Genomic DNA, 57671 nt, shown 5'->3' on the forward strand with positions numbered 1-57671 from the left:
GGTCCGGAGCAGCTGCGCGCCGCGCTGGACGCCCTGGTCCGGCGGCATCCGCTGCTGGGCACCGTGCACCGCGAGGCCGAGGGCCGCTGCCGCCCCGAACCCGCCCCCGACGGCGGGGCGTTCGCCGGGCTGCGGCCCGAGCCGGTCGCCCCCGACGAGCTCGACGAGGCGCTGACCCGGGCGGCCGGCCAGGGCCTGGACCTCACCCGGGAGCCCCCGCTGCGGGCCCGGCTGCTCGCCACCGGGCCGGACGCCCACGTGCTGGTCCTGACGGTGCACGAGATCGCGGCTGACGAGCGCTCGCTCGCCGTGATCGTCGACGACCTGGCCCGGGCGTACGCGGCGGCCACCGACCCGGCCGCCCCCGGCGCGCCCGAGCCCGCCCCGCAGTACGCCGCGGCCGCCGCCGCCGACCGGGAGCTGAACGGCGCCCCCGAGCGGCCCACCGAGTACGCGGCGGCCGAACTCGCCCACTGGCGCGCCACTTTGGACGGCGCGCCGGCGCAGCTCGACCTGCCCGTCGACCGGCCGCGCCCGGCCGTCACCCGCTACGCCGCCGACGAGTACCGCAACGAGCTGGACGGCCCGCTGACCGCGGCCCTCGCCGACCTGGCCGCCGACTGCGGCGCAGGCGTCGAGGCGGTGCTGCACGCTGCCGTCGTGGCGCTGCTCGGCCGCTTCGGCGCCGGCGCCGACGTCCCGCTGATCGGCAGCCTGCCCGGCCGCGACGGCGGGCGGCGCGCCGCCGTGGTCGGCCCGCTGGCCAACCCGGTGGTGCTGCGGGTCGTCCGCCGCCCCGGCGCCTCCTTCCGCGAGCTGGTCGGCGACTGCGCGGCGGTCGCCGCCACGGCCCGGCGCCACGGTGGCGTCCCGTTCGAGACCGTGGTCGGCGAGCTGCGGCCCGAGCGCGCGCTCAACCGCCACCCGCTGGCCCAGGTGGCCTTCGACCTCGCCGAGGACCTGCCCGCCCGGCTCGGCTTCGGCCCGCTCGACGCCCAGGTGGCCCAACTGCCGCGCCAGCACTCTCCGTTCGACCTCCAGCTGCGCTTCCGCAGCGCGCCCGACGGCTCCGGGCTGCGGCTGGCCGCGACCTTCAGCACCGAGCTGTTCGACCCGGCGACCGTCCGGCGGCTCGCCGACGCGCTGCCGCGCCTGCTGGCCGCCGCCGTCGCCGCGCCGGACGCCGACCCGGACGGCTACGAGGTGCTGGACCCGGCCGAGCGGCACGCCCTGCTGACCGCGTGGAACGCCACCGACCGGCCGGTGCCCGACGCCGACGTCTCCGCGCTGTTCCGGGCCCGGGCCGCCGCCCAGCCCGCGCGGACCGCCCTGATCGCCGGCGACACCGTGCTCAGCTACGCCGAACTCGACGACCGGGCCGAGCGGCTGGCCGGCGAGCTGCGCCGCCACGGCGCCGCCCCGGGCCGGCTCGTCGCCCTGGCGCTGCCGCGCTCCGCCGACCTCGTCGTCGCCCTGCTCGCGGTGGCCCGCACCGGCGCCGCCTACGTGCCGCTCGACCCCGACTACCCGGCCGACCGGATCGGCTACATCCTCGACCACGCCGCCCCCTCGGCGCTGGTCACCGACAGCGCGACGGCCGGGCGGCTGCCCGCCACCGCCGCCCACCGGGTGCTGCTGGACGACGAGCAGGTGCGCGCCAGGCTGGCGACGGAGCCCGCCGGGCCGCAGGGCCCCGCCGCGACCGCCGCCGACCCGGCCTACGTCATCTACACCTCCGGCTCCACCGGCCGGCCCAAGGGCGTCGTCATCAGCCGCCACGCGCTGACCAACTTCCTGGTCTCGATGGCCGACCTCTTCCCGCTCGCGGCCGAGGACGTCTGGACCTCCGTCACCACGATCGCCTTCGACATCGCCGCCCTGGAGCTCTACCTGCCGCTGGTCGGCGGCGCCACCGTGGTCCTCGCCGACCGCGCGACCGTCACCGACCCCGCCGGGCTGGGCGCCCTGGTCGGCCGCACCGGCACCACGATCATGCAGGCCACCCCCAGCCTCTGGCAGGCCCTGTGCGACGAAGTCCCGCAGGCGCTGCGCGGCCTGCGGATGCTGGTCGGCGGGGAGGCCCTGCCGGCCGCCCTCGCCGAGCGGATGCGCGCGCTCGGCAGCGAGGTCACCAACCTGTACGGGCCCACCGAGACCACCATCTGGTCCACCGCCGCCCGCCTGGACGACCGCCCCGGCGCGCCGACCATCGGCCGGCCGATCGGCAACACCCGGGTCCGGGTCCTCGACGAGGCGCTGCGCCTGGTGCCGATCGGCGCCGCCGGCGAGCTGTACATCGCCGGGGACGGCGTCGGCACCGGCTACCTGCACCGCGAGGACCTCACCCGGGACCGCTTCCTGCCCGACCCGTACGGCGCCGAGGGCGAGCGCATGTACCGCACCGGCGACATCGTCCGCTGGGCCGCCGACGGCAACCTGGAGTACGTCGGCCGCGCCGACTTCCAGCTGAAGGTCCGCGGCTTCCGGATCGAGCCCGGCGAGATCGACGCCGTCCTGGAGCAGCACCCCGCGGTGGCCCGCGCCGTCACCGTCGCCCGCGAGTACGCGGCCGGCGACACCCGGCTGGTCTCCTACGTGGTGCCGTCCGGCGAGGGCGGCGCCGACCCGGCCGAACTGCGCGCGCACGCCGCCGCCACGCTGCCCGGCTACATGGTCCCGGCCGTGGTGGTGCCGATCCCCGGGATCCCGCTGACCCCCAACGGCAAGACCGACCGGGCCGCGCTCCCGGACCCGGGCACCGCCGCGACCGGCAGCGGGCACGGGCCGCGCAGCGCCCGCGAGGAGCAGCTCTGCGACCTGTTCTGCGAGGTGCTCGGCGTCGCCTCGATCGGCGTCGACGACAGCTTCTTCGACCTCGGCGGCCACTCCCTGCTCGCCACCCGGCTGATCGGGCGCATCCGCTCGGTGCTGGACGTCGAGGTGCCGATCCGCACCCTGTTCGAGTCGCCCACCGTCGCCGGGCTGGCCGGCCGGCTGGGCAGCGAGCCCGCCCGCCGGGCCGGGCTGGTGCCGGTCGACCGCGACCGGCCGCTGCCGCTCTCCTACGGCCAGCAGCGGCTCTGGTTCCTGTACGACTACGAGTCCCAGGGCACCGAGTACAACTCGCCGCTCGGCCTGCGGCTGACCGGGCCGCTCGACCGGGACGCCCTCGGGCGCGCCGTCGACGCGCTGGTGGCCCGGCACGAGGCGCTGCGCACCACCTTCGCCACCGAGGGCGGCCAGGGCGTGCAGGTCGTCCATGCCCCCGCCCACCGGCCGGTGCGCTTCACCGACCTCGCTGCCGAGGGGCGCGTCGACGACCTCGACCAGCTGCTGCGCACCGAGCTGAGCCGCTCCTTCGACCTGCGCGGCGGCCCGCTGCTGCGCCCCTGGCTGATCCGGCTGGCCGACGCCGAGCACCTGCTCGTCCTCGACATGCACCACGTCGTCACCGACGGCTGGTCCAAGGAGGTGATGGCCCGCGAGCTCGTCGCCCTGCTCGGCCAGGAGGCCACCGGCCGGCCCGCCGCACTGAGCGAACTGCCCCTTCAGTACGCCGACTTCGCCGTGCACCAGCACGGCGAACGGGGCGCGCGGGAGGCCGCCGACCTCGCCTACTGGAAGCGCCGGCTGGACGGCGTGGTGCCGCTGGAGCTGCCGACCGACCGGCCCCGGCCCGCCACCCGCGCCACCCGGGGCGCCGCCCACTCCTTCGAGCTGAGCCCCGAGCTGGTGGCCGCCCTCACCCGGCTCTGCCGCCGGGAGGGCGTCACCCTGTTCACCGTCCTCACGGCGGGCGTCCAGCTGCTGCTGTCCCGGTACGCGCGCCAGCGCGACGTCGCCGTCGGCACCATCGTCTCCGGCCGCGAGCACAGCGAACTGGAGGACGTGCTCGGCTTCTTCGTCAACACGCTGGTGCTGCGCGCCCGGACCACCCCCGACACGACCGTCGGGGCCTTCCTGGCCGACGTCCGGCAGGGCGTGCTGGAGGCCTTCACCCACCAGCACCTGCCGTACGACCGGCTGATCGACGAGCTCAAGCCGGACCGCGACCCCAGCCGCACCCCGCTGATCCAGGCCGCGCTGATGCTCAAGCGGGCCCAGGACGCGCTGCCCGGCCCGGACGGCCTGCGGGTCGAGGAGAGCGCCCTGCCGCGGATGCACGCGCTGTTCGACATCGGCTTCGAGTTCGAGGAGCGCGACGGGCGGCTCGGCGGCCTGGTCGAGTACAGCACGGCGCTCTTCGACCCGGAGACCGTCGCCCGGATCGCCCGCCACCTCACCGTGCTGCTGGAGGGCATGGCGGCGGCCGACCCGGACCGCCTGGTCGACGAGCTGCCGCTGATGGACGAGCAGGAACGCCGGCTGGTCACCACCGGCTGGAACGCCACCGCGACCGGCGCCCGGTTCCACACGGCGACCATCCACGGGCTGGTCGCCGACCAGGCCCGGCGCACCCCGGACGCCGCGGCCGTCACCACCGAGGACCGCAGCCTGACCTTCGCCGAACTCGACGCGCTGACGGACGCGCTGGCCCACCGGCTGGCCGACCGCGGCGTCGGCCCGGGCACCGTCGTCGGCGTCCGCACCCGGCGCGCCGCCGAGATGACGATCGCCCAGCTCGCCGTGCTCAAGGCCGGCGGCGCCTACCTGCCGCTCGACCCCGAACTGCCCGACGACCGGACGGTCTACGTGCTCCAGGACGCCGGGGTGCCGGTGCTCCTCACCCAGCGCGACCTGCCCGGGCCCGAGGCGCCGGACGGCGTCGAGGTGCTGTACGTCGAGGACACCGGGCCCGGCACGCACGACGGGCCGCCCGAGGTCGCCGTCGGCCCGTCCGACCTCGCGTACGTGATCTACACCTCGGGCTCCACCGGCAAGGCCAAGGGCGTGCTGATCGAGCACCGCGGCGTGGTCAACCTGTGCGACTGGTACCGGGACTTCTTCGACGCCGGGCCCGGCGACCGGGCCACCCAGATGGTGCCGCCCGGCTTCGACCCGACGGTGCTGGAGCAGTGGGGCGCCCTCGCCTGCGGCGTGGAGGTCCGCTTCGCCTCCGACCGCGTCCTGGAGGACCCGCACCTGCTCGCCGGCTGGATCGTCGAGCAGGGGATCACCCTCATCCTCATCCCGGCGCCGCGCCTGGAGGCCCTGCTCGACCAGCCCGCACTGCACCAGGGCCGGGTGCGGCACATCCTCACCGGCGCCGACGTGGTGCGCCGCCGGCTGCCGCGCGGCTCGACGATGGCGCTGTCCAACCTGTACGGCCCGACCGAGACCACCGTGCTCACCACCGGCACGGTGCTGGAGGCGGAGGAGGACGCCCCGGTCGGGCGGCTGCCCTCGATCGGCCGGCCCATCGCCAACACCACCGGCTACGTGCTCGACGAGCACCGCGAGCCCGTCCCGGTGGGCGTGCCCGGCGAACTGTACGTCGGCGGCGCCGGGGTGGCCCGCGGCTACCTGGGCCGCCCGGAGCTCACCGAGGAGCGGTTCGTCCCGGACCACCTCGCCGCCACCGCCGGCGCGAGGCTCTACCGCACCGGCGACCTGGTCCGCTGGCTGCCCGACGGCACGCTCGAATTCCTCGGGCGGATCGACAACCAGGTCAAGGTGCGCGGCTACCGGATCGAGCTGGGCGAGATCGAGACCGCGCTGCTCGACGACGAGAGCGTCGAGCAGACCGCGGTGGTCGCCCGGACCAGGCCGTCCGGGCAGACCGTGCTGACCGGCTACGTGGTGCCCGCGGACGGCACCGCCGACCCGGAGAAGATCCGGGCCCGGCTCGCCGAGCGGCTGCCCGGCTACATGGTCCCGCCGGTCGTCATCGTCCTGGACGCGTTCCCGATGACCACGAGCGGCAAGATCGACCGGCGGGCCCTGCCGGAGCCGGAGGAGCAGCGGCCGGCCGCCGAGCCCACCGCGCCCCGGGACGAGACCGAGGCGGCGCTGGCCGGGATCTGGGCCGAGGTGCTGGGCGTGCCCGTCGTGGGAGCCGAGGACAACGTCTTCGACCACGGCGCCAACTCGGTGCTCACCCTCCAGGTCACCGCCCGGATCCGGGAGGTGTTCGGCGTCGGGGTCTCGGCCCGGCACGTGTTCGCCGCCCGCACCGTGGCGGCCCTCGCGGACCAGGTCCGCAAGCAAGTACTCGAAGACGTGCGCCGGACACCGGCGGACCGGACGACGACGCGCGGTGGCGCGCGGGGGAGCAACCGATGACAGACCAGCGACACAGCGAGGGCCAGGACGCCGACGAGATCCTGCGGCAGCGACTGGCGGCCGCCGGCGGCGGCGACCGCGACGCGATCCGGCCCGGCGGCGACGGCCCGGCCCCGCTCTCCTTCGGCCAGGAACGGCTCTGGTTCCTCCAGGAGTTCGAGACCGACGCGGTCGAGTACACCACCTCCTTCGGCCTCCGGCTGCGCGGCGGCCTCGACCTGGCCGCGCTGCGCACCGCGCTGACCGGCCTGGTCGAGCGGCACGAGCCGCTGCGCACCGTCTTCACCACCGAGGACGGCGTGGCCCGCCAGGAGGTCCGGCCCGCCTACGCCCCGGACGCCGAGCCGGTGGACCTGAGCGCGCTGGGCGCCGAGGAGCGGGAGGCCGAGTTCGCCGCGCTGCTGCGCCGCGAACTCGCCACCCCCTTCGACCTCGCCAGCGGCCCGCTGCTGCGCTCCACGGTCGTGCGGCACGGCCCGGACGACCACGCGCTCTTCCTCAACCTGCACCACATCGCCGCCGACGGCTGGTCCAAGGGCCTGCTGACCGGCGAGCTCGGCGAGCTCTACCGGGCCGCCGTCGAGGGCCGCCCGCACACCCTCGCCCCGCTGCCGGTCAGCTATCGCGACTACTCCCGCTGGCAGCGCGAGCGCTGCACCGAAGACCGCCTGTCCGGGCAACTGGACTACTGGCGCGACGAGTTGGCGGACATCCAGCCGCTGGAGCTGCCCACCGACCGGCCCCGCCCGGCGGTGCGCACCACCGTCGGCGCCCTGCACGCCTTCCAGGTCGACGCCGAGGTCGCCGCCGGGCTCGACACGCTCGGCGCCGAACGCGGCACCACGCTCTTCGCCGTGCTCGCCGCCGCCACCCAGGTGCTGCTGGCCCGGCACACCGGCCAGCGCACCGTGGGCCTGGGCACCGTGTCGGTGGGCCGCGACCGCACCGAACTGGAGCCGCTGGTCGGCTTCTTCGTCAACACCCTGGTCCTGCACGGCCGGATCGACCTGGACGAGGCCTTCGGCGACCTGCTGGAGCGCACCACCGACCAGCTCTGGGACGCCCTCAGCAACCAGGACGTCCCCTTCCACCGCCTGGTGGACGAGATCCAGCCCGAGCGCGACCCGAGCCGCACCCCGCTGGTGCAGGCCGCCCTCGTGCTCCAGAACGACCCCGGCGCCCTGCCCGACTTCGGCGGCCCGGCCGTCGAGGAGTTCCGCGCGCCCTCGGTGTCCTCCATCTTCGACCTGACGCTGGAGTTCACCCCGGCCGCCGACGGCACGCTGGGCGGGACGGTGGAGTACAACACCGACCTGTTCGACGCCTCGACCATCGACGCGCTCTGCACCCGGCTGCTGCTCCTGCTGGCGGGCGTCGCCGCCGACGCGGACCGCCCGGTCGGCGACCTGCCGCTGCTCACCGCCGCCGAACTCGACACCGTCACCCGCGACTGGGCCGAGAACCGGGTGCCCTACCCGGCCGACCGGACCGTCCACTCGCTGGTCGCCGAGCAGGCCGCGGCCACCCCCGACGCCATCGCCGTCACCGCCGCCGAAGGCGAGCTGACCTACCGTCAACTCGACGAGCAAGCAGACCGGTTGGCCCGGCTGCTGCTCGACCACGGCGCCCGCCCCGGCCAGCACGTCGCGGTCTGCCTGCCCCGCGGCACCGGCCTGGTCGTCGCCCTGCTGGCCGTGCTCAAGGCCGGCTGCGCCTACGTGCCGCTGGACCCGGACTACCCGGCCGACCGGCTGGAGTTCATGCTCGCGGACACCGGGGTCGCGCTCTGCGTCACCGACCGGGAGCTGCTCGAACGGCTGCCCGACCTGGCCGTCCCGGCCCTGCTGCCCGCCGAGCGCACCGCCGAGCTGGCCGCCCTCCCGGCCGGTCCGCCGGCCACCGACGCGGGGCCGCGGAGCGCCGCCTACGTCATCTACACCTCCGGCTCCACCGGCCGACCCAAGGGCGTCGTGGTCGAGCACCGCTCCATCGTCCGGCTGGTCCGCGGCGCCGACTACGCCCCGCTGGCGGCCGACGACGTGGTGGCTCAGGTCGCCGACGCCACCTTCGACGCGGCGACCTTCGAGTTCTGGGGCCCGCTGGTGGCCGGGGCGCGGATCGCCGTCATCACCAAGGACGTCCTGCTCGACCCGCCGGCCTTCGCGGCCGCACTGCGCTCGACCGGCGCCACCGCGATGTTCCTCACCGCCGGCGTCTTCAACCAGGTCGTCGGCCTGGAGCCCACCGCCTTCGGCGGCATGCGCCACCTGCTGGTCGGCGGCGAGGCGCTCAACCCGCGCCGGATCGCCGAACTGCTGGCCGGCGGCGCCCCGCCGCAGCGGCTGGTCAACGGCTACGGCCCGACCGAGACCACCACCTTCGCCGTCTCCCACCTGATCCGCGAGACCGACGGCGTGCGCGCCATCCCGATCGGACGCCCGATCTCCAACACGGCGGTGTACGTCCTCGACGAGCGCCGCCGCCCCGTCCCGCCCGGCACGCCCGGCGAGCTCTGGATCGCCGGCCCCGGCGTCGCCCGCGGCTACCTGGGCCGCCCGGAGCTGACCGAGGAGCGCTTCCAGCCCTCGCCGTTCGCGGCGGAGCCCGGCGAGCGGATGTACCGCACCGGGGACGTGGTGCGCTGGGCCGACGGCCTGGTCGAGTACCTCGGCCGCGCCGACACCCAGGTCAAGGTCCGCGGCTACCGGATCGAGCCCGGCGAGGTCGAAGCCGTCCTGGAGGCCCACCCCGCGGTGGCCGAGGCCCTGGTGGTCGCCCTCGCGGACGGCGACCACAAGCGGCTGGTCGGCTACCTGCGCGCCGAGCCCGGCGCCGTCATCGCGCCGCAGGACCTGCGGGCCTTCGCCGAGCAGCGGCTGCCCTCCTACAGCGTTCCGACCGCCTTCGCCACCCTCGACGCCTTCCCGCTCACCCCCAACGGCAAGGTCGACGTCCGGGCCCTGCCGGCGCCGGACGCCCCCCTGGAGCGGGAGGACTACCGGGCCCCCGAGGACCCGGCCGAGCAGGCGCTCGCCGAGGTCTGGTCGGAGGTGCTCGGCATCGGCAAGGTCGGCGTCGACGACAACTTCTTCGAACTCGGCGGCGACTCCATCCTGAGCATCCAGGTGGTCGCCCGGGCCCGCCGGGCCGGACTCGTCATCACCTCGAAGGACATCTTCTCCCGGCAGTCGCTCGCCGACCTCGCCCGCGCCGCCCGCCCGGTGGAGGAGGCCCCGGTCGTCCAGGCCGACGCGGACGACCACGAGCCGGCCCCGCTCGGCCCCGTCCAGGAGTGGTTCTTCGCCCACCACACCCGCGGCGCCCACCACTTCAACCAGTCCGTGCTGATCACCCTGGACGGCGCGGTCGACGAGCCCGCGCTGGCCCGCGCCCTGGCCGGCCTCGTCCGCCGGCACGAGGCCCTGCGCACCCGCTTCGCCACCGGCCCCGACGGCCGGCGGGTCCAGACCGTCAGCGCGCCGGACGCCGACGCCGTGCCGGCCGAGGCCCGGATCGAGCGGATCACCCTCGACCAGGCCGCCCCCGGGGAGCGCGCCGCCGCCATGCGCACCCTCGCCGAGGCCGCGCAGGCCTCGCTGGACCCGGCCGAAGGGCCGCTGGTGCGCACCCTGCTGTTCGACCACGGCGTCGGCGAGCCCGCGCGGCTGCTGCTCACCGTGCACCACCTGGCCGTGGACGGCGTCTCCTGGCGGATCCTCCTGGAGGACCTGGAGAGCGCCTACCGGCAGGCCGTTCGCGGCGAGGACGTCGACCTCGGCCCGGCCGGCACCTCGTACCGCGGCTGGGCGCGCCGCCTCGCCGCCTTCACCCGGGACGGCGGCCTGGACGACGAGCTGGCGCACTGGGCCCGCCCGGTGCCGGCCGGCTCCGCCGACCTGCCCACCGACCGGGAGGGCCGCAACAGCGTCGGCGACACCCGCGCCGTCAGCGCCGGCCTCGACGCCGAGCGCACCCGGCAACTGCTCCAGGACGTGCCCGCCGTCTACCGCACCCAGGTCAACGACGTCCTGCTGACCGCGCTCGGCCGCGCGCTCGCCCGCTTCACCGGCCGGGCCCGCACCCTGATCACCCTGGAGGGCCACGGCCGCGAGGAGATCCTGGACGGCACCGACGTCTCCCGGACGGTCGGCTGGTTCACCTCGATCTTCCCGGTGCTGCTGGAGTCCCCGGCCGACCGCCCGCTCGGCCGGCTCATCCGCGACACCAAGGAACTACTGCGGGCCGTGCCCGGCCGCGGCGCCGGCTACGGCCCGCTGCGCTACCTGCGCGGCGACCAGCCGCAGGCCGCCGCCCTGGCCGCGGCGCCGCAGCCCCAGGTCAGCTTCAACTACCTCGGCCAGTGGAGCGACGCCGCGGCCGGGAGCGAGCTGTTCCGCGCCGTCGAACCCGACTACGGCCTGGACCACCACCCGGACGAGGAGCGGCCGCACCTGCTGGACATCGTCGGCGAGGTCCGGCACGGCGTGCTGACCTTCGACTTCCACTACGCGCCGCAGCGCCACGACCAGGCCACCGTGCAGCGGCTCGCCGACGACTTCGCGGCGGCCCTGACCGAACTCGTCGAGCACTGCCTGACCCCCGGCGCCGGCGGCGCCACCCCCGGCGACTTCCCGCTGCTCACCCTCGACCAGGCGACCGTCGACCGGCTGGTGCCGGCCGGCTCCACCGTCGAGGACATCCACCCGCTGACCCCGATGCAGAGCGGGATGCTCTTCCACACCCTCAACCAGGACGGCGTCGGCGCCTACTCCGACCACGTCGCCTTCCGGCTGGAGGGCGTCCGCGACGTCGACGCGCTGGCCGCCGCCTGGCAGCACGTGGTCGACCGCACCCCCGCGCTGCGCACCCGGCTGGTCTGGGACGGCGTCCCCGAGCCCGTCCAGGTGGTCGAGCGCTCCGCCCGGCTGACGGTCCGCCGCCTCGACTGGACCGGCCTGCCCGCCGCCGAACTGGACCGCCGGCTCAAGGCGCTGATCGACGAGGAGCGCGCCACCGGGATCGAGCTGTCCCGGGCGCCGCTGATGCGCCTCGCCCTCGCCCGCGAGGACGAGCGGACCGTCCGCGTCGTGTGGACCTTCCACCACGCCGTCCTGGACGGCTGGAGCACCTCGCACCTGTTCGCCGACCTCTTCGCCGCCTACCAGGCGCTCACCGACGGCAGGGGCAAGGCCCCGGCGCTGCCCGAGCGCCGGCCGTTCCGCGACTACGTCGCCTGGCTGGCCCGGCAGGACAAGGACGCGGCCGCCGCCCACTGGAGCGCCCTGCTGGGCGACCTGGACGCGCCGACCCAGCTGCCCTTCGGCCGCTCGGTGCCCCAGGGCCACGAGTCCCAGTCCGCCGGGCAGGTCCGGGTGGGCCTGTCCGGCGCCGAGACCGACGCGCTGGTCGCGATGGTCCGCCGCCACCGGCTCACCCTCAACACCGCCGTCCAGGGCGCCTGGGCGATCCTGCTGGCCCGCCACTCCGGGCAGCGCGACGTCTGCTTCGGCACCACCGTGGCCGGCCGCCCGACCGAGCTGCCCGGCGCCGACACCATGGTCGGCAACCTGCTCAACACCCTGCCGCTGCGCACCGAGGTCGACCAGGACGCCCCGCTGGTGGAGTGGCTGGCGGCCCTCCAGGCCGAGCAGGCCGAATCCCGGCGCTTCGAGTACTCCTCGATCGCCGAGATCCAGCGCAGCAGCAAGGTCCCGCGCGGCAGCGCGCTGTTCCAGACCCTGGTGGTGTTCGAGAACTACCCGGGCAACGGGGCCGCCGCCGAACGCCACGGACTGCGGCTCAGCGACGTCCGCGCCGTCGACACCACCAGCTTCACGCTGGACCTCACCGCCTACGACGACGACGGCTCGCTGACCCTGCTGCTCTCCTACGACCCGGCGCTCTACGACCGCGCCCAGGCCGAGGTGCTGGCCGACCAGCTCGCCGTCCTGCTCGGCAGCATGCCCACCGCCCCCGGCCAGCGGGTCGGCGACGTCCCGATGCTGTCGCTGCGCGCCCGCGACCGCGTCCTGTACGAGTGGAACGACACCGGCACCCCGGGCGCCGACGCCTGCCTGCACGAGCTGATCGCCGAGCAGGCGCAGCAGACCCCGGACGCCGAGGCGGTGGTCTTCGAGGAGACCGTGCTGACCTACGCGGACCTGGAAGCCCGGGCCAACCGGCTGGCCCAGCACCTCGTCGGCCAGGGCATCGGCCCGGAGACCGTCGTCGCCATCTGCCTGGACCGAGGCCCGGACACCGTCATCGCCGCCCTCGGCGTCCTCAAGGCCGGCGCCGCCTACCTGCCGCTGGACCCCACCCACCCCGCCGAGCGGCTGCGCCTGGTGCTGGACGACAGCGCCGCCGCGATGCTCGTCACCCAGCGGGACCTCGCCGAGCGGCTCCCGCTGTGCGACGCGACCGTGCTCTGCCTGGACGCCGACCGCGAGGAGATCGACAGCTGGCCTGCCGAGGCGCCCAGCACCGAGGTGACCCCGGACAACCTCGCCTACGTCATCTACACCTCCGGCTCCACCGGCAAGCCCAAGGGCGTCACGGTCGAGCACCGCAGCGTCGCCCGGGCCGCCGCCGCCTGGCGCGAGGCCTACCGGCTCGACCGCGGCCCCGTCCGCCAGCTCAACCTCGCCAGCATGGCCTTCGACGTCTTCGTCTCCGACCTGACGCACGCGCTGACCACCGGCGGCGCCCTGGTGCTCTGCCCGAAGGACGCCACCACCGACCCGGTGCGCCTGCTCGACCTGATGGAGCGCCAGCGCGTCACCCACGTCGAGACGGTGCCCTCGCTGGCCAACGCGCTGGCCGACGAGGCCGCCCGCAGCGGCCGGGCCTTCCCGCCGCTGCGCTACCTGGCCGTCGGCTCGGACAACTGGCGCACCGACGACTGCCGGCGGCTGCTGAAGAGCGTCGCCCCCGGCACCGTCGTGCTCAACTCCTACGGCGTCACCGAGGCCACCGTCGAGTCCTCGTACTTCACCGTCACCCCGCAGAGCCTGCCGGACGTCGCGTCCGTGCCGATCGGCCGGCCCATCCCGGGCACCCGGATGTACGTCCTGGACGCGGACCTGGAGCCGCTGCCGGTCGGCGTCGTCGGCGAGCTCTTCCTCGGCGGCACCGGCGTCACCCGGGGCTACCTGGGCCGCCCCGACCTCACCGAGGAGCGCTTCTCCACCGACCCGTTCACGCCCCACCCCGACGGCCGGCTCTACCGCACCGGCGACCAGGCCCGCTTCCTGCCCACCGGCGACGTCGAGTTCCTCGGCCGCGGCGACGACCAGGTCAAGATCCGCGGGTTCCGGGTGGAACTCGCCGAGATCGAGGCCGTCCTGCGCCGCCACCCCGACGTCCTGGAGGCCGTCGCGGCGCTGCGCTCCGAGCCGGGCGCCGTCCTGACCGGGTACGTCGTGCCCCGGCCCGGCACCGCTCCCGAGAGCGCCGAGCTGCGCCGCTACCTGGAGGGCTCGCTGCCCCGCCACATGGTGCCGCAGGCCTTCGTCCGGCTGGACCGGCTGCCGCTGAACGCCAACGGCAAGGTGGACCGGCGGGCGCTGCCGGCCGCGGCCGCCGACGACCGCCCGGTCACCAGCAGGACGGCCCCCCGCAACCCCGCCGAGCAGGCGCTCGCCGGGCTCTGGGCGGAGGTCTTCCGGGTGCCCGAGGTCGGCGTCGACGACAACTTCTTCGACCTGGGCGGTGACTCGATCCTGAGCATCCAGGTCGTCTCCCGGGCGCGGCAGTTGGGACTGCGCCTCAGCTCGCAGGACATCTTCAGCCACCAGACCATCGCCGGGATCGCCGCCGCGATCTCGACCCACGAACCCGAGGAGCCGGCCGGCGTGAACACCGAACCCGTCACCGGAAGGGCGCCGCTGACCCCGATCCAGCGCGCCTTCTTCCACCACCACACCGAGGCCCCCCAGCACAGCACCATGTCCGTGCTGGCCGAGCTGCGCGAACTCCCCGACGAGGCGCACCTGCGCACCGCGCTCGACGCGCTCCTCACCCACCACGACGCCCTGCGCACCCGCTTCCGCACCGTCTACGGCCGCTGGCAGCAGGAGATCGCCGCCCCCGGCGACGGCTGGCCGCTGGAGCGGCTGGACCTCACCCTGGAGGCCGACCCGGAGGGCGCGCTGCTGGCCGCCGCCACCGCCGCCCAGTCCGGCTTCGACCTGGCCGATGGCCCGCTGGTGCGGGCCGTGCTGGCCGACCTCGGCGGCACCGCCGGCGCCCGGCTCTTCCTCACCGCCCACCACCTGGTGGTCGACGCGGTCTCCTGGCAGACCCTGCTCGGCGACCTGGAGACGGCCTACCGGCAGGCCGCCGAGGGCCGGCCGGTCGACCTCGGCTCGCGCGGCACCTCCTTCCTCGACTGGTCCCGCCGGCTCTCCGAGCACACCGCGGTCGGCGGCTTCGACGAGGAGCTGGACCACTGGTTCGCGGCCGGCCGCGCCGGCGGCGAGCCGCTGCCCGCCGACCTCACCGGCACCCCGACCGTCGCCACCGCCGCCGCCGTCCGGGTCGGCCTGGACGCGGAGAGCACCGACGCGCTGCTGCGCGAGGTCCCCGCGGTCTACCGCACCCAGGTCAACGACGTGCTGCTGACCGCGCTCGCCCGGGTGCTCGCCGACTGGACCGGCCGCTCCGCCGTCCTGGTGGACCTGGAGGGCCACGGCCGCGAGGAGATCTTCGACGACGTCGACCTGAGCCGCACCACCGGCTGGTTCACCACCTCCTTCCCGGTCGCCCTGGACACCGCCGACGGCGCCGACTGGGGCGCCCGGCTCCGCTCCGTCAAGGAGCAACTGCGGGCCGTCCCCCAGCGCGGCATCGGCTACGGCGCGCTGCGCCACCTCAGCCCGGCCGGGGCGCCCGGCGAGCTGCTGGCCGAAGGCCCCCGCGCCCAGGTCGGCTTCAACTACCTCGGCCGGGTCGTCGACGGCCACGACGGCGGCCTGCTGCACGACGTGCGGCTCGGCTACGGCACCGAGCAGGCGCCCGGGGAACTGCTGGAGTACCCGCTCGACATCGTGGCGTACGTGCGCGACGGCAAGCTCGGCTTCGAGCTGTTCCACTCCACCGCGACCCACACCACCGAGACCGTCCAGCGGGTCGGCGACCAGCTGGTCGAGGCCCTGCGCGGGATCGTCGCGCACTGCCGCGAGGCCGGCGCCGCCGCCTCCGGGGCCACCCCCTCGGACTTCCCGCTCGCCCGGGTCGACCAGCCGCTGCTGGACGAGCTGACCGCCCTGGGCCGGATCGCCGACCTCTACCCGGCCACGCCGATGCAGCACGGCCTGCTGTTCCACAGCCTCACCGAGGAGGGCGAGGGCGTCTACCTCGGCCAGCTGTCCTTCCTGCTGGAGGGCGGCGTGGACGCGGACGCCTTCGCCGAGGCCTGGCAGCGCCTCGCCGACCGGACCCCGATGCTGCGCACCGCCTTCGCCCGGGTCGACACCGATCAGCCGCTCCAGGTGGTCCGCGAGCACGTCACCGTGCCCGTCGAGCGGCTGGACTGGAGCGCCCTGCCGGCGGCCGAGCGCGAGCAGCGGTTCGCCGCGTACCTCGCCGAGGACCGCACCCGCGGCATCGACCTGGCCGTGGCGCCGCTGATGCGCCTGGCCCTGATCGACGAGCCGGACGGTGCCCTGCGGGTCGTCTGGACCTCGCACCACCTGCTCCTGGACGGCTGGAGCAGCGCCGAACTGGTCTCCGAGGTGGTCGACGACTACCTCCGGCTCACCGGCCACGACCGGCCCGGCCCGACCGCCCGCCGCCCGTTCCGCGACTACGTCGCCTGGCTCGGCGAGCAGGACCTGGCCGACGCCGAGCGCTACTGGCGCGAACTGCTCGACGGCTTCACCGCCCCGACCGCGCTGCCGGCCGACCGGGCCGGCGAGGAGGCGGCCCGCCAGGGCAGCGAGGCGACCAGCGTCTTCCAGCTGGAGCCCGAGGTCACCGAGCGGCTCGCCGAGGTCGCCCGGCGCCACCGGCTCACCACCAACACGCTCGCCCAGGGCGCCTGGGCGCTGACGCTCTCGCGCTACGCGGGGGAGCGGGAGGTCTGCTTCGGCTCGGCCGTCTCCGGCCGCCCCGCCGACCTGCCCGACGTCGAGTCGATGATCGGCCTGTTCATCAACAACCTGCCGGTGCGGGTCGAGGTCCGCCCCGAGCAGCCCGTCCTCGACTGGCTGGGCGACCTCCAGCGCGACCAGGTCCAGGCCCGCAGCTACGAGTACGTCTCGCTGGCCCAGATCCGCGGCTGGACCGGGCTGCCCGCCGGGGTCGACCTGTTCGACAGCTACGTGGTCGTCGAGAACTACCCCTTCGACGGCGAACTGGGCTCCGACCAGGGCATCCGGATCCGCGACGTGCGCTCCCAGGAGCCCACCAGCTACGCCATGGTGCTCGCGGTCTTCGCCGGCGAGCAGCTGTCCTTCCGGCTCGCCTACGACCCCGGGCTCTTCGACGCCGACACCGCCGACCGGGTCACCGGCGACCTGCGCGCCCTGCTGGAGGAGATCGCGGCCGAGCCCGAGCGCACCCTCGCCGAGCTGCGCGCGCTGGCCCCCGCCCACCGGGAGCGGCTGCTCACCGGCCACAACGAGACCGCCACCGCGCTCACCACCGACGCCCTGGTGCCCGAGCGGTTCGCCCGCCAGGCCGCCGCCACCCCGCAGGCCGTCGCCCTGGTCCACGGCGGCGAGCGGATCACCTTCGCCGAGCTGGACGAGCGGGCCAACCGGCTCGCCCACCACCTCGCCGACCGGGGCGTCGGCCCCGAGGTGCCGGTCGCGGTCTGCCTGCGGCGCGGCCCCGGCCTGATCACCGCGCTGCTCGCGGTGCTCAAGGCGGGCGGCGTCTACACCCCGCTGGACCCGGCCGCCCCGGCCGAGCGCCTGCGGCTGCTGGTCGAGGACGTCAAGCCCCGGGTGGTGATCGCCGACGAGGCCGCGAGCACCACACTGGCGCTGCCCGCCGACGTCGCCCTGGTCGTCCCGGAGCGCGAGCGGGACGCGATCGCGGCCCGGCCCGCCACCGCCCCCGACCCGGACCTCGCCCCGGAGCACGCCGCCTACGTCATCCACACCTCCGGCTCCACCGGCAAGCCCAAGGGCGTGCTGGTCGAGCACGGCAGCCTGGCGAACCTGCTCGACAGCCACCTGCGGACGGTCTTCGAGCCGCTGCGCGAGGCCTGCGGCGACCGCCAGGTCCGGGTCGCCCACCTGGCGCCCGCGTCCTTCGACGCCTCCTGGAACCCGGTGCTGTGGATGGTCGCCGGCCACGAGCTGCACCTGGTCGACGACGAGGTGCGGCGCGACGCGCACGCCCTGGTCGCCTACCGCGCCGAGCAGCGGATCGACTTCCTGCAGACCACCCCGTCCTGGTTCCGCCAGCTCGACGACGCCGGACTGCTCGCCCCCGGCAGCCACCCGCTGCGCGGCGCGGCGCTCGGCGGCGAGGCGATCGGCCAGGCCCAGTGGGACCGGCTGCGCGCCCAGTCCGACCTGATCGCCTACAACTTCTACGGGCCCACCGAGGCCACCGTGGACGCGCTGGTCTGCCGGGTCGCCGACAGCCCCCGGCCCGTCCTCGGCCTGCCCGTCCAGAACGTCCGGGCCTACGTCCTGGACCCGGAGCGCAACCTCGCCCCGGTCGGCGCGCCCGGCGAGCTGTACCTGGCCGGCGACGGCCTCGCCCGCGGCTACCTGGGCCGCCCCGACCTGACCGAACAGGCCTTCCTGGCCGCGCCGTTCGACCCCAAGGAGCGGCTGTACCGCACCGGCGACCGGGTCCGCCGGCTGTCCGACGGCCGGCTGGAGTTCCTCGGCCGGCTCGACGACCAGGTCAAGCTGCGCGGCTACCGGATCGAGCCGGGCGAGATCACCGCGGCCCTGGACGCCCACCCGGGCGTCGCCGAGTCCGTCGTCCTGGTCCGCGGCGAGGCCGAGCACGCCCGCCTGGTCGCCTACCTGCGGCCGGCCGCGGGCGGCGTCCCCGGCGCCGCCGAGCTCGCCGGCTACCTCGCCGAGCGGCTCCCGGCCCACCTGGTGCCGGCCGCCTTCGTCGAGGTGGAGTCCTTCCCGCTCACCCGGCACGGCAAGATCGACCGGGCCGCGCTGCCCGACCCCGCCGAGACGGTCGTCGAGGCCGCCGAGGAGTGGGTGGAGCCGCGCGACGAGACCGAGAAGCTGATCGCCGGGATCTGGTCCGAGACCCTGCACGTGGAGCGGGTCGGCGCGCACGACAGCTTCTTCGCCCTCGGCGGGCAGTCCCTGACCAGCGTGCAGGCGATCACCAGGATCAAGCAGACCTTCGGCATCCGGATCGCCTTCCGCAGCCTCCTGGAGAACCCCACCGTGGCGGGGGTGGCGCGACTCGTCGAGGACGCGCTGCTGGAGGAACTGGAGCGAGAGGCCGCGCGCCAGTCGGCGCCGGCGGCGGAGTAGGGGCAACCGACATGAGCGAGACCCAGACGTCCACGTCCCGGGAGGACCGCATCGCGGCCCTGCCCGAGCACCTGCGGGCCCTGCTGCGGGACCGCCTGGCGGGCGCCGAGGCGCCCGCCCCCGAGGCCGCCGCGAGCACCGCGCTGCGCCCCGCCGACCGTTCCCGCCCGCTGCCGATGTCCTTCGCCCAGCAGCGGATGTGGTTCCTGTACGAGTTCGACCCGGAGTCGGTCGGCTACAACTCCTCCTTCGCACTGCGGCTGCGCGGCGACCTCGACCGCGCGGCGCTGCACGGCGCGCTGGCCGCCGTCGTCGACCGGCACGAGGCGCTGCGCACCACCTACGACCAGGTGGACGGCGTCCCGGTGCAGGTCCCGCACCCGAGCGTGGACATCCCGCTGCCGGTCGTGGAGGCCGGCGGCGGGACGCCCGAGGAGCGGGAGGAGGAACTGCTGCGGCTGGTCCGCGAGGAGGCCGGTCGGCCCTTCGACCTGCGCACCGGCCCGGTGCTGCGGACCCTCCTCGTCCGGCTCTCCGACCGCGAGCACGTGCTCGTCCTGAGCATCCATCACATCGCGCACGACGGCTGGTCGCTGTCGATCGTCACCCGCGAGCTGGGCCAGTACTACGCGGCCGCGCTCCAGGGGCGCGAACCCGACCTGCCCGCGCCGGGGCCGCAGTACGCGGACTACTCGGTGTGGCAGCGCGAGCGGGCCTCCGGCGGGCGGCTCGACGAGCAGCTCGACTACTGGCGCGAGCAGCTCGACGGCGTCCCCGTGCTGGAGCTGCCGACCGACCGGCAGCGCCCCGCCGTGCCCACCGGGGCGGGCGCCTTCCACGAGTTCAGCGTCCCGGCCGAGACCGTCGCCGGGCTGCGCGAGCTCACCGAGTCCGCCGCGGCGACGCTGTTCATGACGCTCACCGCGGCCACCCAGCTGCTGCTGGCCCGGCTCTCCCGGCAGGAGGACGTCGCGATCGGCACCCCGGTGGCCGGCCGCGACGAGCCCGAACTCGCCGACCTGGTCGGCCTGTTCCTCAACACCCTGGTGCTGCGCGCCCGGACCGAGCCGGGCCTGGGCTTCCGGGACTTCCTGGGCCAGGTCCGCGACACCGTGCTGGCCGGCTTCGACCACGCGGAGGTCCCGTTCGAGCGGGTGGTGGACGCCGTCCAGCCCGAGCGCGACCCCAGCCGGATGCCGCTCGCCCAGGTGCTCATCGTCCTGCAGAACGCCCCCGAGGCGGTCCTCGACCTGCCCGGGCTGACCATGGAGCAGCTGGCCCTGCCGCAGGCGAGCACCGGCTTCGACCTCGTGGTGGCCTTCGAGGAGCGCCCCGACGGCAGCCTCTGGTCCGCCCTGGAGTACAGCACCGACCTGTACGACGAGGCCACGGTGCGCCGCTTCGCCGGCCACCTGACCACCCTGCTCGGCTCGATCGCCGCCGACCCCGACCAGGAGCTGGGCCGGCTCGACCTGCTCGACCCGAAGCAGCACAACCGGCTCACCGTGGACTGGGCCCGCAACCCGGTGGCCTTCCCCGAACAGGACCCGGTGCACCTGCTGGTGGCCAAGCGGGCCGCCGAACGCCCCGACGGCCTCGCGGTGGTGCGCGGCGACGAGCGGCTCAGCTACGCCGAACTCGACCGCCGGTCCGGGCTGTTGGCCGAGGTGCTGCGCTCCCGCGGCACCCGCCCCGGCGACGTCGTCGGCGTCTGCTGCGAGCGCGGCCCCGACCAGGTGGCCGCCACCCTCGCGGTGCTCAAGGCCGGCGCCGCCTTCCTGCCGCTGAACCCGCGCTTCCCGGCCGCCCGCCGGGAGCTGATGCTGGCCGAGACCGGCGCCGGGTTCGTCTTCACCGAACGCGCGCTGGCCGCCGACGCGGGCGAGTCCGCCGCCGAGCCGCTGATCCTGGAGGACCTGCGCCCGCAGCTCGACGCGCACACCGGGCCGGTCCCTGAGGGCGACCGGGTGGGGCCGGACGCGCTCGCCTACATCGTCTACACCTCCGGCTCCACCGGGACGCCCAAGGGCGTGCTGCTGGGCCACGGTGGCCTGACCAACGTGGTCAACGCCTCCCGGCTGATCGTCGGCACCGGCCCCGAGAACACGGTGACCCAGCTCTCCTCGCCCAGCTTCGACGGCGCGGTCTGGGAGACCTTCCTCGCCCTCGTCTCCGGCGCGGCGCTCGCCCTCCCGGCGAACGAGTCCGAGGCGCTGGGCAGCGAGCAGCTGCGCGCCATGGCGGGAGGCCGGCCCACCGTCCTCGCGCTGCCGCCCGCGGCCCTCGCGGCGGTCGAGCCCGAGGCACTGCCCGCCGGCTCGGTGGTGCTCGCCGTCGGCGACCGCTGCCCGGTCGGCCTGGCCCGCAAGTGGTCGCGGGTCCACCGCTTCATCAACGGCTACGGCCCGACCGAGAACACCGTCGGCGCCACCATGTTCGAGGTCCAGGACGAGGAGGCCGGCAGCCGGCTGTCGATCGGCCGGCCGCTGCCCAACACCGAGGTCTACCTGCTGGACCCGCACGGCAACCCGGTGCCGCCCGCCGTCACCGGCGAGATCCACCTCGGCGGCCGCGGCGTCGCCCAGGGCTACCTGGGCCGCCCGGAGCTGACCGAGCAGCGGTTCGTCCCGCACCCCTTCGCGGACGACCCCGGGGCCCGGCTCTACCGCACCGGCGACCTCGGCGCCTGGCTGCCCGACGGGCGGATCGACTTCCGCGGCCGCGCCGACGACCAGGTCAAGATCCGCGGCTTCCGGGTCGAGCCCGGCGAGATCGAGTCGGCGATGCAGCGCCACCCCGCGATCGACCAGGCCGCCGTGGTGGTCCGCGAGAGCGACCGCGGCAAGCAGCTCGTCGGCTACCTGGTCGCCGCGCCCGGCCGCGACCGGGGCGAGGCGGTCCGCGAGGTCCGCGAGGCCCTGACCGAGGAACTGCCCGCCTTCATGGTGCCCGCCGCGCTGATCCCGCTGGACGCGATGCCGCTCACCACCAACGGCAAGGTCGACCGGGACGCCCTGCCGGACGCCCGGGAGGCCCTGACCAGGGTCTCCACCCCGCCGAACGGCCCGGTGGAGACCGCGCTGGCCGAGGTGTTCCGCTCGGTGCTGGGCATCGAGGACGTCGGCGCCGAGGACGACTTCTTCCTGCTCGGCGGCGACTCCATCCTCTCCACCCAGGTGGTCGCCCGGGCCCGCCAGGAGGGCCTGCACTTCACCGCCCGGGACCTCTTCCAGCACAAGACCGTCGCCGCGCTCGCCAAGGCCGCCGGGACGGGGGAGAGCGGGCCGGCCGAGGAGGACCCGTACCGCACCGGGCCCGTGCCGCTGACCGCCGTGCAGCAGTGGTTCTTCGAGCACCACACCGTCAACCCGGGCCACTTCAACCAGTCGCTGCTGTTCGAACTCGTCCCGGGCACCGACGCCGAGGCCCTGCGTGCCGCCCTGGCCGCGCTGGTCGGGCAGCACGACATGCTGCGCGCCCGCTACACCCGCGACGCCGGGGGCGCCTGGTCCCAGGAGGTGGCGGCCGAGGCCGACGGCTGCTGGGACTTCCAGCGGCTCGACCTCGCCGGGGCGCCGGACGCCGAGGAGCGCGCCACCGAGGCGTTCCGGCAGGCCCAGAGCGGCCTGCGGCTGGCCGACGGGCCGCTGCTGCGCGCCGTCCTGGCCGACCTGGGACCGGACCGCCCGGCCCGGCTGTTCCTCACCGCGCACCACCTGGTGGTCGACGGCGTCTCCTGGCGCATCCTGCTCGACGACCTGCGCTCCGCCTACGCCGACCTGGCGGCCGGCCGGCCCGTGCGGCCCGCCCCGCGCTCCACCTCCTTCGGCCAGTGGTCCCGCCGACTGCGCGAGCACGCCCTGACCGGCGGCTTCGACGACGAGCTGGCGCACTGGCGGTCGCTGCCCGAGCCCGCCGGGGAGCCCCTGGACACCGGCCGGTTCGGTGACCGCCGCACCGCGCGGCACACCCTGACCGGGGACGAGACGGAGGCGCTGTTGCGCCGGGTGCCCGGCGTGCTGCGCGCGCAGGTCCACGAGGTGCTGCTGACCGCCCTCGCCCAGGCGCTCGCCGCCCAGGGCCACGCCGGCGACGGCGGCACCGTGATCGACCTGGAGGGGCACGGCCGCGAGGAGATCCTGGACGGCGTCGACCTGTCCCGCACCGTCGGCTGGTTCACCACGATCTACCCGGTGCTGCTCGACGTGCCCGCGGACCTGGCGCCGACCGCCGCCGTCCGGGTGGCCAAGCGCCGGCTGCGGGCCGTCCCGCGCCGCGGCATCGGCCACGGCGTCCTGCGGCTGGCGGCGGCCGCCGAGGCCCGGGAGGACCTGCTGGTCCCGGCGCCCAGGGCCCGGATCGGCTTCAACTACCTCGGCCAGTGGGACAACCAGCTGCCCGAGGGGGACCGGCTGATCCTGCGCCACCTGGACCACGGCGGCGGCGACCACGAGCCGGGCGAGACCCGCACCTACGAGCTGGACGTCGCCGCCGCGGTCGAGGGCGGCCGGATGGAGCTGTCCTGCGTGTACGCGGGCGGCCGGTTCGACGAGGCGGCGGCCACCGCCCTGCTCCAGCGCATGCACGAGGCCCTGCGCGAGATCGTCCGGGCCTGCGGATGACCGGCCGGGCCGGTACGGACACGGCCCCGCGGGGCCGACGGAAGGAAGTGACCGTTTGAACGACGACCAACCCTGGCTGGTGATCCCCCGGCCGCGCCCGGAGGCGACCCGTCGGCTGGTCTGCCTGCCGCACGCCGGCGGCAGCGCGGGCTTCTACCGGCCCTGGGCCAACCACCTCTCGGCGGCCGTCGAACTCCAGCTCGTCCAGTACCCGGGGCGGGAGGAGCGGATCGAGGACCCCTTCGTCCAGGACGCCGCGACCCTGGTGGCCCAGCTGACGCGGGCGCTGCTGGAGACCGACCGCCCCGGCGTCGAGACGGTGGTCTTCGGCCACAGCATGGGCGCGCTGCTCGCGTACGAGACCGTGCAGTCGCTGCACGCGCAGGGCCTGCCGGTGGCCCGGCTGGTGCTCTCCGGCTACCCGCCGCCGCAGGCGCCGGCCGGCTCCGGCGACGGACCGGCCGGGCGGGCGCCGGCCCGGCCCCGCGGCGACGACGAGCTCCTCGCCACGGTCGCGGGCCACGGCGGGACCCAGATGTCGATCTTCGACGACCCGGACATCCGGGAGATGGTGCTGCCGATCCTGCGCAACGACTACCTGCTGATCGACTCCTACCGGCCCACCGCGCTGCGCCCGGTGGACTGCGGGGTCGTGGTGCTCACCGGAGACTCCGACGTCACGGTGAGCGTCGAGCGGGCCCGCGGCTGGGAGGCGCTGGCCGGCAAGGAGTTCGCGTTCCACGTGCTGCCCGGCGGGCACTTCTACCTGACCGCGCAGCGGGCCCGGGTCATCTCCTTGCTGCACGACTACCTGCTGGACGGGGACTGAGCCGGCCCGGCCGGGCCGCGAACCCCCGCCGAACGCCCGTCGAACCCCCGCCGAATTCCGGCGAGTTCCGCCGAACAGATGGCACCCCCAACCATCGGGTGCCATCTGTTCGGCATGTCGGAAAACCCCCGGCGAACGCCGGGACGCGCTGGAGTGCGTGTTTCCGCTGAGGCTTAAAAGCCTGTTTTCCGGAGGCTCCGCTGCCGCAGGATTTCGAGCCATGGGACAGCCCGGGGCTCCGGGTTGAACGACCGGCTGAGAGGGTCAGGAATGCTGGGCAACGTCGTCATCGTCGGTGGTGGGACATCCGGTTGGATGGCCGCCTCGTACCTGCGCGCCGCATTCGGCGATCGCATTTCCGTCACGCTGGTGGAATCCAAGCGAATCAAGTCCATCGGGGTCGGCGAGGCGACCTTCAGCACCGTCCGGCATTTCTTCAACTACCTGGGCCTGCCGGAGCACGTCTGGATGCCCAAGTGCAATGCCACCTACAAGCTGGGCATCCGATTCGAGAACTGGCGGCGCAAGGGCCACTACTTCTACCACCCCTTCGAGCGCCTCCGGGTCGTCGACGGCCTGCCGCTCACCGACTGGTGGCTGAACAGCCGCTCCGGCGACCGCTTCGACCAGGACGTGTTCCTGATGGCCGCGATCTGCGACGCCGAGAAGTCCCCGCGCTACCTCGACGGCACCCTCTTCGAGCAGGACTTCAAGGAGGGCGGCAACACGGCCGAGCGCGACACCCTCACGGAGCAGGACACCCAGTTCCCGTACGCCTACCAGTTCGACGCCTCGCTGCTGGCCGACTTCCTCTCCGGGTACGCCACCGAGCGCGGCGCCAAGCACATCGAGGACGACGTCGTCGAGGTCGTCCAGGACGAGCGCGGCTGGATCAGCGGCGTGCGCACCAAGGAACACGGCCTGATCGAGGGCGACCTCTTCATCGACTGCACCGGCTTCCGCGGCCTGCTGATCAACCAGACCCTGGAGGAGCCGTTCACCTCCTTCCAGGACACCCTGCCCAACAACCGCGCGGTGGCGCTGCGCGTCCCGGTCGACATGGAGAAGCGCGGCCTGCGCCCCTGCACCACCGCCACCGCCTCGGACGCCGGCTGGATCTGGACCATCCCGCTGTTCGGCCGCATCGGCACCGGCTACGTCTACTCCGACGAGTACGCGACGCCCGAGGAGGCCGAGGCCACGCTGCGGGCCAAGGTAGGCCCGGACGCGGAGGGCCTGGAGGCCAACCACATCAGGATGCGGATCGGCCGCACCCGCAACGCCTGGGTCAACAACTGCGTCGCCATCGGCCTGTCCAGCGGCTTCGTCGAGCCCCTGGAGTCGACCGGCATCTTCTTCATCCAGCAGGGCATCGAGGAACTGGTCAAGCACTTCCCGGACGCCGACTGGGACCCGGGGCTGCGCCGCTCCTACAACCGCATCGTCGGCAACACCATCGACGGCGTACGGGAGTTCCTCGTCCTGCACTACAAGGCCGCCGCCCGCGAGGACAACGCCTACTGGCGGGACGCCAAGACCCGGGTGATGCCCGACGGCCTGGCCGAGCGGATCGAGCTGTGGAAGGCCAAGCCTCCGACGGAGGCCACCATCTTCCCGCACTTCCACGGGTTCGAGTCCTACTCCTACCTGGCCATGCTGCTCGGCCTCGGCGGCATCGAGCTCAAGGCCCCGCCCGCGCTCGCCCTTCAGGACGGCAGCCGCGCGGAGAAGGAGTTCCAGCTGCTGAGCGACCAGTCCGCCGAGCTCCTGAAGCGCCTGCCCAGCCAGTACGAGTACCTCGCTCAGATGCACTGACCCTTCGGCGCCCCGAGAAAGGAGGCACCATGGACAGTCTTCCGTACGTACCGGCCGCGGTGACGCTCGCTCTGCTCGTCCCCGTGGCACTGCTCGGACGCCGGCTGGCGAAGCTGCTGCGGCAGCCGGAGATCGTCGGCGAGATCATGGCCTGCCTCCTGCTCGGGGCGCTGCTGGCGAGCCAGTGGCACTGGAAGCCGGCCACCATGGACGGCGGGGCCGTCCTGGAGAAGGCGGGCCACCTCGGCCTCGCGCTCTTCCTGGTGGGCGCCGTCCACGAGATCCGGGCCGGCGGCAGCCGGCTGGGCGGGCGCACCATCGCGATGACCGCCACCGGTTCGCTGCTGCTGCCGCTCGGCTGCGGCGTCGCGTTCGCCGCGTGGGTGCTGGCCGACGGCTCCCCGGCCCTGCGCGGCGGCGCCCCGGCCGGGGTGCTGGTCCTGATGCTGGCGATCGCGCTGGCGGTCACCGCCGTACCGGTGCTGGCCGGCATCCTGGACGACCGCGGCATGCTCAACACCGCGATCGGCCGGCTCTGCATGGCGGTCGCGGTCTCCATCGACGCCGTCACCTGGTCGCTGCTGGCGATCGCGGTCGGCCTGGCGCACGGCGGCGGGAAGATCACCCCGTACCTGGTGTTCGTCGTCGGCCTGCTGGGGGCCTGGCTGATCCGTCGGGCCGGAGCCCTGCCCGGGCCCCGGGCCTGGGCCGAGCGGATCCCGGTGGCGGTGCCGATCGGGCTGACCGCCGCCGCGGCCGTGGCCGCCGCCCTGACCACCTCGCGGCTGGGCCTCACCGACGTGCTCGGCGCCGTCCTGGTCGCCCTGGCGCTGCCGGGCGACGACGGCGCCGGCCCCTGGACCAGGGCCGCCCACACCGTCGGCGGCTGGGGCCGGATCGTGCTGCCGCTGCTGTTCACGGTGACCGGCATGGGCCTCGCCTCGGCGCCGCTCAGCGTGTTCTCCTGGCAGGCCGTCGTCCTGTCCGTGGTGCTCGCGATCTTCGGCAAGCTGGTCGGCAGCTACTACGGCGCCCGGGCGGCCGGCCGGCCCGCGGTCGAGTCCATGCGGATCGCGGTGTTCCTCAACGCCCGCGGCCTGACGGAGCTCGCCGTCCTCCAGACGGGTTACCAGGCCGGGATCCTCACCCCGGCGCTCTTCCTCGCCCTCGTCGTGATGGCCCTGTTCACGACGGTGCTCAGCGGTCCGCTGCTGTGGGTCATCGACCGGCGCACGGCGAGCGTGGACGCGCCCCGGACCGCGGAGCCGGTCCCCTACCCAGTCGAGCGGTGAATCACGTGGAACTCGTCACCTCAACCCCCTCCGATTTCCGGACCTTCATGTCCGGCTTCCCGAGCGGCGTCGCCATCGTCACCTCGCTGGACGACGCGGGCCGGCCCTGGGGCATGACCTGCTCCGCCCTGTGCAGCGTCACCGTCGAACCGCCCACCCTGCTGGTCGGCATGCGGGCGGAGAGCCCGACCCTGAAGGCCGTGCTGCGCAGCGGCCAGTTCGCGGTGAACCTGCTGCACGCCGAGGGCCGCGGCACCGCCGAACTGTTCGCCTCCGGTGACCCGGACCGGTTCGACGCCACCACCTGGCGGCTGCCCCCCGGCGCCGGCGGACCCCACCTCGTCCACGACGCCCACGCGGTGGCCGACTGCCGGGTCAGCCAGCTGGTCCCCGTCGGCGGCCAGCGGATGGTCTTCGGCGAGGTCATCCGGATCACCGAGCTCAGCGACGCGTCGCCGCTGCTCTACGGGAGGAGACAGTTCAGCACCTGGCCCGCCTAGCAGAGCTAGCAGAGCGTCCCCACAAGACGCCCAGACCACCGTTGTGGAGGAGAGATGACCGCTCAACCCACCGACGCGGACACGCCGCAGGGCACACCCGCCCGCGACCAGGGCATCCAGCGCCACAGCGCGATGCCGGTCCGGAAGTACCAGCCGTACCAGGCGGTCGGGCTGCCCGACCGCGGCTGGCCGGGCCGCCGCGCGGAGCAGGCCCCGCTGTGGTGCAGCGTCGACCTGAGGGACGGCAACCAGGCCCTGACCGACCCCATGGACATCACCCGCAAGCGGCGGATGTTCGACCTGCTGGTCGCCATGGGGTTCAAGGAGATCGAGGTCGGCTTCCCCACCTCCTCGCAGGACGACCACGCCTTCCTCCGCCACCTCGTCGACACCGGCGCGATCCCGGACGACGTCGTCGTCCAGGTCATGACGCCGATCCGCGGCGACTTCATCGAACGCACCGTCAAGGCCCTTGAGGGCGTGCCGCGCGCCGTCCTCCAGATCTTCAACCCGACCTCGGAGGTCCAGCGCCGCCTGGTCTTCCGCAAGGACCGCCGGCAGACCACCGCCATGGCGCTCGACGGGGCCGAACAGGCCCTCAAACTCCAGGACTCGATCCCCGGCACGGAGATCTACCTCCAGTACGCGCCGGAGTCCTACACCCAGACCGAGCCGGACTACGCGCTCGAACTCTGCAACGCCGTCCTCGACTTCTGGGCCCCGCGGGCCGCGCACACGCTGCGGATCAACCTGCCCTCCACCGTCGAGGTGTTCCCGCCGCAGGAGTTCGCCGACCGGATCGAGTACACCCACCGCAACCTGCTCCACCGCGAGCGCACCATCCTCGGCGTGCACCCGCACAACGACCGCGGCAGCGGCGTCGCCGCCGCCGAACTCGCCGTCCTCGCCGGGGCGGACCGGGTCGAGGGCACCCTGTTCGGCAACGGCGAGCGCTCCGGCAACGTCTGTCTGGTCACCCTGGCCATGAACCTGTTCTCCCAGGGCGTCGACCCGATGCTGGACCTGAGCGACATCGACGGCATCCGCCGCATCGTCGAGAGCTGCAACCAGATGCCCGTCCACGCCCGCCATCCGTGGGCCGGCGACTTCGTCTACACCTCCTTCGCAGGCTCCCACCAGGACGCCATCGCCAAGGGCCTGCGCGCCCGCGAGGAGTCCGGGCAGGAGGTCTGGGACGTGCCGTACCTGCCGATCGACCCGCGCGACATCGGCCGCGACTACCAGGCGCTGATCCGGATCAACACCCAGTCCGGCAAGGGCGGCATCGCCCACCTGCTGCGCACCGAGTACGGCATCGAGCTGCCGCGCCGCCTCCAGATCGACTTCGCCGCCGAGATGCAGGCGGTCTGCGAGGAGATCGGCGGCGAGATCACCGGCGACCAGCTGTGGGAGCACTTCGTCGAGCGGTACGTGGCGCTGGGCACCGAGACCGTGCCCGGCCTGCCGGCGCCGGAGCCGCTCGTGGCGGAGCCCGGCGACACCCGCTGGAGCGGGGCCACCGCCGAGGCGGTGGCCGGCTACGGGCTCGACGCCGTCGTCCAGGGCCTCGTCGTGGAGCGGGCCGGCGCACCGCTGAACGCGGTCACCGCCGCCTTCGAGATCGTCGTGGACTCCCACTCCTACTGGGGAGTCGGCATCGCCGAGGAGGAGGGCGAGGCCGTCGGCCGGGCCGTCCGGGCCGCGTCCCTGCGGGCGCTGCTGGACACCGAGCGGTCCGGTCTGTCCGAGGCCCGCTAGGGCCACCGGGCTGACCGGCCGGGCAGGGCCGGACCGACGGGCTGAACAGGTCCGGAGGGCTTTGACAGGGCCGCCGTGGGCGGGGGAGGGAGGAACCAAGCATGCCCTGGAACACCTTGATCGACGTGGCACGGGAGGACGTGCTCCCGCTGACCGCCCAGATCCGGGACGGCATCAAGCGGGAGATCGCCGAGGGGGCGCTGCACCCCGGCACCCGGCTGCCGTCGAGCCGTCAGCTCGCCGAGGACCTCCGGGTGTCCCGCAGCGTCGTCGTCGAGGCCTACGGGCAACTCGTCGCCGGCGGCTACCTGGAGGCGACCCGGGGGTCGGGCACCCGGGTCGCCACCCACCTGGACCGGGGCACCCGGATGCCGACCCTGCTCGGCGACGCCCGCCCCGCCCCGGTGATCCGCTGGGACCTGCGGGCCGGCGGCGCCGACGCCTCCGCCTTCCCCCAGCGCGAGTGGCTGGCCGCCTACCAGCGGGCCGCGCGCCGGCTCGGCCCGCGCGACCTCGGGTACCCGCCGGTGTCCGGCGTCCCGGCGCTGCGCGCCGAACTCGCCCGCTACCTCGGGCGGGCGCGCGGCGTGCACACCACCCCCGAGCACGTCATGGTGGTCTCCGGGTTCGCCCAGACGCTCGGCCTGGTCTGCGCCACGCTGCCCCGCACCGGCCTCGGCGCGCTCGCCGTCGAGGACCCGTGCCACCCGCAGCAGCGCCAGTTCATCGTCGAGTCGGGCCTGGACTGCCCGTCCGTCCCGGTCGACGAGCAGGGCATCGACGTGGCCGCGCTGGCCCGCACCGGCGCCCGCGCGGTGCTGGTCACCCCCGCCCACCAGTTCCCCACCGGCGCCGTGCTCAGCGCCGAGCGGCGGGCCGCCCTGGTCCGCTGGGCGGAGGACGTGGACGGCTGGATCATCGAGGACGACTACGACGGCGACCTCTGGCTGGACCACGGCCGCCGGCCCACCGCGCTGCAACGGCTGTCCCCCTCCCGGGTGCTCTACGCGGGCACCGCGAGCAAGTCGCTGGCCTCCGGGATGCGGCTGGGCTGGCTGGTCGCCCCGCCCCGGCTGCGCCGCCGTCTGGAGGAGGTCCGCTCCCAACGGGACCTCGGCTGCGACGTGTTCACCCAGCACGCGTTCGCCGAACTGCTGGACGGCGGCGAACTCGACCGACACCTGCGGCGCCAGCGCGAACGGCTGCGGGCCCGCCGCGAGGTCTTCCACGAGGCCGTGCGGCGCCGGCTGCCGGGGGCCCGGATCGTGGGCGCCTTCGCCGGGCTGCACGCCTACGTCCAGCTCCCGCACCGGGTGGACGAGGCCGCGCTGGTCGCCCGGGCGCTGCGCCGCTCGGTGCTGGTGCGCGGCGGCCGCTCGTACCACCACCGGTCCTGGCAGTCCGGGCCGGCCCTGGTGGTGGGGTACGCCGGGGTGCCCCGCAGCGGCGTCGCCGAGGCGGTGCGGGAACTGGGCGAGGCCTACGCCGAGTCGGCGGCGGACGGCTGCCTGCGCAGTGCCTGAGCCGCGCCCCGGCACGGAACGCGGCAGGGACGGCACCGAGAGACGGCCGGACGCCCGGACGGACAGCGGACAGACAGCGGAGAGTCGAGGACACGGCATGGTGACGACGAGGACGGGCGGCGCCCCCGCGCCGCTCGCGGTGCGCGAGGCGGCCTGGCATCTGCCCGAGCAGCGGGTGCCGGTCGGCGAACTGCCCGAACTGGCGGGCCTGGACGGCGGGCGCCGAACCACGCTGGCCGGCCTGGGGATCGACACCGTGGCCGTCGACCGCGAGCTCGGCCCGACCGGGCTGGCCGAGCGGGCGGCCCGCAGCGCGCTCGCCGGCGCCGGGCTCGCCGCCCAGGACCTGGACGCCCTGATCGTCGTCGACTCCCGGGCCCCCGAGACCCTGCTCAGCTCCGAGGCGACCAGGCTCCAGGCCCGGCTCGGCGCCGACCAGGCCGTCACCTTCGGCGTCGGCGGCCTCGGCTGCGTCTCGCTCGGCCCGGCCCTGCTCGCCGCCCGCGGACTGCTCGCCGCCGACCCGGACGTCCGGCACGTCCTGGTCGCGCACGCCTCCACCCCGGCCACTCCCGGCCGCTACCGGCACCCCGTCACCGTCAACGGGGACGCCGGGCAGGCCCTGCTGCTCGCCCGCACCGGCCCGGTGCGGGTGCTCGACCTGGTCCAGGAGACCAACGGCGCGTACTGGGACCTCTTCCGGGTGGACTACCGGGACCGCCCCTGGGAGCGCTGGCAGGAGGAGTGCCGGGACCTGCCCGGCTACTCCTTCCGGCTCGCGGTGGAGACCAGGAACCGGCTCACCGCGCTCCTGGAGCGGCTGCTCAAGCGGCACGGCCTCGACCGCGCCGACGTCGCCGGCTACGCCAGCCAGAACCTCTCGGCGGGCGGACTGCGCTTCCTGGCGGAGTCGCTGGGTGTCGAACTCCTGCCGGAGTGCCGGGAGAACCTGGCCCGGTACGGCCACCTGGGGCCGAACGACGTCTTCCTCAACCTCTGGACGGCGCTGGCGAACGGGCGGCTGGCCGAGGGCGACCGGGTCGTCCTGGTCAACGTCAGCCCGGTGGCGGCCTGGAACCTGCTGCTGGTGGAAATCGGACCCTGGGAGAGCACCGCGTGACCGACACGGCAATCGAGATACGGGAGTTCCTGACCGTCGCACTGCGCCGGCCGGTGGCGCCGGACGAGGACTACTTCGCACTGGGGCTCGCGGACTCGCTGTTCGCGCTGGAGCTGGTGGTCTTCGTCGAGGAGCGGTTCGACATCCGGATCGAGGTGGACGACCTCGACCTGGACTCCTTCCGCACCGCCGAGCGGATCGCCGCGCTGGTCGAGCGCAAGCGGGCCGGCCTGGGCGCGGGCGGGGAGACGGGGGCCGGCTGTGCCGCCCACGGCTAGCGAGACCCGTCCGTCCGCCCCGTCCGACCTGGGGGCTCCGGTGGTCGACGCCGCCGCCGAGCTGGCCGCCGCCGTCCGCGACGATGCCGCCCGCTGGGACGAGCAGGGCGCGCTGCCCGACGAGGCCGTCCGCGCGGTGGCCGCCGCCGGGCTGCTCGGCCTCGACCTGCCCGCCCGCCACGGCGGCGCCGGCGCCACCCCGGCCCAGCTGGGCGAGGCCGCCGCGCACCTGGGCGGCGTCTGTGGCGCCCTGCGCGCGCTGCTCACCGTCCAGGGCATGACGGCCGCGGCGCTGCTGCGCTGGGGCGGCGAGGAGCAGCGCGCGCGGTGGTTGCCCGCACTGGCCTCCGGCGAACGCCTCGCCGGCTTCGCCGCCACCGAACGGGAGGCCGGCAGCGCGCTCGCCGAGGTCGGGACGCGGATCGAGGACGACGGCGAACGGCTGGTCGTCACCGGCGCCAAGCGCTGGGTGACCTTCGGGCAGAGCGCCGACGTGTTCCTGGTGCTGGGGCGCACCGACGCCGGCCCGACGGCCGTCCTGGTGGAGGCCGACCGGCCCGGGATCGTCCGCGAGCCCGTCAGCGGCCAACTCGGCCTGCGCGCCGCGCGGATCGCCCACCTCACCTTCGACCGGGTGCGGGTGCCCCGGGAGAACCTGGTGGCGCCGCCCGGGCTGGGCCTGACCCACACCGCCGCCGTGGCGCTGGACCACGGCCGGTTCACGGTGGCCTGGGGCTGCGTCGGCATGGCGGAGGCCTGCCTGGCCGACGCCGCCGAGCACGCCGCGCGCCGGGTCCAGGGCGGCGTGCCGCTGGCCGGGCACCAGCTGGTGCGCTCGCTGCTCGCCCGCTCCGCCGTCGACACGGCGGCCGCCCGGGCGCTGGCCGAGCGGGCCGCCGAGGCCCGGGCCGGCTCGCCGCTGGGCGCCGCCACCGAGACCGTGGTCGCCAAGTACGCGGCGTCCGGGGCGGCGAAGGCGGTCGCCGACCGGGCCGTCCAGATCCTCGGCTCGGCGGGCTGCGAGCCCGGTGTCCGGGCCGGCCGGTTCTACCGGGACGCCAAGGTGATGGAGATCATCGAGGGCAGCCCGCAGGTCGCCGAACTGCACATCGCCGACCGCCTGCTGCGCCAGGGGGTGCGCCGATGACCGGGCCGCAGCAGCGCGGGGCGGAGCAGGGCGGGGCGGAGCAGGGCGGGGCGGGGCAGAGCGGGGCGGGGCAGAGCAGGGCGGAGCCGACCGTCAAGGTCCTGGTCTGGGACCTCGACGACACCCTCTGGGACGGCACCGTGCTGGAGGGCGACGATCCGGTGCCGTTCCCCGCCGCGACTGCCGCCCTGCGGGCGCTGGACGAGCGCGGCGTCCTGCACGCCGTCGCCAGCCGGAGCGACCGGGCCGTCGCCACCGCGCACCTGGAACGGCTCGGACTGCACGAGCTGTTCACGGTGCTGGAGATCGGCTGGGGGCCCAAGTCGGGCGCGGTGCGCCGGATCGCCGAGACCATCGGCATCGGGCTGGACACCGTGGCCTTCGTCGACAACGACCCGGTCGAGCGCGCCGAAGTGGCCGCCGCCCACTCGGTGGTGCGCTGCTACCCGGCCGAGCAGGTCGCCGCACTGGCCGAACTGCCGGAGTTCCGGCCCGAGTTCGTCACCTCCGACGCCCGTGAACGCCGGTTGCGTTACCGCGGCGAGGCGCTCCGCACCCAGGCCCGGGAGGATCACCAGGGCACCCCCGAGGAGTTCCTCGCCTCACTGGGGCTCGAACTGGTGATTCGTCAGGCCGGGCCGGACGACCTCGCCCGCGCCCACGAACTCACCGTCCGCACCCACCAGCTCAACACCACCGGCCGGACCTACGGCCTGCCGGAGCTGCGCGCGCTGTGCGACTCGCCCGACCACCGGGTGCTGGTCGCCGAACTGACCGACCGGTTCGGCGACTACGGCACCATCGGCCTCGCGCTGAGCGAGCGGACCGGGCACCGGGAGGGCGACGGCCCGGCCGGGCCGGCCGAGGTGCTGCGGCTGCTCCTGCTGTCCTGCCGGGTGATGTCCCGGGGCATCGGGCCGGCGCTGATCGGGCACGTCGTGCGCGCGGCCCTCGTCGAAGGGCGCCGCCCGCTGGCCGAGTTCGTGCCCACCGACGTCAACCGGGTGATGCTGGTGAACCTCCGGTTCGCCGGGTTCACCGTGGTGGGCCAGGAGGGGGAGGGCCGGCTGCTGCTCGGCTACCCGCCCGCCGCTCCGCCGCCCCCGCCGCCGGGCCACCTGCGGCTGATCACCCCGGAAGCGGCCGAGGCACCCGAGGCCCCCGAGGCGCCCAACGCCCCTGTCGCCCTTGAGGCCCCCGACGCCCGGAACCGGCCGTGACCGGGCCGGAATCCGTCGTGACCAGGAAGGACACCGTGCACCCGCAAGACACCCAGAACCGCGAGGCAGGCGAGGCCCGGGCGGCCCGCACCGACCGGATCCCGGTCGGGATCGTCGGCGCCGGCACGATGGGCACCGCCGTCGCCCAGGTCTTCGCCGCGGCCGGGCACCCCGTGGTGGTGGTCGACCGGCAGCGGGCCGCCCTCGACGCCGGCCCCGGCCGGCTGCGGGACGGGCTGCGCGCCGCGCGGCTGCTCGGCCGCCGCCCGGCCCCCGGGGAGGCTCGTGCCGAGACCCCCGGCGAGGCCCGCCCCTCGGCGGCGGAGACCGTCGAACTGGTCGACTGGACGGACGAGTTCGGGCGCCTCGCGGTGGCCGGCTTCGTGGTGGAGTGCGCCTCCGAGCGGCTGGCCGTCAAGGAGCGGGTGCTCCGGGAGCTCGACCGGGTCTGCGCCCCCGCCACGGTGTTCGCCTCCTGCACCTCGGCGATCCCGGTCGAGCGGCTCGCCTCCTACACCGACCGGGCCGACCGGGTGCTCGCCACGCACTTCATGAACCCCGCGTACCTCAAGGAGACCGTCGAGGTGGTGCGCGGCCCGGCCACCACCGCCCGGACGCTGGAGACCACCCTCGCCCTGCTCGCCGGGGTCGGCCGCCGCGCCCACGTCGTCCGCGACTCGCCGGGTTTCGTCTCCAACCGGGTGCTGATGCCGATGGTCAACGACGCGGCCGCCCGGGTGCAGGAGGGCGTGGCCGACGCGGAGACCGTCGACCTGATCTTCCAGGAGTGCTTCGGTCACGCCATGGGCCCGCTGCGCACGGCGGACCTGATCGGGCTCGACACCATCGTCGACACCCTCGACGTCCTGCTGGAGACCACCGGCGACGAGCGGTTCCGGCCCTGCGACCTGCTGCTCGACCTGGTGCGGCGAGGACACTTCGGCCGCAAGACCGGGCTGGGCTTCTACGCCTACGGGACCCGCCCGTGACCGCCGGCCGTCCTGCCCCCGACGTGCTCGACCTGATGCGCGAGCGGTTCCGTACGCTGCCCGACCGGACCGCCGTGGCGGTCGGCGATCAGGATCTGACGTATCGTCAACTCGATCTCGAAACAAGTGCGTTGGCGGGCCGGCTGGCCGCCGCCGGGGTCGCCCCCGGTCGGCTCGTCCTGATCCACCGCCGCCAGGGCGTGCGCACCGTCGTCGGCATGCTGGCCGCGCTGCGGCTGGGCGCCGCCTGGTGCGTCCTGGAACCCGAGCGCCCCGCCGCGATGGTGCGCGCCCTGCTGCGCGACAGCGGCTGCGCCGTCCTGGTGTACGACGACGGCGACCCGGCCACCCCGCCCGCCGCCGTACGGGAGTTGACGGCCGGCTGCGGGCAGCCCGTCACGGCGGTGGCCGAGAGCGGATCGGCCCCGGCCGTGTCTCCGGCCGCCGGCCGGTCGGACGCCGTGGTTCCCCCGACCGCACCGGCCTACGCCGTCACCACCTCCGGGACCACGGGGGAGCCCAAGGCCGTCCTGGTCTCCCGCGGCGCGCTCGCCCACCTGGTCGCCTCCCGCGCCGAGGACCCCGCCGCGACCACCTTCACCGCCTCCCGGCTCTCCTGGGACGCGCCGCTGCTGATGCTGTTCCACACGCTCTGCGGCGGCGGCACGGCGGTGCTGCCCGACGAACGGGCCCTGCCCGACCCGGAGGCCGCCGCCGCGCTGATCCGCCGCCACCGGGTCGAGGTGGCGGTCAGCCCGCCCTCGTTCCACGTGCTGGTGCTGCCCCACCTGGCCGGCGCCGACGCCCACCTGCGGCAGTGGATCGTCGGCGGGGAGGCGCTGTCGGCCGCGCAGGCCGAGCGGCACCGGGCCGTCCTGCCCGGCACCCGGCTGGTCAACGAGTACGGCGCCACCGAGACCACCGTCACCGTGCTCGCCCAGCCGGTCGCGTCCGCGCCGCTCGACCCCGTCCCGATCGGGCGGTCCACCCCGGGCAACCGGATCCACCTGCTGGACGAGCGGCTCGCCCCGGTCGGGCCCGGGCGGACCGGCGAGCTGTACGTGGCCGGGCCGCAGGTCGCCGAGGGCTACGCCGGGCGCCCGGCCGAGACCGCGCTGCGCTTCCTCCCCGACCCCTTCGCCACCACCCCCGGCGCCCGGATGTACCGCACCGGGGACCTCGCCTCCGCCGACCCCACCGGGGCGCTGGTGTTCCGCGGCCGGGCCGACGGGCAGCTCAAGGTGCGCGGCGTCCGGGTCGAACGCGAGGCCGTCGAAGCGGCGCTGGAACGCCACCCCGCCGTCCGGCAGGCCGCCGTCCTCGCCGTGACCGGCCCCGACGGCGCCACCGCGCTGGCCGCGTGCTGGCTCCCCGCCGACCCCGCCGCCCCCGCGCCGGACACCACCGAACTGCTGGCGCACTGCACCGCCCTGCTCGGCGGCCAGGCCCGGCCGGAGCGCTTCGTCCGGATGGCCGGATTCCCGCTCGCGCCGTCCGGCAAGACCGACCTCCAGGCACTGCGCGCCCTGCTCGCCGAAGACCCCGGCGAGCCCGGCGGGTCCGGCGGGCCGGACGGTCTCGGCGGACGCGACGAGCCCGTCGAGGCGGACGGCGCCCCGCGGCTCGTGACGCGCTACTGGACCGAGGTCCTCGGACACGGCGACTTCGGACCGGACGACGACTTCTTCGCCGTCGGCGGCAACTCGCACCGGATCGTCGAACTCCACCTGCGCCTCGAAGGCCGCTGGCCCGGCGCCGTCCGCGTCGGCCGGCTCTTCGACCTGCGCACCGTCGCCGAGCAGGCCGCCGCCGTCGCCGGGGAGCCCGCCACCCCGGAGCCCGTCGCCCCGGCGGCCGGAGCGCCCACGGGCGGCGCCCGGCCCGACGCCGCGTACGAAGTCTGACGAACGGGAGAGAGCAGCAGTGACCAGGACCCCAGCGACGGCCCCCGCCGACACCGACATCGCCGTCGTCGGCATCGGCGCCCGCTTCCCCGACGCCGACGACCTGGCGGCCTTCCGGGCCAACCTCGCCGCCGGCCGGGACTCCGTCGGGGACATGCCCGCCGCCCGGGCCGCTGCCACCGGACTCGACCCGGACGCGGGCTACCTGCCGATGGGCCACCTCGCCGACGTCCACACCTTCGACCACGCCTTCTTCGGCCTCTCCCGGCGCGAGGCCGCCCTGATGGACCCCCAGCAGCGGATCGCGCTGGTCCTCGCCCACCAGGCCGTCGAGGACGCCGGCTACGCCGCGAGCGCCCTGCGCGGACGCCAGGTCGCCGTGGTGCTCAGCGCCGCCGCCTCCGGCTACCTCGGCGCCGCCACCGAGCCCGGCCCGCTCAGCGCCCTCGGCAACGTGCCCTTCGCGCTGCCCGCCCGGATCGCCCACGTGCTCGGCTTCGAAGGCCCCTGCTACGCCGTCGACACCGGCTGCAACGGCTCGCTCGTCGCCGTCCACCAGGCCTGCCGCGAACTGCGCGACGGCGAGGCCGAGTACACGCTCGCCGGCGGCTTCAGCCTGCGCCCCGGCGGCCTGCCCGCCCGGCAGACCGAAGGCATGACCGAACTCGTCTCCCCGAGCGGCCGCTGCCGGGCCTTCGACGCCGACGCCGACGGCACCGCCAGCGGCGAGGGCGGCGCCGTCCTGCTGCTCACCACCCTCGGCCGGGCCCGCGCCGACGGCACGCCCGTCCACGCCGTGATCCGCGGCAGCGCCGTCCGGCACAACGGCCGCGCGGCCGCCACCATCAGCACCCCGAGCGCACCCGCGCACGCGGCGGTGATCGGCGCGGCCTGGCGCGCCGCCGGGCTCGACCCCGCCCTGGCCGGCTACCTGGAGGCGCACGGCTCCGGCACCCGGCTCGGCGACGCCGTCGAACTGGAGGGCCTGGCCCAGGTGTTCGGGCCGCGCGGGTTCGGGGCGCGGGGCCGGCGGCTGCCGATCGGCTCGGTGAAGACCAACGTCGGCCACCTCGACCACGCGGCCGGGATCGCCGGCCTGGTCAAGGCCGTCCTCGCGGTCGGCCACGGCGAGCTGTACCCGTCCCTGCACTTCCGCCGGCCCGTCGACGAGGCCGCCCTCGAACCCGTCGAGGTGGTCACCGCGCTGCGCCCCTGGGAGGGCGAGGAGCGGATCGCCGGCGTCAGCTCGTACAGCCTCGGCGGCATCAACGCCCACTGCGTGGTCCAGCGGCCGCCCGTGCCCCCGCGCGCCGACCGGCGGGGCACCCCCCGGCTCGTCGGCGTCTCCGCGCGCAGCCGCACCGCGCTCGCCCGGCTCTGCGCCGACCTCGGCACCGCGCTGACCGGCCCGGCCGCCCGCGACACCGACCTCGACGACGTCGCCCTCACCCTCAACTCCGGGCGCACCCACTACGGACACCGGGTGGCGGTGCGGGCCCGCGACACCGCCGAGCTCGGCCGGGCCCTGCTCGAACGGGCGGCCCGGCTCGACGCCTCGGCACCGGCCGACGGCGCCCCGCGCGGCGGCCGGACCAGGCCGCCCGCCGTCTGCCTGCTGCTCTCCCCGGACGCCGCGCCCGACGCCCCCGGCCCGACGGAGCTGCCCGACACGCTGCCCGCCACCGGCCCGGCGGCCCGGCTGCTCGCCGGCCAACTCGCCCTCCACCGCGAGCTGTCGCGCTGCGGCGTGCCCGTGGAGACCGTGCTGAGCAGCGGCGTCTCCCGGTACGCCGCCCGGTACCTGCTCGGCACCCTCACCGCCGAGGACACCCGCGAACTCGCCACCGGCACCGGTGCCGAGGCCGCGCCGCCCGACCGGGACCGGCTCGTCGCGGCGGCCGAACGGCTCGCCGCCGCCGGACCGGTGGTGTTCCTCGACCCCGGCCCCGGCGGGGTCCTCGGCCGGCTGCTCGCCGAGCGGTTCGGCCCGGAGGGGCAGGACGGCGCCCGGCTGGTCACGGCCGCCGACGACGGGTTCGCCGCGCTGCTCGGCCGGCTGTACGAATGCGGCCTGGACCTGGACTGGACGGCGCTCGGCCCCGAGCCCGGCACCGCCCGCCGGCTGCGCCTGCCCGGACACCCGCTGGCCGCCACCCCCTGCTGGATCCGGCCCGCACCGGCGGCCCCCGCGCTGCCCGTCGTGCCCGTCGCATCCGCCGTGCCCGTCGCGTCCGCGGCGCCCGCCGTCGAGCGCGCCGGGACCGGCCCCGCCGAGGACCCCGAACGCTGGCTCGCCGAAGTCCTGGGAGAACTCCTGCACAGCGAGCAGCCGCCCGGCCCGGAGGCCGACTACTTCGAACTCGGCGGCAACTCGATCATCGCCCTCCAGCTCGCCGACCGGATCCAGACCCGCTTCGGCTTCCGCCCCCGGCTGCTCGACGTCTACGAACACCCCGCCGTCGGCGCGTTCGCCGACCTCATCCGCCGCCGGGCCGGCGCCCCCGCGGCCCCCGCCCTGCCGCCGATCACCCCGCGCGACACGCCCCCGGTCACCTCCTTCGGCCAGGACCGGATCTGGTTCCACCACCAGCTCGACCCCGGCACCACGCTCTACAACCTCCCGATGGTCAGCCTGATCAGCGGCCCGCTCGACATCGACGCCGTCCGCGGCATGTGGCACGACCTGATGCTGCGCCACGAGGTGCTGCGCTCCAACTTCGCCGAGGAGGACGACGAGCCGGTGCTGCGGATCCGCCCGGAGCCCGGCGACTTCTTCGCCTTCCATGACGTCTCCGCGGATCCGGACCCGCTCGCCGCCGCCCGCGAACTCGTCCGGCAGGCCGCCGAGCACCGCTTCGACCTCGCCCACGACCCCCTGGTGCGGGTGCTCGTGGTCCGGACGGCCCCCGAGCAGCACGTGCTCCAGGTGACCATGCACCACGCCGTCAACGACGGCGCCTCACCGCGGATCTTCGAACGCGAGCTGCCCGAGCTGTACGCCGCCCGCCGCGAGGGCCGCCCGCACCGGCTCGCACCGCTGCCGGTCCAGTTCGCCGACTACGCGGCCTGGCAGCGCGAACTGGTGGCCGGCCCGGCCCTGGACCACGAACTCGCCTACTGGTGCGAGACCCTGCGGGACGCGCCGGTGCTGCGGCTGCCCACCGACCACCCGCGCCCGGCCCGCAGGGACCACGCCGGCGACCTCGCGGTGTTCACCGTGGACGCCGCCCTGATGCGGGAGCTGCGGCGGCTCGCGGCCGACCGCTCCGTCACCCTCTTCGTGGTCCTGCTCGCCGGCCTCTACCTGCTGCTGGCCCGCCGCAGCGAGCAGGACGACCTGGTCGTCGGCATCCCGACCACCGGGCGCAACCGGCCCGAACTCGAAGGCCTGATCGGCTTCTTCAACAGCACCGTGGCGCTGCGCGCCGACCTGTCCGGCGCCCCGTCGGTGACCGCCTTCCTGCACCGGGTGCGCGCCGTGGTGCTGGAGGCCCTGGAGCACCAGGAGATCCCCTTCGACCGGGTCGTCCAGGCGCTGACGGACGAGCGCGATCCGGGCCGGAGCCCGCTGTTCGACGTGTTCTACGTGCACCAGGAGCTGCCGCCGATCCAGCAGATCGAGGGCACCTCGACCGGGTACTTCGACATCGGCCACAGCGCCGGCAACCTGTTCGGCGGCCTGCCGGCGGGCACCGCCAAGTTCGACCTCACCCTGATCACCTCCGACCGGGTCGGCGACGACGCCATGACCGCCTGCCTGGAGTTCAGCACCCAGTTGTTCACGAGCGAGACGGCGGCCGCGTTCGTCGAGGAGTACACCGAGCTTCTCCGCGAACTAGCCGCCGCCGATGGCGAGTTGCCGATCTCCCGGCTGCGGGCCGGGGCGCCGGCGGCCGTCTCCGCCGACGCGGTCCCGGCCGCCTCCGCCGAGGTGCCGGCGGCCGGCCCGCCCGGGCCCGTCCGGCTCGACGTCCCCACCGACCGCCCCCGCCCGGGCCGCCCCGACTACACCGAGCGCAGCGTGACCGTCCCGGTCGACGAGTCGCTGCGCGGCGCGATCGCCCGGTCCGGCCCGCACCCCGACCGGGTGCTGCGGGCCGGCTGGCTGGTGCTGCTCTCGTGGATCTCCGGCCAGGACGAGGTGGCGGTCGGCCTGCCCGGCGGCGCCCTGCTGCGGGCCGACCTCGCCGACGAACCCGCCTTCACCGACCTGCTCGGGCGGACCACCCCCGACGGGACGGCCGGCCCCGGAGCCGAGCCCCCGGTCCGCTCCCGGGGCGACGGCGACGGCGACAGCGACAGCGACGGCGGTGGCGGTGGCGGTGGCGGTGGCGGTGGCCACGGCGTCGGTCCGCGCGGGGCCGAACTCGACCTGGGGTGGCGGGCGGAGAGCGGCGCCGCCCCCACGGCGCTGACCGTGCACTACGCCCCCGAACTCTTCGACCCGCCGACCGCGACCGGCTTCGCCACCGGCCTGCGCGAGCTGCTGCGCGGCCTGCTCGCCGAGCCCGACCGCCCGGTCCACGACGTGGCGGCCGACTACGCCGACTACGCGGACCGGGCCGACTGCGCGGACCACGCCGACCACGCCGACGCGCCCGAGAGCGTGACCCCGCACTCCGACGACGACACCGTGAGGGCCCTGTGAGCAGCTCCACCGCCACCCCGCTCGACGCCGCCCGGCGTGCCGTCCTGCGGGACACCCCGTCCCTGCCCGCCGACTGCGTGGCGCGCCTGGTCCGCTTCGAGGGCCCGGTCGGGCCGGACCGGCTGCGCCGCGCCGTGGCCCGGGCCCTGGCCGAGCGCCCGGACCTGCGCACCGGCTACCGCGCCGCCGCCGGGGGCGGCCCCGGCCTGCTCCGCCCGGCCGACCCGGCCCAGCCGCCCGCCGTCGCGGTGATCGACCTCGACCCGGAGGAACTGGACGGCTGGCTCGCCGCCGAGCTCGTCCGCCCGCTCGACCTGCTCGGCGGGCCGCTGGTGCGCCACGTGCTGATCCGCCGGTCCGACGGCGGGCTCAGCTGGTTCCAGCGCCACCACCGGCTGGTCGACGACGACGCCGGGCTGGCCGCGCTCGTCCGCCGGGCCGGCGAGCTGTACGCCGAGGACGGCGGGACGGCCCCCGCCTCCCTCGGTACCCCCTCCTCCCTCGGCACCCCCGCCCTCGCTCCGGACCCGGACGCCGACCGGCCCGCCGACCGGGCGTACTGGCGGGAGGTCCTGGGGGCCGCCGGCCCCGAGCCCGCCGCCGCCCGCCCGGCCGGCGCCGTCGCGCCGCCGGCCGAACTGCCCTGGTTGCCGGTGGCCGACCCGGCCGCACTGGCCCGGGTCGCCCGGGCCGGCGGCGCGGGCCCCGCCGCGGTGCTGCTCGCCGCCGCCGCCGTCCACGCGCACCGGCTGACCGGCACCCGGGAGCTGCTGCTCGGACACTGGCGTCCCGCGCCCGGCCCGGGCGGCCGCGGCCTGGTCGTCCCGGTGCGCCTCGCCCCGGCCCCCGGGCTCAGCTTCACCGCCGTCCTCCGGCAGGCGGGCCGCGCCCTGCGCGCGGCCCGCCGCCACGGCCACCGGCCGGACCTCGACCTGCCCTGGGGCCCGTCCTCCGGGTACGGCCTGGTCACCGGGATCGCCGACAGCGCCGAGCGGGTGGCGTACGGCCCCGGGACGGTCGCCGTCCTGGCCCGCGCCTGGGGCGAGCCGCTGCCCGGCCTGTTCCTGCGCGCCGACCCCACCCCCGGCCCGGCGGACCCGGACGGGGCGTGGCGGGTCGCCGCCGGCGGCCACGGCGCCGACCCGGCGGCCCACCGCCGACTGGTCCGGCTGCTGGCGCGGCTGGCGGCCCGGCCCGACGAGCCGATCCACTCCTTCGACCTCGCCGGCGAGGACGAGCTCGCCCTGCTGCGGAAGGCCAACGCCACCGGACACGCGGTGCCCGAGACCACCGTGCCCGCGGCGTTCGCCGCCCAGCTGGCGCGGACCCCGTCCGCCGTCGCGGTGCGCGGCGGGGGCGAGGTGCTGGACTACGCCGAACTGGACGGGCGCTCCGAGCGGATCGCCCGGTTGCTCGCCGGCCTCGGTGTCGGCCGCGAGGACGTCGTCGCGGTGCTGCTGCCCCGCACCCCCGCCCTGGTCGCGGCCGTGCTGGGCGTGCTGAAGGCCGGCGCCGCCTACCTCCCGGTCGACCCGGGCCACCCGCGCGGCCGGGTGGAGTTCGTGCTGGCGGACGCCCGCCCCCGGGTGGTCCTGACCACGGCGCAGCTGGCCGCCGCCGCGCTTCCGGAGCCGGCCGCCGACGGCCCGTCCGTCGTCCTGCTGGACGAGCCCGCCGTCGTCGAGCCCGCTCCCGTCGAGCCCGCCGGCGCCGCGCCCGCCGAGGCGAAGCCCACCGGCCCGCTGCCCGGCAACGCGGCGTACGTCATCCACACCTCCGGCTCCACCGGGACGCCGAAGGGCGTGGTGGTCACCCACCGGGCCGTGGCCAACCTCGCCGCCTGGGCGGCGGTCGAGCTCGGTCCCCAGGCCCTCTCCCGGGTGCTCGGCTCCACCTCGCTCTCCTTCGACCTGTCGGTCTTCGAGCTCCTGGTGCCGCTGTTCGTCGGCGGCAGTGTCGACCTGGTGGACAACCTGCTCACGCTGCTGGAACGCCCGGACTGGTCCGGCAGCCTGGTCAACACCGTCCCGTCGGTGTACCAGCAGGTCGCCCGGGCCGAGTGGGTGCGCGAGCGGGCGACGACCTACGTGTTCTGCGGCGAGCCGTTGCCCGCCGCGCTGGTCCGCCAGGTGCACGCCCGCAACCCGGACGCCCGGGTGCTCAACCTCTACGGCCCCACCGAGGCCATCGTGTACGCCACGGCCGGGGCCTGCCCGCCCGGCGCGGACGGCGAGCCGTCGATCGGCGTGCCGATCGGCAACGTGCGCGCCCACGTCCTCGACCCGGCCCTGCGGCCCGCGCCGGTCGGCGTCACCGGCGAGCTCTACCTGGCCGGCGACTACCTGGCCCGGGGCTACGCCCACCGGCCGGGGGCCACCGCCGAGCGCTTCCTGCCCGACCCGTTCGGCCCGCCCGGCGCCCGGATGTACCGCACCGGGGACCTCGCCCGCTGGACCGCCGCCGGGGAGCTGGAGTACGCCGGCCGCACCGACCACCAGGTGAAGATCCGCGGCCACCGGATCGAACTCGGCGAGATCGAGGCCCGGTTGACGGAGCTGGACGGCGTCCGGCGGGCCGTGGTGGTCGCCACCGACGACGGCGAGGGCGACCGCCGCACGACGGCCTTCCTGGTCGCCGCCGAGGGCCGCCCGGCCGATCCGGAGGCCGTCCGGGCGGCGCTGCGCGAGGTGTTGCCCGCACCGGTCGTCCCGGCCGCCCTGGTCTTCCTCGACGACCTCCCGACCAACGCCAACGGCAAGACCGACCGCGGCGCGCTCGCCGCCCTGGCCGTCGGAGCCGCGCCGGGGACCACGCCCGAGCCCCCCGCCGCCCCGGCCGCCGGCCCCGTCGAGGTGCTGCGCGAGCTCTTCGCCGGCGTCCTCGGCCTGCCCGGAGTCGGCCCGGACGACAGCTTCTTCGCCCTCGGCGGCGACAGCATCCGCTCCATCAAGCTGCTCCGCCGGGCCCGCCGGGCCGGGCTGGCGCTCGCCCCGGAGGACGTGTTCGCGCACCCGACCCCGGCCGGACTCGCGGCCGTCGCCACCGCGCTCGACCCCGCCGACCAGGGCGCCGGCCGGCCCGCCGACGGCGAACTGCTCCCGCTGGACGCCGCCGAACGCGCCTGGTTGCGGGCCCGGTTCCCGGGCCACCGGGACGTGCTGCCGCTGACACCGCTCCAGGAACGGCTGCTCTTCCCCACCCAGCACAGCCAGGGCGGCGGCGGGGCCTACGTGATGCGGCTGTGGATGCTCTTCGACGGGCGGCTCGACCCGGTGGCGCTGCGCCGCGCCGTCGAGGCGCTCTGCCGCCGCCACCCGAACCTGGCGGCCGGGTTCGTCCGCCTCCCCGACGGCCGGCCCGTCCAGGTCGTCCCGGACCGCCTGCCGCCGTTCACGGAGCTGGACCTCGGCGGCCTCACGGCGGCCGAACAGGAGGCGGAGACCGAGCGGTTGGCCGCCGAGGCCAGGACCACCCGGTTCGACCCGGCCGACCCGCCGCTGATCCGCTTCACCCTGCTGCGGCTGGGCCCCGGAGAGGGCGTGGGAGCGCAGCGGTACCGGCTGGAGGTGGTCGCCCACCACACCCTGATCGACGGCTGGTCCAACCAGCTCCTCCTGCCGGAGCTGTTCGCCCTGTACCGCGACCCGGCCGGACTGCCCGAGCCGGTGCCGCTGCGCGCCCACCTGGCCTGGCTGGCCGGCCGGGACCACGAGGCCGCCCGCCGGGCGTGGCGCGAGGCCCTGGCCGCGCCGATCGAACCCACCTTGGTGACGCCGCCCGGGCTGCCGCCCGCCGACGGGTGGCCGGGCCGCCGCTACCGGCCCCTGGGCGAGGAGCGCACCGAACGGCTCGGCGCCCTCGCCGCTGCGCTGGGCATCACGCTCAACACCGTGCTCCAGGCCACCTGGGCGCTGCTGCTGGCCGAGCGGACCGGCCGCCCCGACACCGTGTTCGGGATCATCGTCAACGGCCGCTCGCCGGAGCTGCCGGGCTCCGAGTCCGTCATGGGCTTCCTGATCAACACCCTGCCGCTGCGGATCACCCTGCGGCCGGAGGAGTCGCTGGCCGGGCTGCTGACCCGGGTCCAGCGCGAGCAGGTCCGGATGATCGCCCACCAGCACCTGGGAATCCCCGCGATCCAGCGGGCGACCGGCCTCGGCGAACTCTTCGACACCGTCATGGTGTACGAGAACTTCCCGCAGTCCGGCGACCAGGGCGACGCGCTCCCGGGGGTGCGGATCACCGGCTCGGGCAGCGAGACGGCCGCGCACTACCCGCTGTCGCTGATGGCCATCCCGAGGGAGGGCGGGCTGGAACTCGACATCCTGCACCGGGAGGACGCCGTCGACGCCGAGGCCGCCGACGCCCTGCTCGCCCGGCTGCTGGGGCTGCTCGACACCCTCGTCGCCGAGCCGGACACCACCGTCGGCGCCCTCGGCCTGCTCGACTCCTGGCCCGCGACCGCCGGGCCCGCCCGCACCCCGCTCCCCGCCGACGCCACCGCCGACGCCGCCGATCCCGCCCCGCCCGCGGACGGCCTGGAGCCCATGCTGGCCACCCTGCTGCCGCTGCGCTCGACCGGCACCGGCGCGCCGCTGTTCTGCGTGCACCCGGCCGCCGGGATCGGCTGGACGTACGCGGCGCTGCTGGGGCCGCTCGGCGACCGGCCGCTCTACGTCCTGCAGTCCCGCGGCCTCGACGGCCGGGGGCCGCTGCCGGCCAGCCTGGAGGAGGTGGCCGAGGACTGCGTGCGGGAGATCCGCGCCGTCCAGCCCGACGGGCCCTACCACCTGCTCGGCTGGTCGTTCGGCGGCCTGGTCGCCTACGCCGTGGCCGCCCGGTTGCAGGAGCAGGGCGCCGAGGTGGGCCTGCTCGCGATGCTCGACAGCTACGTGCTCGCCGACCTGCCCGCCCGCTCGGAGGCCGAGGTGCTCGCCGAGCAGGGCCACGTCCGCAACGCCCTGCTGCGGCTGACCGGCGTCGACCGCCCCGCCGACGCGCCCGCGCCGACCGCCGAGGAGTTCCTCGCCCTCGCCAAGGACTCCGACTCGCCGCTCTCCGTCTTCTCCGAACACCACCTGACCGCGCTCGCCGAGGTCTACGACAACAACGTCCGGCTCGGCCGGGCCTTCCGCCCCGGCGGGTACCGCGGCGACCTGCTCCTCGTCGAGGCCGTCCCCGAGACCAGCGGGCCCGTCCAGGACCCGGAGAGCTGGCTGCCCCACCTCGACGGCGGCCGGCTGCTGCGGCACCGGACCGACCACGGCCACCAGGAACTCGGCGGCCCGGCCGCCCTCGTCGACCTCGCCCCGGCGCTGCTCGACCGGCTCGGCGACCCGACCGGGCCACAGGGTCCGCAGGGGCCGCACCAGCCGCACGAGCCGCACGAGCCGGAGAGGAGCTGAACCGGATGTCCGCCATGACCGCCACGCCCGTCACGCCCGCCCGACGACGGCCGCTCACGGCCCCGCAGTCGGGAATCTGGTTCGGCCACGAGGCCGACCCCACCGGGCGGCGGTTCACCGCCGGCCAGTACGTCCAGTTCCACGGCGCGATCGACGAGGAGCTGTTCGAACGCGCGCTGCGGGGCGTGGTGGCCGGCAGCGAGAGCCTGCGGGCGCGCTTCGAGCCGACCGCCGACGGCGCCGTCCAGATCATCGAGGACGCCGCCGACTGGCCGCTGCACCGGCAGGACCTGCGCCACCACGAGGACCCGGCCGCCGCCGCCCGCGCGTTCCTCGCCGCCGAACTCGCCCACCCCTACGACCTGACCGCCCGCCCGCCCTTCGACCACTTCCTGCTGCGGACCGGCGAGGCGGAGTACCTCTGGTACCTCCGGATCCACCACATCCTGTGCGACGGCGTGGGCGGGGCCGGGCTGATGCGCCGGGTGGCGGCCGAGTACACGGCGCTGCACGCGGGCGAGCCGCCCTCCACCGGCGTGCACGACCCGCTCCAGGCCCTGCTGGACGACGACGCCGCCTACCGCTCCTCCGCCCGGTTCCGCACCGACGCCGCGTTCTGGGCCGAGGAGTCGGCCGGCCTCGGCGACCCGCCCCGCCTCGCGGGCGGACGCAGCGCCCCGACCGGCTCGGGCCCGCGCCCGCCGGTCGCCGTCCGGACGGAGCTGTCCGCCGAACGCTGGGCCGCTGTCCGCGAGCGCGTCGGCGCGGGCTGGACGGCGCTGTTCCCGGCCGCGCTCGCCGTCGCGCTGCACGCCGACACCGGCGAGGGCACGGCGGTGATCGGCCTCGGCGTCCGCGGCCGGGACGCCGCGCTGGCCCGGCGGGCCCTCGGCATGACGGCGAACGTCGTCCCGCTGCGGCTCGCCGTCGACCCGGCCGCCACCGTCGGCGGCCTGGTGGCGGCCACGGCGGACCGGGTCCGGGCCGCGCTGCGCCGCCAGCGGTACCGCTTCGAGGACCTGCTCCGCGACACCGCCGCCGCCCGGGGCGACCGGCCGCTGATCGGCCCCACCCTGAACCTGCTGCCGCTCGACCTGGGCCTGCGGTTCGGCGGGATCCCGGCCACCGTGCACGAGGTCTCGCCGGGCCTGCCCGAGGACTTCGCGCTCGGCGTCTACGACAACGGCCGCGCCACCCTGCCGGTGTTCGCCGACGCGGTCGGCGACTACCCCGAGGACACCGTCCGGGCCCACCTGGACCGGGTGCTCGACCTCGTGACGGCGCTGGCCGAGGCCCCCGAGGGGCTCCCGGTCGGCCGGCTGCGCACCGGCAGCGCCGTCGCCCTGCCGGCGCCGCGGCCTGCCCCCGCGCCGGCGCCGGACCGGACCGGCCAGGACGGCGACACCCTGGTCTCGCTGTTCGAACAGCAGGCCGCCACCCGCCCGCGGGCACCGGCCGTGGTGCTCGGGGAAACCGTCCTCACCTACCGCGAACTCGACCAGCGCGCCGACCGGTTGGCCCGCCGGCTCGCCGCCCGGGGCGTGCGCCGCGGCGACCTGGTGGGCGTCGCCCTGCCCCGCTCGCCGGACCTGGTGGTCGCGCTGCTCGGCGTCCAGAAGGCCGGCGCCGGCTACCTGCCGCTGGATCCGGACTACCCGGTCGAGCGGCTGCGCGCGACCATCGAGGACGCCGCGCCCCGGCTCGTGGTGACGGACGGCTCCGCCCGGGCGGCGCTGCCCGACGGCGTCGAGACCCTGCCCGTCGACGGCGCGGACGAGCCCGCCGACCGGACACGGCCGCAGCGCCCCGGCCCGGACGGTGTCGCCTACGTCATCCACACCTCCGGTTCCACCGGCCGCCCCAAGGGCGTCCTGGTCACCCACCGCAACGTCACCCGGCTGCTCGCCAGCACCGCCGACCGGTTCGGCTTCGGACCGGACGACACCTGGACCCTGTTCCACTCCTACGCCTTCGACTTCTCGGTCTGGGAGCTGTGGGGAGCCCTGCTGCACGGCGGCCGCCTGGTCGTCGTCCCCCGGGACACCGCCCGCTCGCCCGAGGAGTTCCTGCGCCTGCTCGCCGACGAGCGCGTCACGGTGCTCAACCAGACCCCCTCGGCGTTCACCCAGCTGGCCGCCGCCGACGCCGCCCACCCCGGCCCGAGCGCCCGGCTCGCCCTGCGGTACGTGATCTTCGGCGGTGAGCAGCTCGAACCCTGGAGGCTCGCGGACTGGTACCTGCGGCACCCGCAGGACGCGCCCCGGCTCGTCAACATGTACGGCATCACCGAGACCACCGTGCACGTCACGGCCGGCGACCTCGACGCCGCCGCCGTGGCCTCGGGCGCCGCCACCATCGGCCGCCCGCTGCCCGACCTGCGGGCGTACCTGCTGGACGCCGCCCTGCGGCCGGTGCCCGACGGCCTGCCCGGCGAGCTGTACGTGGCCGGCCCCGGCCTCGCCCGCGGCTACCTCGGCCGCCCCGCGCTGACCGCCGCCCGCTTCACCGCCGACCCGTACGGCCCGCCCGGCAGCCGGATGTACCGCAGCGGGGACCGCGCCCGCCGCCGCCCCGACGGCGAACTCGAACACCTCGGCCGCACCGACCGGCAGGTGAAGATCCGCGGCTACCGCATCGAGCCGGGGGAGATCGAGGCCGCGCTCGCCGCGCTGCCCGGCATCTCCGGCGCCGCCGTCCTCGCCACCGAACGGGAGCCCGGGCACAAGGCGCTGACCGCCTACCTGCTCGGCACCGAGGAGGCCGTCCGCGCGGCCGCCGACCACGCCCGCGCGTCGCTCCCGGACCACCTGGTGCCCGCGGCCTTCGTCGCCGTCGAGGGCTTCCCGCTGACCGCCAACGGCAAGCTCGACGAGCACCGGCTGCGGGCCCTGGAGGCCAGGGCGGCGGACGGCCGGGGCCGGGCGCCCAGCGGCGAGCACGAGACCCGGCTGCACCGGCTGTTCGGCGAACTCCTCGGGGCCGAGGGCTTCGGCGCGGACGAGAGCTTCTTCGCCCTCGGCGGCGACTCCCTCTCGGCGAACCGGCTGGTGGTCCGCGCCCGGGCCGAGCTGCCCGCCGAGCTGTCCGCCGGACTGACCATCCGGGACGTCTTCGCGGCCCCCACCGTGGCCGGCCTGGCCGCCCGGATCGGCGCCCGTGGCGCCGCCCGCAGGGGTGAGGCGGCGGCCGGCCGGGAACTCCCGCAGCGCCCGCAGGCCGGCCCCCGGCCGGAGCGCATCCCGCTCTCCCACGCCCAGCGCGGCCTGTGGTTCCTGCACCGGCTCGGCGAGCAGGCGTCGACCTACCACATCCCGCTCGCCGCCCGGCTGACCGGACCGCTCGACCTGGCCGCGCTACGGGCCGCCGCCGGCGACGTCCAGCAGCGGCACGAGAGCCTGCGCACCGTGTTCCCGGCCACCGACGGGCAGCCGTACCAGCGGATCCTCGACGACCCGCCCCTCCCGCTGACCGTCCGGCACCTGGACCCCGCCGGCCTGGACGCGGCGGTGCACGAGGAGGTCCACCGGCCCTTCGACCTCGAACAGGGCCTGCCCTGGCGGCTGGTGGTGTTCACCGCCGGGCCCGGCACCCACCTGCTGCTGATCGTCCTGCACCACATCACCGCCGACGAGCAGTCGCTGGGCCCGCTGACCCGCGACCTCGCCGTCGGCTACGCCGCCCGGGCCCGCGGCCGGGCCCCCGAGTGGCCCCGACTGCCGCTCCAGTACGCCGACTTCACGCTCTGGCAGGGTCGGGAACTCGGCCCGGCCGACGAGCCCGACAGCCCGCTGGCCACCGAACTGGCGCACTGGCGCGAGACCTTGCGCGGCGCACCGGAGCGCACCGCGCTGCCGGTGGACCATGAGCCGCCGCCCGGCGCGGCCCTGCGCGGGGCCGCCGCCGAGTTCCAGTGGGACGCCGAACTGGTCGCAGCAGCAGCCGAGTTGGCGGCCGGCCGGGGAGCCACCCTGTTCATGGTGCTGCACGCGGCCGTCGCCTGCCTGCTGGCCCGCTCCGGAGCGGGCACCGACCTCGTCCTCGGCACGGTCACCGCCGGCCGCGCCGACCCGGCCCTGGACGACCTGGTCGGCTACTTCGCCCAGCCGCTCGCCCTGCGCACCGACCTCTCGGGCCGCCCGGGCTTCGCGGAGCTCGTCGACCGCGTCCGGCACGCCGACCTCACCGCCTTCGCCCACGACCAGGCGCCCTTCGACCGGGTGGTGGACGCCCTCGCACCCGACCGGGAACTCGGCCGCCACCCGCTGTTCCAGGTGATGATCACCCTGCACGGCGGACGCCGACCCGCGCTCACCCTGCCCGGACTGTCCGGCGCACCGCACCGATTCGAGCGGGTGATGGCCAAGTTCCCGCTGCTCTTCGAGTTCGCCGAACAGCCGGACGGCACGGTGCGCGGCGTCCTGGAGTACAGCACCGGCCACTTCCGTCCCGAGACCGCCGACCGCCTGGCGCAGGGCCTCGGCCGCCTGCTGGCGGCCGCCCTGGCCGACCCGGCGGCACCCGTCGACGCCCTTGGCAGCCTCGACCTGCCCGGCACCCTCGACCTGCCCGGCACCCTCGACCTGCCCGGCACCCTCGACCTGTCCGACACCCCGGGCCCGGCCGGCCGCCCGCTCCCGGCGTCCGCCGCCGCCCGCCCGCACGTCACCCGCCCGGAGGACGGCTCGCCCGCCGAGGAGCAGCTGCGGACCCTGTTCGGCAGCGTCCTCGGCCGGGCGCGGCCCGGGCCGTCGGAGGGGTTCTTCCGGCTCGGCGGGGACAGCATCCTGGCGATCCAACTGGCCACCCGGGCCCGGTCGGCGGGCGTGCTGATCACGCCGAAGGACGTGTTCACCCACCAGACCCCGCGCGCCCTCGCGGCCGCCGCGGCCGTCGTCCCGGACGGTGTCCGCGCCCCGGCCGCCCGCCCGGCGGCGCCCGCGCCCCCGGGCGGGGTGCTGCCGCCCACCCCGATCGCGGACTGGCTGGCGGCCCGCGGCGGACCGATCCACGGCTACGCCCAGTCCCTGCTGTGCGAGGTGCCGCCCGGCGCCACCGAACACACCCTGAGCGCCGCCCTCCAGCAGCTCGTCGACCACCACGACGCGCTGCGGACCCGCCTGACCGGGGCCCCGGGCGAGCCGCTCGCCTTCGAGATCCGGCCCGCCGGGACCGTCCCGGCGGCCCCGCTGCTGCACCGGATCGACCTCGCCCGCGAGGGCCTCGCCACCGCCCCCGGCCGCGACCCGGCGCCCGCCCTGCTGGAACTCGTCGCGGAACAGCGGCACGACGCCCGCCGCCGCCTCGACCCCTACCGGGGCGAACTCCTGCGGGCGGTCTGGTTCGACGGCGACCAGGGCGGCCTGCTGCTGATGGTGATCCACCACCTCGCCGTCGACGGCGTCTCCTGGCGGATCCTGCTCGACGACCTCGCCCGGGCCCACCGGGCCGCCGCCGACGGCCACCCGGCCGACCTCGCCGCCGTACCCGTCACGGCCGCCGACTGGGCCCGCGCGCTGCGGGCGGCCGAGGCCGACCCGGCGGTCGCCGCCGACCGCGACCACTGGCACGGCCTGCTGACCGCCGGCACCGGGACCATCGGCACCCGGCCGCTGGACCGCACCCGGGACACCGTGGCCGGGGCCGCGACCCTGCGCACCACCCTGGGCGGCGGCCCGACCGCCGCCCTGCTGACCGACCTGCCCGACCGACTCGGCGCCGCCGTACCGGAGATCCTCCTCGGCGCGCTCGCCGCCGCCCTGCGCGGCTGGCGCGCCCGCGGCGCCGACGGCCCGCTCCTGGTGGACGTCGAGGGCCACGGCCGCGACCCGGAACTCGCGGCCCTCGACGGCCTCGACCTCTCCCGGACGCTGGGCTGGTTCACGGTCATCCACCCCGTCCTGCTGGACACCGGCCCGGCCGGACCCGACACCGGGGGAGCGGCCCGCGTCGACGACCTCGCCCCCGCCGACGAACTGGCCCGCGCCGTCGCGGCCGCGCGGCGGCGCCTGCGCGCGACCCCCCACCGGGGCCTGACGTACGGGCTGCTCCAGCGGTCCGGCGCGCTGCCCGACCGCCCGGCCCCGATCGCCTTCAACTACCTGGGCCGCTTCGACACCACCCGACGCGGCCCCTGGCAGCCCGTCCCCGGCACCCTGCGGGGCGAGGCCGACCCCACCCTGCCGCTCGCCCACACCCTCTCGGTCGACGCCTTCGTGGAGACCGGCCCGGACGGCCCGCGGCTGCGGGTCGAATGGGCCTGGCCGGCCGGCGTGCTGGCCGCCGACGCGGTGGCCGAACTCGCCGCCCGCTGGGAGCAGGCCCTCACCACCCTGTCGTCCGCCGGCCCGCCCCGGGCCGGGGGGCCCGCAGCCGACGCCCAGCCCGAAGCACCCGCCGAGGCCGCCGTCCTGCTGCCCGCCACGCCGCTCCAGGCCGGCCTGCTGTTCCACTCCCGCTACGCCGCCCACGACGGCCGCCGCGACCCGTACCTCGTGCAGCTCGTCCTCGACCTCACCGGCGCGATCGACCCGGAGCGGCTCCAGGACGCCGCCCGGCGGCTGCTCGCGCGCCATCCGCAGCTCGCCGGGGCCTTCACCAGCGGCGAGTCCGGCCCGCCGCGGCAGGTCGTGCCGGTCGAGGTGACGCTGCCCTGGCGCACCGTGGACCTCACCGGGCGGGCGGAGGGGGAGCAGTCCGCCGACGCCCGGCGGCTCGTGGCGGAGGACCGCCGGCCGTTCTCGGTCGACACCCCGCCGCTGATCCGGTTCACCCTGCTGCGGCTGGCCGCCGACCGGTGGCGGCTCGTCTTCACCCACCACCACCTGCTGCTGGACGGCTGGTCGGTGCCGATCGTGCTGCGCGAGCTGCTCGCGCTGCACCAGGGCGTCGACCTGCCCCCGGCGCCGTCCTACCGCCGCTACCTCGACTGGCTGGCCGGGCGCGACGACGCGGCCGCGCGCGGCGCCTGGCGCGTCGCCCTCGCCGGGGCCGAGCCCACCCGGGTCGGCCGGCCCGCGCCGGCCGGCGGCGAGGGCGCCGACGACGGCCCGTCGACGAGCGTCTTCACCCTGCCCGCCGGGCTCACCGCCGGGCTGCGGGCGCGCGCCGCGCAGTGGGAGGTGACCCTCGGCTCCCTGGTGGCGACGGCGTGGGCGCTGGTGCTCTCCCACCTCACCGGCCGCGACGACGTCCTGTTCGGCACCACCGTCGCCCAGCGCCCGGCCGAACTGCCGGAGGCGGACCGGCTCGTGGGCCTGCTGATCAACACCGTACCGGTCCGGGCCCGGCTGCACCCGGGCGAGCCGCTGCGCGAGCTCGCCGCCCGGCTCCAGCGGGAGCGCACCGCGTTGCTGGACCACGAGCACCTGGGCCTCACCGAGGTCGAGGAGGCCGCCGGTGCCGGGCGGCTCTTCGACAGCTCACTGGTGTTCGAGAACTACCCGCTGGACGAGGCCGGGTTCGTCGAGCCCGCGCCGGGCCTGCGGATCGGCGCCGTCGAACCGTTCGACGGCACCCACTACCCGCTCTCGCTGGTGGTGCTGCCGCGCCGGGGCGGCCTGGACGTGCGGCTCCAGCTGCGGCCCGCCGAACTGGACCGGTACCTCGACGCGGACCGGCTGCGCACCTTGCTGACGGCCGCCTGCGCCGCCCTGGCCGGCTCTGGCGCGGACGCGCTGACCACCGGCCGGGTCGACCTGCTGCCGCCCGTCCAGCGGGCGGGGCTGCGGGCCTGGGGCACCGGCCCGGCGGCCGACGCCGAACCGGTGTCGGTGGGCGCGCGGTTCGAGCGGCTGGCGGCCGACCACCCGGACCGGATCGCCCTGCGCCACGTCGACGGCGCCACCGCGAACGCCACGGGTACCGCCACCACCACGTACGGCGCGCTCAACGCCGACGCCAACCGGCTGGCCCACCACCTGGCGGCCCTCGGGGTGCGGCCCGGCACCCGGGTCGCCGTACGGCTGCCGCGCTGCCCGGAGGTGCCGGTGGCGATGCTGGCGCTGGCCAAGCTCGGCGCCGTCTGCGTCCCGCTGCACCCGGGGTTCCCGGCCGAGCGGCTGCGCGCGCTCGCCGCCGAGGCGGGCACCGAACTGCTGCTGGACGCCGAGGTGTTGGCGGCGGCCCGGCGGGCGGGCGGGAGCGCGGGCAACCCCGGCGTGGAGGTGCCGCCCGGGCAGGTCGCCCAGTTGCTGTACACCTCGGGCTCGACCGGCCGCCCCAAGGGGGTGGCGGTCACCCACCGCAACATCCTCGCCCTGGCCGACGACCCGCTGTGGCACGGCCCCGACCACGACCGGGTGCTGTTCCACTCGCCGCACGCCTGGGACGCCATGGTGTACGAGCTGCTCATGCCGCTGCTGACCGGCCGTCAGGTGGTGGTGGCCCCGCCGGGAGAGCTGACCCCGGCGGACTACGCCCGGGCCGTCGAGCGCGGCGGTGCCACCGCGGCCTGGCTGACGGCGGGCCTGTTCGACCTGCTGACCGAGCAGGTCCCGGCGGCCCTGGCCCGGTTGCGCCTGATCTGCACCGGCGGCGACGTCGTCCCCCCGGCGGCGCTCGCCCGGGCCCGGCGGGCCGCGCCCGGGCAGCGGCTGCTGGACCTGTACGGGCCGGTGGAGAGCACGACCTTCGCCCTGGGCCACGAAGTCCCGGCGGGCCCGGTCCGCGAGGGCGAGGCCGTCCCGATCGGCCGCCCGCTCGCGGGGACGAGGGTGCTGCTGCTGGACGCCGCGCTGCGCCCGGTGCCGCCGGGCGTCCCCGGCGAGATCCACCTGGGCGGCGAGGGCCTGGCCGCGGGCTACCACGGCGCCCCGGCCCGGACGGCCGAGCGCTTCGTCGCCGACCCGTACGGCCCGCCGGGCGGCCGGCTGTACCGCACCGGGGACCTGGGCCGGTGGGACACCGAGGGCCGGCTGCACTTCCTGGGGCGCGCGGACCGGCAGGTGAAGATCAACGGGTTCCGGATCGAGCCGGGAGAGATCGAGGCCGCGCTGTGCGCCGAGCCGGAGGTCACCGCCGCCCGGGTGGTGCCGCACGGGGCGGGCCCGGCGGGCCGCTCGCTGGTCGGGTACGTGGTCGCCGACCGGCCGGTGGCCGCCGGCGAACTGCGCCGCCGGCTCGCCGGGCGGCTGCCGCGCCACCTGGTGCCCGCCGTGCTCGTCCCGGTCGACGCGCTGCCGCTGGACGCCAACGGCAAGGTCGACACGACCGCCCTGGGCCCGCCGCAGCGGTCGGCCCCGGGGCCGACCCGCTCGCCCCGCCGGGAGGTCCTGGCGGCGCTGTTCGCGGAGGTGCTGCGGGTGCCGGCGGTCGCGCCGGAGGACGACTTCTTCGCGCTCGGCGGCAACTCGATCGCCGCGATGCGGCTGGCCGGGCGGATCCGGTCCACCCTGGGGGTCGACGTGCCGCTCGGCGAGCTGTTCGACGCGCCCACGGTGGCCGGGCTGGACCACCGGCTCGACCGCGCCGCCCGTACCGACGGCACCGGCGGCAGCGCCCCGGCGCTCGGCGACCGGACGGCCCGGCCCGACCGGCTGCCGCTCGCCCCCGCCCAACTGCGCCTGTGGACGGCCAACTACCTGGGCGAGCACCGCCCGGACTACCTCACCACCCTGGCCCTCGACCTCACCGGCGGGCTCGACCCCGCCGCGCTGCGGGCCGCCCTCGGCGACCTGGTGGTCCGGCACGAGGCCCTGCGGACCGTCCTGCCGTACGGCCCGGACGGCCCCGAGCAGCGCATCCTCGCGCCCGCCGATGCCCCGCCCGGCGCCCCGCCCGCCGACGCCGACCTCGCCGAGGCCTTCCTCGCCGCCGTCCCGTCCGCCGCGCCCCGCTTCCTCGACGTCCCGCCGGAGCGGCTGGACGCCTGGATCGCCGCCGAACTCGACCGCGGCTTCGACCTGTTGACCGAGCCGCCGCTGCGCACCGCCCTG

Annotated in this window: 18 protein-coding genes (2 of these 18 cut by a window edge); all 18 read left to right on the top strand. The window is 76.2% G+C overall.

Annotation, left to right across the window (positions count from 1 at the left end):
- Positions 1-6222 carry the 3' portion of an amino acid adenylation domain-containing protein gene (locus tag AB0O19_RS27805; protein WP_363623350.1) on the top strand. Its footprint begins 123 nt before the window's first position, so the window shows 6222 of its 6345 coding nt (coding positions 124-6345); its start codon lies beyond the left edge, outside the window; the stop codon is at positions 6220-6222.
- Positions 6219-18689: an amino acid adenylation domain-containing protein gene (locus tag AB0O19_RS27810; protein ID WP_363623352.1), complete on the top strand. Its 12471-nt coding sequence runs from the start codon at positions 6219-6221 to the stop codon at positions 18687-18689. The genes AB0O19_RS27805 and AB0O19_RS27810 overlap by 4 nt, the downstream gene beginning before the upstream one ends.
- Positions 18690-18700: 11 nt before the next feature.
- Positions 18701-23311: an amino acid adenylation domain-containing protein gene (locus tag AB0O19_RS27815; protein WP_363623354.1), complete on the top strand. Its 4611-nt coding sequence runs from the start codon at positions 18701-18703 to the stop codon at positions 23309-23311.
- Positions 23312-23366: 55 nt separating this feature from the next.
- Complete coding sequence (locus AB0O19_RS27820) at positions 23367-24140, top strand: alpha/beta fold hydrolase (RefSeq protein WP_363623356.1); 774 nt, start codon at positions 23367-23369, stop codon at positions 24138-24140.
- 270 nt (positions 24141-24410) lie between these two features.
- Positions 24411-25955, top strand: coding sequence for a tryptophan halogenase family protein (locus tag AB0O19_RS27825; protein ID WP_363623358.1), 1545 nt, complete (start codon positions 24411-24413; stop codon positions 25953-25955).
- Positions 25956-25984: 29 nt separating this feature from the next.
- Entirely contained in the window at positions 25985-27247 is a 1263-nt protein-coding gene (locus AB0O19_RS27830; RefSeq protein ID WP_363623360.1) for a cation:proton antiporter, read from the top strand.
- 47 nt (positions 27248-27294) lie between these two features.
- Positions 27295-27747 carry a flavin reductase family protein gene (locus AB0O19_RS27835; RefSeq protein WP_363585116.1) on the top strand — a complete coding sequence of 151 codons (453 nt, stop codon included), beginning with the start codon at positions 27295-27297 and terminating at the stop codon, positions 27745-27747.
- Positions 27748-27801: 54 nt separating this feature from the next.
- Positions 27802-29505, top strand: coding sequence for a 2-isopropylmalate synthase (locus AB0O19_RS27840; protein WP_363623362.1), 1704 nt, complete (start codon positions 27802-27804; stop codon positions 29503-29505).
- Positions 29506-29606: 101 nt separating this feature from the next.
- The gene (locus tag AB0O19_RS27845) at positions 29607-31028 is read left to right on the top strand and encodes a PLP-dependent aminotransferase family protein (RefSeq protein WP_363585112.1); all 1422 of its coding nucleotides are present in this window, start codon (positions 29607-29609) and stop codon (positions 31026-31028) included.
- Positions 31029-31125: 97 nt separating this feature from the next.
- Positions 31126-32148, top strand: a complete 1023-nt coding sequence (locus AB0O19_RS27850; protein ID WP_363623364.1) for a 3-oxoacyl-[acyl-carrier-protein] synthase III C-terminal domain-containing protein — start codon at positions 31126-31128, stop codon at positions 32146-32148.
- Complete coding sequence (locus AB0O19_RS27855; RefSeq protein ID WP_363585108.1) at positions 32145-32426, top strand: phosphopantetheine-binding protein; 282 nt, start codon at positions 32145-32147, stop codon at positions 32424-32426. Before AB0O19_RS27850 ends, AB0O19_RS27855 begins: the two co-directional genes overlap by 4 nt.
- Complete coding sequence (locus AB0O19_RS27860) at positions 32410-33573, top strand: acyl-CoA dehydrogenase family protein (RefSeq protein WP_363623366.1); 1164 nt, start codon at positions 32410-32412, stop codon at positions 33571-33573. Before AB0O19_RS27855 ends, AB0O19_RS27860 begins: the two co-directional genes overlap by 17 nt.
- Complete coding sequence (locus tag AB0O19_RS27865; protein ID WP_363623368.1) at positions 33570-34793, top strand: HAD-IIIC family phosphatase; 1224 nt, start codon at positions 33570-33572, stop codon at positions 34791-34793. Before AB0O19_RS27860 ends, AB0O19_RS27865 begins: the two co-directional genes overlap by 4 nt.
- Before the next feature lie 17 nt (positions 34794-34810).
- A complete protein-coding gene (locus AB0O19_RS27870; RefSeq protein ID WP_363623369.1) occupies positions 34811-35782 on the top strand; it encodes a 3-hydroxyacyl-CoA dehydrogenase family protein in 972 nt (323 codons plus the stop codon).
- Positions 35779-37686, top strand: a complete 1908-nt coding sequence (locus AB0O19_RS27875; RefSeq protein ID WP_363623371.1) for a non-ribosomal peptide synthetase — start codon at positions 35779-35781, stop codon at positions 37684-37686. Before AB0O19_RS27870 ends, AB0O19_RS27875 begins: the two co-directional genes overlap by 4 nt.
- Positions 37687-37705: 19 nt before the next feature.
- On the top strand, positions 37706-42334 hold the full coding sequence (locus AB0O19_RS27880) for a condensation domain-containing protein (protein ID WP_363623373.1): 4629 nt from the start codon (positions 37706-37708) through the stop codon (positions 42332-42334).
- Positions 42331-47739 (top strand): amino acid adenylation domain-containing protein, encoded by a 5409-nt coding sequence (locus tag AB0O19_RS27885; RefSeq protein WP_363623375.1) that lies wholly within the window; start codon positions 42331-42333, stop codon positions 47737-47739. Before AB0O19_RS27880 ends, AB0O19_RS27885 begins: the two co-directional genes overlap by 4 nt.
- A gap of 5 nt (positions 47740-47744) precedes the next feature.
- Positions 47745-57671 carry the 5' portion of an amino acid adenylation domain-containing protein gene (locus tag AB0O19_RS27890; RefSeq protein ID WP_363623377.1) on the top strand. 1077 nt of this gene lie beyond the right edge of the window, so 9927 of the gene's 11004 nt are visible here — the first part of the coding sequence; the start codon lies at positions 47745-47747; the stop codon falls past the right edge of the window.

This window comes from Kitasatospora sp. NPDC091276 (assembly GCF_040684355.1).
In the GTDB taxonomy this organism is placed as follows: domain Bacteria; phylum Actinomycetota; class Actinomycetes; order Streptomycetales; family Streptomycetaceae; genus Kitasatospora.

What these genes read in the sequence shown, in the direction of transcription:
- AB0O19_RS27835 (WP_363585116.1), top strand. Translation starts at nt 27,295, where the DNA reads ATGTCCGGCTTCCCGAGCGGCGTCGCCATCGTCACCTCGCTGGACGAC.
- AB0O19_RS27810 (WP_363623352.1), top strand. Translation starts at nt 6,219, where the DNA reads ATGACAGACCAGCGACACAGCGAGGGCCAGGACGCCGACGAGATCCTG.
- AB0O19_RS27830 (WP_363623360.1), top strand. Translation starts at nt 25,985, where the DNA reads ATGGACAGTCTTCCGTACGTACCGGCCGCGGTGACGCTCGCTCTGCTC.
- AB0O19_RS27845 (WP_363585112.1), top strand. Translation starts at nt 29,607, where the DNA reads ATGCCCTGGAACACCTTGATCGACGTGGCACGGGAGGACGTGCTCCCG.
- AB0O19_RS27840 (WP_363623362.1), top strand. Translation starts at nt 27,802, where the DNA reads ATGACCGCTCAACCCACCGACGCGGACACGCCGCAGGGCACACCCGCC.
- AB0O19_RS27865 (WP_363623368.1), top strand. Translation starts at nt 33,570, where the DNA reads ATGACCGGGCCGCAGCAGCGCGGGGCGGAGCAGGGCGGGGCGGAGCAG.
- AB0O19_RS27825 (WP_363623358.1), top strand. Translation starts at nt 24,411, where the DNA reads ATGCTGGGCAACGTCGTCATCGTCGGTGGTGGGACATCCGGTTGGATG.
- AB0O19_RS27815 (WP_363623354.1), top strand. Translation starts at nt 18,701, where the DNA reads ATGAGCGAGACCCAGACGTCCACGTCCCGGGAGGACCGCATCGCGGCC.
- AB0O19_RS27850 (WP_363623364.1), top strand. Translation starts at nt 31,126, where the DNA reads ATGGTGACGACGAGGACGGGCGGCGCCCCCGCGCCGCTCGCGGTGCGC.